This is a genomic window from Rhodococcus sp. 05-2254-6 (genome assembly GCF_002258565.1).
Classification (GTDB): Bacteria; Actinomycetota; Actinomycetes; order Mycobacteriales; family Mycobacteriaceae; genus Rhodococcoides.
The window spans coordinates 1-42,233 of sequence record NZ_NOZF01000032.1; the positions used below are offsets into that span (position 1 = coordinate 1).

The 42,233-nt window shown below is 65.3% G+C and carries 37 protein-coding genes; 24 read left to right on the forward strand and 13 right to left on the reverse strand.

What is annotated here, in order from left to right; genetic code table 11:
- Nucleotides 1-143 precede the first annotated feature (143 nt).
- Nucleotides 144-1,040, reverse strand: a complete 897-nt coding sequence (locus tag CH256_RS03610; protein ID WP_068049926.1) for a hypothetical protein — start codon at nt 1,038-1,040, stop codon at nt 144-146.
- A gap of 58 nt (nt 1,041-1,098) precedes the next feature.
- Between CH256_RS03610 and CH256_RS03615 the strand changes: the two genes are divergently transcribed.
- Complete coding sequence (locus tag CH256_RS03615; RefSeq protein WP_094668888.1) at nt 1,099-2,406, forward strand: M18 family aminopeptidase; 1,308 nt, start codon at nt 1,099-1,101, stop codon at nt 2,404-2,406.
- Between the two features lie 404 nt (nt 2,407-2,810).
- Here the strand turns inward: CH256_RS03615 and CH256_RS03620 are convergent, their stop codons facing one another.
- Nucleotides 2,811-3,575, reverse strand: coding sequence for a nucleoside phosphorylase (locus tag CH256_RS03620; protein ID WP_256989349.1), 765 nt, complete (start codon nt 3,573-3,575; stop codon nt 2,811-2,813).
- A gap of 113 nt (nt 3,576-3,688) precedes the next feature.
- On the opposite strand from CH256_RS03620, the gene purL reads away from it, so the two are divergent.
- The 10 genes from purL (at nt 3,689) to purM (ending at nt 17,249) form a co-directional block, all read left to right on the forward strand.
- On the forward strand, nt 3,689-5,980 hold the full coding sequence (gene purL / locus CH256_RS03625) for a phosphoribosylformylglycinamidine synthase subunit PurL (RefSeq protein ID WP_094668889.1): 2,292 nt from the start codon (nt 3,689-3,691) through the stop codon (nt 5,978-5,980).
- 83 nt (nt 5,981-6,063) lie between these two features.
- Nucleotides 6,064-7,791 carry an alpha/beta hydrolase gene (locus tag CH256_RS03630; protein ID WP_256989351.1) on the forward strand — a complete coding sequence of 576 codons (1,728 nt, stop codon included), beginning with the start codon at nt 6,064-6,066 and terminating at the stop codon, nt 7,789-7,791.
- Entirely contained in the window at nt 7,788-8,441 is a 654-nt protein-coding gene (locus tag CH256_RS03635; RefSeq protein ID WP_373454771.1) for a CPBP family intramembrane glutamic endopeptidase, read from the forward strand. The genes CH256_RS03630 and CH256_RS03635 overlap by 4 nt, the downstream gene beginning before the upstream one ends.
- Nucleotides 8,442-8,446: 5 nt before the next feature.
- Entirely contained in the window at nt 8,447-8,833 is a 387-nt protein-coding gene (locus CH256_RS03640) for a sterol carrier family protein (protein ID WP_094668891.1), read from the forward strand.
- A gap of 126 nt (nt 8,834-8,959) precedes the next feature.
- Nucleotides 8,960-10,522, forward strand: coding sequence for an amidophosphoribosyltransferase (gene purF, locus CH256_RS03645; protein ID WP_068283319.1), 1,563 nt, complete (start codon nt 8,960-8,962; stop codon nt 10,520-10,522).
- A 116-nt stretch (nt 10,523-10,638) separates the two neighbouring features.
- Nucleotides 10,639-12,324: an ABC transporter substrate-binding protein gene (locus tag CH256_RS03650; protein WP_094639293.1), complete on the forward strand. Its 1,686-nt coding sequence runs from the start codon at nt 10,639-10,641 to the stop codon at nt 12,322-12,324.
- A 56-nt stretch (nt 12,325-12,380) separates the two neighbouring features.
- Nucleotides 12,381-13,421, forward strand: a complete 1,041-nt coding sequence (locus CH256_RS03655; RefSeq protein ID WP_176460326.1) for an ABC transporter permease — start codon at nt 12,381-12,383, stop codon at nt 13,419-13,421.
- Nucleotides 13,421-14,389: an ABC transporter permease gene (locus CH256_RS03660; RefSeq protein WP_037194582.1), complete on the forward strand. Its 969-nt coding sequence runs from the start codon at nt 13,421-13,423 to the stop codon at nt 14,387-14,389. The genes CH256_RS03655 and CH256_RS03660 overlap by 1 nt, the downstream gene beginning before the upstream one ends.
- The gene (locus tag CH256_RS03665; protein ID WP_094639296.1) at nt 14,386-16,056 is read left to right on the forward strand and encodes an ABC transporter ATP-binding protein; all 1,671 of its coding nucleotides are present in this window, start codon (nt 14,386-14,388) and stop codon (nt 16,054-16,056) included. Before CH256_RS03660 ends, CH256_RS03665 begins: the two co-directional genes overlap by 4 nt.
- 92 nt (nt 16,057-16,148) lie before the next feature.
- Nucleotides 16,149-17,249: a phosphoribosylformylglycinamidine cyclo-ligase gene (purM, locus tag CH256_RS03670; protein WP_032376541.1), complete on the forward strand. Its 1,101-nt coding sequence runs from the start codon at nt 16,149-16,151 to the stop codon at nt 17,247-17,249.
- A 73-nt stretch (nt 17,250-17,322) separates the two neighbouring features.
- Here purM and CH256_RS03675 read toward each other — a convergent pair whose 3' ends face one another.
- The 3 genes from CH256_RS03675 to ygfZ all read right to left on the reverse strand — a co-directional run bounded on the left by CH256_RS03675 (nt 17,323) and on the right by ygfZ (nt 19,549).
- Nucleotides 17,323-17,514 (reverse strand): DUF3073 domain-containing protein, encoded by a 192-nt coding sequence (locus CH256_RS03675; RefSeq protein WP_082898823.1) that lies wholly within the window; start codon nt 17,512-17,514, stop codon nt 17,323-17,325.
- Nucleotides 17,515-17,786: 272 nt separating this feature from the next.
- Nucleotides 17,787-18,422, reverse strand: coding sequence for an MOSC domain-containing protein (locus CH256_RS03680; RefSeq protein WP_094639297.1), 636 nt, complete (start codon nt 18,420-18,422; stop codon nt 17,787-17,789).
- Entirely contained in the window at nt 18,419-19,549 is a 1,131-nt protein-coding gene (ygfZ, locus tag CH256_RS03685; protein WP_094639298.1) for a CAF17-like 4Fe-4S cluster assembly/insertion protein YgfZ, read from the reverse strand. Before ygfZ ends, CH256_RS03680 begins: the two co-directional genes overlap by 4 nt.
- Nucleotides 19,550-19,651: 102 nt before the next feature.
- Between ygfZ and CH256_RS03690 the strand changes: the two genes are divergently transcribed.
- From CH256_RS03690 to CH256_RS03715, 6 genes are all read left to right on the forward strand, one after another.
- Nucleotides 19,652-20,950: a dicarboxylate/amino acid:cation symporter gene (locus CH256_RS03690; protein ID WP_068049893.1), complete on the forward strand. Its 1,299-nt coding sequence runs from the start codon at nt 19,652-19,654 to the stop codon at nt 20,948-20,950.
- A 34-nt stretch (nt 20,951-20,984) separates the two neighbouring features.
- Entirely contained in the window at nt 20,985-21,851 is an 867-nt protein-coding gene (locus CH256_RS03695) for an aminodeoxychorismate lyase (protein WP_094668892.1), read from the forward strand.
- Between the two features lie 131 nt (nt 21,852-21,982).
- Nucleotides 21,983-23,530, forward strand: a complete 1,548-nt coding sequence (locus tag CH256_RS03700; protein WP_068049889.1) for a cytochrome ubiquinol oxidase subunit I — start codon at nt 21,983-21,985, stop codon at nt 23,528-23,530.
- Nucleotides 23,531-23,539: 9 nt separating this feature from the next.
- Nucleotides 23,540-24,577: a cytochrome d ubiquinol oxidase subunit II gene (gene cydB / locus CH256_RS03705; protein WP_068049888.1), complete on the forward strand. Its 1,038-nt coding sequence runs from the start codon at nt 23,540-23,542 to the stop codon at nt 24,575-24,577.
- Nucleotides 24,574-26,274: a thiol reductant ABC exporter subunit CydD gene (gene cydD / locus CH256_RS03710; RefSeq protein WP_068049886.1), complete on the forward strand. Its 1,701-nt coding sequence runs from the start codon at nt 24,574-24,576 to the stop codon at nt 26,272-26,274. The genes cydB and cydD overlap by 4 nt, the downstream gene beginning before the upstream one ends.
- A complete protein-coding gene (locus CH256_RS03715) occupies nt 26,267-27,853 on the forward strand; it encodes an amino acid ABC transporter ATP-binding/permease protein (protein ID WP_082898824.1) in 1,587 nt (528 codons plus the stop codon). Before cydD ends, CH256_RS03715 begins: the two co-directional genes overlap by 8 nt.
- Nucleotides 27,854-28,049: 196 nt before the next feature.
- Here the strand turns inward: CH256_RS03715 and CH256_RS03720 are convergent, their stop codons facing one another.
- Nucleotides 28,050-28,670: an FABP family protein gene (locus tag CH256_RS03720; RefSeq protein ID WP_179271990.1), complete on the reverse strand. Its 621-nt coding sequence runs from the start codon at nt 28,668-28,670 to the stop codon at nt 28,050-28,052.
- A 405-nt stretch (nt 28,671-29,075) separates the two neighbouring features.
- Between CH256_RS03720 and CH256_RS03725 the strand changes: the two genes are divergently transcribed.
- Nucleotides 29,076-30,596, forward strand: coding sequence for a cutinase family protein (locus tag CH256_RS03725; RefSeq protein WP_094668894.1), 1,521 nt, complete (start codon nt 29,076-29,078; stop codon nt 30,594-30,596).
- 78 nt (nt 30,597-30,674) lie between these two features.
- On the opposite strand, the gene CH256_RS03730 is transcribed toward CH256_RS03725, so the two are convergent.
- From CH256_RS03730 to CH256_RS03755, 5 genes are all read right to left on the reverse strand, one after another.
- Complete coding sequence (locus CH256_RS03730; protein ID WP_037194601.1) at nt 30,675-30,980, reverse strand: DUF1416 domain-containing protein; 306 nt, start codon at nt 30,978-30,980, stop codon at nt 30,675-30,677.
- 1 nt (nt 30,981) lies between these two features.
- Nucleotides 30,982-31,818 (reverse strand): sulfurtransferase, encoded by an 837-nt coding sequence (locus CH256_RS03735; RefSeq protein WP_068049880.1) that lies wholly within the window; start codon nt 31,816-31,818, stop codon nt 30,982-30,984.
- Nucleotides 31,819-31,892: 74 nt separating this feature from the next.
- A complete protein-coding gene (locus CH256_RS03740; RefSeq protein WP_068049878.1) occupies nt 31,893-32,381 on the reverse strand; it encodes a DUF4395 domain-containing protein in 489 nt (162 codons plus the stop codon).
- Nucleotides 32,382-32,633: 252 nt separating this feature from the next.
- Nucleotides 32,634-33,053: a thioredoxin family protein gene (locus tag CH256_RS03750; RefSeq protein ID WP_094668895.1), complete on the reverse strand. Its 420-nt coding sequence runs from the start codon at nt 33,051-33,053 to the stop codon at nt 32,634-32,636.
- On the reverse strand, nt 33,050-33,829 hold the full coding sequence (locus tag CH256_RS03755; protein WP_094668898.1) for an LmeA family phospholipid-binding protein: 780 nt from the start codon (nt 33,827-33,829) through the stop codon (nt 33,050-33,052). Before CH256_RS03755 ends, CH256_RS03750 begins: the two co-directional genes overlap by 4 nt.
- A gap of 130 nt (nt 33,830-33,959) precedes the next feature.
- On the opposite strand from CH256_RS03755, the gene CH256_RS03760 reads away from it, so the two are divergent.
- The 6 genes from CH256_RS03760 (at nt 33,960) to pstB (ending at nt 39,777) form a co-directional block, all read left to right on the forward strand.
- The gene (locus CH256_RS03760; protein WP_068049874.1) at nt 33,960-34,721 is read left to right on the forward strand and encodes a winged helix-turn-helix transcriptional regulator; all 762 of its coding nucleotides are present in this window, start codon (nt 33,960-33,962) and stop codon (nt 34,719-34,721) included.
- Entirely contained in the window at nt 34,722-35,627 is a 906-nt protein-coding gene (gene mshD, locus CH256_RS03765) for a mycothiol synthase (RefSeq protein WP_068049868.1), read from the forward strand.
- A 201-nt stretch (nt 35,628-35,828) separates the two neighbouring features.
- Nucleotides 35,829-36,926 (forward strand): phosphate ABC transporter substrate-binding protein PstS, encoded by a 1,098-nt coding sequence (gene pstS / locus CH256_RS03770; RefSeq protein ID WP_094639307.1) that lies wholly within the window; start codon nt 35,829-35,831, stop codon nt 36,924-36,926.
- 87 nt (nt 36,927-37,013) lie between these two features.
- A complete protein-coding gene (gene pstC / locus CH256_RS03775) occupies nt 37,014-38,051 on the forward strand; it encodes a phosphate ABC transporter permease subunit PstC (protein ID WP_094639308.1) in 1,038 nt (345 codons plus the stop codon).
- A gap of 3 nt (nt 38,052-38,054) precedes the next feature.
- Nucleotides 38,055-38,963, forward strand: coding sequence for a phosphate ABC transporter permease PstA (gene pstA / locus CH256_RS03780; protein WP_068049866.1), 909 nt, complete (start codon nt 38,055-38,057; stop codon nt 38,961-38,963).
- 37 nt (nt 38,964-39,000) lie between these two features.
- Nucleotides 39,001-39,777 (forward strand): phosphate ABC transporter ATP-binding protein PstB, encoded by a 777-nt coding sequence (gene pstB, locus CH256_RS03785; RefSeq protein ID WP_032395896.1) that lies wholly within the window; start codon nt 39,001-39,003, stop codon nt 39,775-39,777.
- Between the two features lie 137 nt (nt 39,778-39,914).
- Here the strand turns inward: pstB and phoU are convergent, their stop codons facing one another.
- Together phoU and CH256_RS03795 are read right to left on the reverse strand one after the other, a co-directional pair.
- Nucleotides 39,915-40,589, reverse strand: coding sequence for a phosphate signaling complex protein PhoU (gene phoU, locus CH256_RS03790; protein ID WP_094639310.1), 675 nt, complete (start codon nt 40,587-40,589; stop codon nt 39,915-39,917).
- Between the two features lie 66 nt (nt 40,590-40,655).
- Nucleotides 40,656-42,233: LCP family protein (locus CH256_RS03795; RefSeq protein WP_256989350.1), on the reverse strand; the 1,578-nt coding region annotated here is incomplete at its 5' end.

Genomic DNA, 42,233 nt, shown 5'->3' on the forward strand with positions numbered 1-42,233 from the left:
CGTGTCCGGTTCGCACTGAGCGGCGGATGCCCGCCCAAGCTTGGATGACGCTCGTGGTCGGCTGGGACGTCTTTGCGATGCTGCTGCGGGACGGCCCACCACCCCGCCGCCCGAACAGCGGGTCTACCGGCACGTGACCGCGGTCAGGCCGCGGCCGCCGGCAGCTCAGCCAAGGTAGCGGCGAAAACTCCCGTGGGCCCGCCCGATACGTCGCAGTACTCGCCGTCCCGCCAGAAGAACACCGAGCGTGACAGTGGGCTAGGCGTGTCACGAGTGAACATATCTGCCAGCTCGGCGAGCTCGGCTGCTGCCGCGAGCGCCACGTCGGCGTTGCGAGGCCGGTGAAAAATGAACTCGTAGGCATTGGGAACGACGAACAATACGCCGTACAGACATTCGCCGAGGTGCGCGGAGATCAGCGTGGTCATATCGGCGACCTTCGACGCGAGGTAGATCGAATCACCGCTGAGGACCTCGATGTCGACGCTGTTTCTGCTGAGAACTCGGCCGTCCTCGAATTTCAGCGCTGCGGTGTTCCTTCGGCCGGCGGCCCAGGCGGCGTCCAGGTCTCGGCCGACAAGATGCCGATCTGCCAGTGTCACAGCGCGATTCGGAGAAGACAGGTTCAGCACCCGTCGCGGTGCGCCCGGCACGTCGAGTAGCGGGACGGAATACTCGTACTCGCACTCACCCATGGCCGCCAGGGCGGACGGAGCGATGACGCGCTCGCGCAGCCTCGAGTAGAACTCGTCGTCCGACAATCCGGTGAAGAACGTGGGATCCGCCTCGCGCATCATCTCGATCATCAGGTCGACATAGCCGGCAATGATGCCGTCCCACGCCGATCGACTCACCCCGGAGCATCGGGCGAACACGTTGTTCAGTGACATGCGAACGCCCGAGCCCACCGCCAACGTCGTCGCATCCTCGCGGTGAACCACCACCCCACGCTTGCGAAATGCTTCGATCGTCTTCATTCGCACGATGGCGAATGTGGTCGCGTGAACTGCGCCGTAATCAGGCAGAGAATGAAATTTCATGAAGTCGTCCCCCCGGTCGGTGTGTGCTCTCGAGGTGTTCGACGCGGCGGCTGCCACAATGGTTCCCATGTCGACTCACGCCTCCGCAACCGGTCTCTGCAACTTCGTCGACGTCTCTCCGTCACCGTTTCACGTGTGCCGGACAGTCTCCGTCCAACTCGACGACGCAGGATTCGTACGGCTCGACGAGACCGATACCTGGCCTACGGAAGCAGGCCGCTACTACCTGATCCGCGGCGGATCACTGGTCGCCTGGAGCACCGAGAGCAGTAGTTCGGGTCGTTCCGCAGGCTCCACTCCTGATGGCCCGTTCCGTATCGTCGGCGGACACACCGACAGCCCCAACCTCCGCGTGAAGCAACATCCCGATCTGCAATCCGCGGGCTGGCAGATGGTGGGCCTCGAGCCGTACGGCGGTGCGTGGCTCAACTCCTGGCTCGATCGCGATCTGGGCATTTCCGGCCGGCTGAGTGTGCGCGACGGAAACGCGGTGCGCGAGGTTCTGGTGAAGGTCGACGAGCCCATTCTGCGAGTCCCGCAGCTTGCGATCCACCTCTCCGAGGATCGCAAGGGTGTCACCCTCGATCCGCAGCGACACGTCAATGCCATTTGGGGCGTGGGCAATTCGCCACAATCGTTCATCGCATACGTCGCCGAGCGAGAAGGCGTCGACCCGCATTCGGTACTGGGTTGGGAGTTGATGACGCACGATCTGGCTCCCAGTGCCGTCGTGGGTGTCGAGTCCGAACTGGTCAGCGCGCCACGTCTGGACAATCAGGGCACCTGCTACGCCGGGACTCAGGCTTTGCTTGCCGCAGTGGACAATCCGACCGCTGTCACGCCGGTGCTGGCCCTGTTCGACCACGAGGAAGTCGGCAGTATGTCCGACCGCGGCGCGTTCTCGGATCTGCTGAACACCGTGCTCGAGCGCATCGTGCTCGGACGCGGCGGCGGCCGTGAGGAATTCCTGCGCACGATGGCCGGATCCATCTGTGCCTCAGGCGATATGGCGCACGCGACGCATCCCAACTACCCGGACCGGCACGAGCCCGCGCATCGCATCGAACTCGGTGGGGGACCGGTGCTCAAGGTCAACCAGAACCTGCGTTATGCAACGGATTCCGCGGGTGCCGGTGCCTTCGCGCTCGCCTGCGATCAGGCCGGAGTTCCTCTGCAGCGCTACGTACATCGAGCCGATCTGCCCTGCGGCTCGACCATCGGACCCATCACTGCGTCGCGCACCGGCCTGTCCACGGTGGACGTCGGCGCAGCGCAGCTGGCCATGCACTCGTCGCGAGAGTTGATGGGAGCCAGTGACGTGAAGTCCTACGCCGACGCGTTGGCGGCATTCCTGGCCCCAGTCTGAGACCGTTCGGCGGTCGCAAATGCGCGCGCATTCGTCAGGTGCTCGCGGATTGGTGACCTGTGCTGGGGCGATTTCGCGCGCGTGTGGCAAACGCGCGCGCATTTGCGGGGGTGCGGGGCGGAGGGTGTGGACAGAGGCTGAATACCGCGGCGCAACACCGTTCCCCGTTTCCCGTTTCCCGTTTCTCGTTCGGCGGTCGCAAATGCGCGCGCATTCGTCAGGTGCTCGCGGATTCGTGACCTGTGCTGGGGCGATTTCGCGTGCGTGTGGCAAACGCGCGCGCATTTGCGGGGGTCGGGTGTGGGGGGTAAGCGGCGGAGGCGAGTCAGAGACCCGGTGAACCCGAACCGGCAACCCAGTGAATACGAATCAGCAACCCAGTGAACCGGCAACCCGCGTCTCGGCTAGATCGGGCTCAGTTGCAGGCATGCATCGGCTGCGAGCCAGAACAACTGTTCGCGCACTGTCGTGGCCTTGGTCCAGCCGCGGTGGTCCCAGTCGGCGGCGAGGGAATCACCCGCGTACAGCAGTTGCGCGAATCGCACGCCGCGGAATCGTGCGACGGCGCAGAAGGCCGAGGCTTCCATGTCGACGGTTCGGCAGCCTTCTTCGACGCGGCGGGAAACGCGCGCACGGGTCTCGCGGTAGAGCGCATCGGTGGTCCAGGAGCGGCCGGTGACGAAGTCGACTCCGGCGTCGGTCAGCACAGATTGCAGTACGGCCACTCCGTCCGGGTCGGCGTCGACGATCCGGCCCGGCGGTAGGTAGTGGAACGAGGTGCCCTCGTCACGCAGGGCGCTGTCGACCACCATCACGTGTCCCATGCCCAGGTCGTCGGACAGTGCGCCCGCGCCGCCGACGGCCACGAACTGGGTGCAGCCCATCGCGATGGCCTCTTCGAGGAACAACGCGGCCAGTGGAGCTCCGACGCCGGGGTGGAAGACAGCAAGTTTCTCCCCGTTCCGTTCGATCTCGTAGACGGGGTGTTCGCCGTGCTCGGAGCGCATGACCGAGACGACTCGGGCGTCGCCTTTCGCACAGATGCTCTCGATCACCTCGGAGAAGAAACAGACGACGGCCTTGGGTGGTACGTCGACTCCCTTGGCCACCATCGACGGGTCGATGACGCCCGTTTCGTCCAGATCGTTCTCGGTCAGCGCGATGTCCATCAGGTGATGTTCGCACGACCGAAGCGCAGCCTTGCACGACCGATGCCGTACATGTCGCACGGTCCCGATAGACTCTCCCTGGCATTTCGCTCCATTGAAGGGACCTATTCCTCGTGTCCGCTAGCTCTGTACCCACAGACACTGTCTCCAACGCCGTCGCCACCCCCGACGTAGCGCAGCCGTACAAGGAACTCGGACTCAAGGACGACGAATACGTCCGCATCAAGGAAATCCTCGGCCGTCGGCCCACCGACGCCGAGTTGGCGATGTATTCCGTCATGTGGAGCGAGCACTGCTCGTACAAGTCCTCGAAGGTGCACCTGAAGTACTTCGGTGAGACCACCACCGACGATATGCGCAAGCCCATGCTCGCCGGTATCGGTGAGAACGCGGGCGTCGTCGACGTCGGCGACGGCTGGGCCGTCACGTTCAAGGTCGAGAGCCACAATCACCCGTCGTACGTCGAGCCCTATCAGGGTGCGGCGACGGGCGTCGGCGGCATCGTCCGCGACATCATGGCCATGGGCGCGCGCCCGATCGCCGTCATGGACCAGCTGCGATTCGGTGCTGCCGATGCACCCGATACGCGCCGCGTCCTGAGCGGCATCGTCGCAGGCGTCGGTGGCTACGGAAACTCCCTCGGCCTCCCCAACATCGGCGGCGAGACGGTGTTCGACGCCTCCTACGCCGGTAACCCGCTGCTGAACGCTCTGTGTGCCGGTGTCATGCGCGTCGAGGACATGCATCTCGCGTTCGCGTCGGGCCTGGGCAACAAGATCATTCTGTTCGGCGCACGCACCGGTCTCGACGGCATCGGCGGCGTGTCCGTGCTCGCGTCGGAGACCTTCGACGGAGACGAGACCGGCGGGGGCCGCAAGAAGCTTCCGGCAGTCCAGGTCGGCGATCCGTTCACCGAGAAGGTGCTCATCGAAGCCTGCCTCGAGCTGTACTCCAACAAGCTCGTCGTCGGCATCCAGGACCTCGGTGGTGCCGGGTTGTCCTGTGCTACATCGGAACTCGCGTCAGCGGGCAGTGGCGGTATGCACATCGAGCTGGAGAAGGTGCCGATGCGCGCCACCGGCATGACGCCCGCCGAGGTGCTCTCGAGCGAATCCCAGGAGCGCATGTGCGCCGTGGTGACTCCCGACAACGTCGACGCATTCATGGCCGTCTGCAAGAAGTGGGACGTCCTGGCCACCGTCATCGGTGAGGTCACCGACGGTGAGCATCTTCAGATCACCTGGCACGGCGAGACGGTCGTCGACGTTCCGCCGAAGACCGTCGCGCACGAGGGACCGGTGTACAACCGTCCCGTGCAGCGACCCGCTACCCAGGACGATCTGGTCGCGAACACCACGGCGTCGCTGCAGCGTCCGGAAACCGGGGACGAGCTGAAGGCGACGTTGCTGAAGATGATCGGCTCGCCGCAGTTGTGCAGCCGACGTTTCATCACCGAGCAGTACGACCGCTACGTGCGCGGCAACACCGTCCTCGCCGAGCACGCCGACGCAGGCGTCATCCGCATCGACGAGAAGACCGGTCGCGGAATCGCTTTGGCCACCGACGCGTCGGGTCGCTACACCGCACTCGATCCGTATCGGGGTGCGCAGTTGGCGTTGGCCGAGGCGTTCCGCAACGTCGCCGTCACCGGTGCGACCCCGAAGGCCGTCACCAACTGCCTGAACTTCGGCTCACCCGAGGACCCGGGCGTCATGTGGCAGTTCCAGCAGGCCGTGCGCGGATTGGCGGACGGCTGCGTCACCCTCGGCATTCCCGTGACCGGCGGCAACGTCAGCTTCTACAACCAGACCGGTGCCGAGCCGATCCTCCCGACACCCGTCGTCGGTGTACTCGGCGTCATCGACGACGTGCATCGCCGCATCCCCACCGGCCTCGGACTCGAGCCCGGCGAGACGCTGATCCTGCTCGGCGAGACCTATGACGAGTTCGACGGGTCCATTTGGGCTCAGGTCGAGCACGATCACCTCGGCGGCGTGCCACCCAAGGTCGATCTCGCCCGCGAGCAACTGCTGGCAGACATTCTGCTCTCGTCCTCGCGCGACGGATTGGTCTCTGCGGCACACGATCTGTCCGAGGGCGGCCTCGCTCAGGCCGTCGTCGAAGCCGCTCTGGCCGGTGAAACCGGTTGCCGCATCATCCTTCCCGAGGGTGCCGATCCGTTCGTGACACTGTTCTCCGAGTCCTCGGGCCGCGTACTGGTCGCGGTACCGCGCACGGAAGAAACTCGCTTCACCGGCATGTGCACCGCCCGCGGTCTGCCGTGGGCGCGCATCGGCGTCGTCGACGAGGGTTCGGATTCGATCGAGGTGCAAGGGCAGTTCTCCGTCCCGATGACGGAGCTGCGCGAGACGTTCGAGAGCACTCTTCCCAGACTCTTCGGCTGACCGAGGTGGGGGGACGCACATCGGAGCAGGGCCACGACGAGGTCGACGCGACACTCGAGCAGGACCAGCATCATCGGTACCACCTGCCCTCGGTCGAGTTCGCCGTCCCCTCACCCGCCAAGCATCCGTTCGTCATGTGGGCCTGGGGCCTGCTGCGCCTGGACTTCACCGGAATTGCGTTCAGCGCGTTGTTCTTCTGCTGGTCGTTGACTCCGTCTCTGCTCCCTCGTGGATGGCTGTTCCAGGGCATCATCGGCGGTATCAACGCGGCCATCGGTTACGCATTCGGCGTCGCGGTGGGGTGGGCCGTCACTCGGTGGTGGCTCTCGTCCCGATCGTGGTGGCCGTTGCCGCGCAAGGTCGAGCTGGCCGTCAAGGCTGCCGTTCCTGTCCTCGCGATCGCGGCGTCGATGATCATGCTGGCGATCTCGGCGGAATGGCAGCGTGAGCTGGCCGCTCTGATGGACGCGGAGGGAACCACCACGACGGGGTATTTCCGCACCGGCGCGCTCAGCATCGCCATTGCGGCCCTGTTGATCTCGGTGTGGCGGGTGTTGCGTGACTTCGTTCGTCTGCTCGCCCGTCAGATCAACCGCGTCGTGAAGATGCCGCGCGAAGTGGCCAATGCGCTCGGGGTCGTCGTCCTCGTCGTGTTGTCCGTCGCCCTGGTCCAGGGTGTCCTGCTGCGCGCGGTCTCCGAGGTCACCAATTCCGTGTTCAGTCTGCAGAACGACGAAACCCGGGACGGCGCAGAACAACCCGTCGCCGACGAACGCTCCGGCAGCCCGAACTCGTTGGCACCGTGGGACACCCTCGGCTTCGAGGGTCGCAACTTCGTCTCCAGCGGACTACGGGCCGACGAGATGGAGCGGGCAACGGGCCGCCCCAGCGTCGAACCGATCCGGGCATACGCAGGCCTGGAAACGGCAGAGACCCAGGACGAGCGACTGAACATCGTGGTCGCGGAGCTCGAACGCACCGGGGCATTCCAGCGCGCGGCTCTCGTCGTCGTCCCGACCACCGGAACCGGATGGGTCAATCCCACCGCCATCGAAGCCGAAGAGCTCATGTTCGACGGCGATGTCGCCACCGTCGCATCCCAGTACTCGTACCTGCCGAGTTGGATCTCCTTCATCGCGGAGGGAGACAAGGCCGCGCAGGCAGGCAGAGCTCTGATCGACAAGGTGCACGACCGCTGGCTGCAGGAACCGGAGGCCACGCGCCCGAAGTTCTACGTCTACGGCGAGAGCCTCGGTACCCAGGCGGGTGAAGGAGCGTTCGACGGTCTGGCCGACATCCGGGCCACCACCGACGGCGTCCTGTGGGTGGGACCGCCGAACAACAACCGCATCTGGAGTCAGTTCGTCAGCCGACGCGACCCGGGAAGCCCGGAGGTGCGGCCGGTCTACTCCGAGGGACTGACGGTCCGATTCGCCGACAACTCGTCGGGTATCCCGCCAGAGGATCAGCCCTGGTACGAGCCGCGGATCCTTTACGTCCAGCACGCGTCGGATCCGGTGGTCTGGTGGTCACCCGACCTGCTGTTCGAGCGTCCCGACTGGCTGTCCGAGCCACCGGGGCCGGACCGGCTGCCGAGCATGCGATGGTTCCCGGTCGTGACCTTCTGGCAGGTGGCCGCCGATCTGACCAACGCCGCGGGCGTTCCCGACGGACACGGCCACAACTACGGAACCCTCGTGCTCGACGGCTGGGTGGCCGTCGCCGCGCCCGAGGGGTGGACCGACCGCGACACCGAACGAGTCCGCGGAGTCATGGAGCAGTTCGCCGGCCGAGACGGTCCCGAGAAGTGAGAACCGCAGTGACGGCAGGAGTGGAGCCTGCGGAACGACCCTTTCTGGCCGGAGTGGAGCCTGCGGAACGACCCATTCTGACCGGAATCGCGACGACGGCGTGGAGCACTTACCTCCTTCCCGCGCTCGGTCTCGATGCCCGTGGACGGGCAGTGGCCAACGCGTCGTTCGCCGTCGGTGTGGCTGCACTGTCTCGAACGAGCGCAGCAGAGCTGGGCCTGCGCAATTTCGCTGCCGGCCTGAAGTGGGGCGCTGCGGCGTCGGCGGTGCCGGTGCTCGGATCTGCCGTCGTCGCCGCGATTCCCGCGTTGCGACGCCGCGTCCGGCCGTCCGAGGACGAACTGGCCGAGTGGGTCCTGTTTCGCATCCCGGTGGGAACGGTACTGACCGAGGAACTGCTCTTCCGCGGTGTGCTCGACGCCGCGTCGCCCGCTCTGTCGCCGATCTTCTTCGGGCTCTGGCACATTCACCCGGCCCGCGCGGCGGGTGACACCGTGGTCGGAACTGTGGTGGCAACGGCAGCGGCCGGTGTGGTGTTCTCGTGGCTTCGAGCCCGCAGCGGCAGTGTGCTCGCCCCGGCGCTGCTGCACTACTTTCTCAACGCCAGCGGCGCTGTGCTGGCGCATCTCGCAGCGGACGACAGGAGTTAGACGCAGTGCCACCGCACAAGGAAGTCGGCCCCGCCGAGGTACGCGAGGCCGTTCTGGCCGTCGAGCAATGGATCAAGGGTGAGGCGGACAAGCCTGCGCGGGCGCAGATTGCCGCCGCGGTACGCACCACTGCCAGAACTCTCGGCCAGAATGCGCCGGGATCCTCGGTGGAGGTGCGGGTACCGCCGTTCGTCGCGGTGCAGTGCATCGTGGGGCCGCGTCACACCCGGGGGACACCGCCGAACGTGGTCGAAACCGACGCGCTGACGTGGCTGCAGGTGGTCACCGGAATCCGGGATTTCGCCGAGGCCCTCGCCGACGGTTCGATCGATGCATCGGGCAGTAGAGCGGCGGAAGTTGGCCGCTGGCTGCCACTGTTGTCCATCAGGTGATTCGCTCCAATTCCGGCACTGGTTCACCTACTGGGAATCTCCCGTCCACACGATGCGTTGACTCCGGTCGTGTGCCCGTAGACTCAGGCACGGCCCCCCGCCCCGTCCCCCAAGGGAGCAATGCCCGTGACCAACGCCGATTTGTCGGTCGACAGTCCGAATCTTCTGCTAGGCAAACCCCTCGACGAACCGGAGAACGAGCCGCGCGAGGAGTGCGGTGTGTTCGGAGTTTGGGCACCGGGCGAGGATGTGGCCAAGCTCTCGTACTACGGCCTCTATGCGCTGCAGCACCGTGGCCAGGAGGCTGCCGGCATCGCAGTGTCCGACGGTTCCCAGGTGCTGGTGTTCAAGGATCTCGGTCTCGTCAGCCAGGTGTTCGACGAGCAGACGCTCGGTGCGATGCCCGGGCATGTCGCCATCGGGCACTGCCGTTACTCCACCAGTGGTTCGGTCACGTGGGAGAACGCGCAGCCCATCTTCCGTACCACCACCGCCGGGACCGGTATTGCACTCGGCCACAACGGGAATCTGGTGAACTTCGCCGAGCTCGCCACCAAGGCGCGCGACGCAGGGCTGATCAGCGACCGACTGCAGGGCAACGGCACGTCGGATTCCGACGTGGTGACCGCGCTGCTGGCGCACAAGGCAGCCGACTGCACCATCGAGCAGGCGGCGATGGAACTGCTGCCTCTGCTCAAGGGTGCCTTCTGTCTGACGTTCATGGACGAGCACACTCTCTACGCCGCGCGTGACCCGCACGGCGTTCGACCGTTGTGCCTCGGCCGCCTCGATCGCGGCTGGGTGGTTGCCAGCGAGACTGCGGCACTCGACATCGTCGGTGCCGCGTTCGTCCGCGACATCGAGCCCGGTGAACTGCTCGCGATCGACGCCGACGGTGTTCGGTCCTCACGCTTCGCGGCTCCCGAGCCCAAGGGGTGCGTGTTCGAGTACGTGTATCTCGCTCGTCCCGACAGCGTCATCGGTGGTCGTTCGGTGCACTCGACGCGCGTCGAGATCGGACGTCGTCTCGCGAAGGAACATCCGGCCGAGGGGGACCTGGTCATCCCGGTGCCCGAGAGCGGAACTCCCGCTGCGGTCGGTTTCGCGCAGGGCTCCGGCATCCCCTACGGCCAGGGCTTGATGAAGAACGCCTATGTGGGCCGCACGTTCATTCAGCCGTCGCAGACCATTCGTCAACTCGGCATCCGGCTCAAGCTGAATCCTCTCAAAGAGGTCATACGGGGCAAAAGGCTGGTGGTGGTGGACGATTCGATCGTTCGCGGCAATACCCAGCGCGCCCTGATCAGGATGCTGCGCGAGGCCGGTGCGCTGGAGATTCACGTGCGAATCGCGTCGCCGCCGGTGCGCTGGCCCTGCTTCTACGGCATCGACTTCGCTTCTCCCGCAGAGCTGATCGCCAACGGTGTCGATTCCGAGGACGGAATTCTCGAGGGTGTTCGGCAGGCGATCGGTGCCGATTCGTTGGGGTACATCTCCATCGACGGCATGATCGCGGCCTCCGAGCAGCCTGAATCCCGGTTGTGTGCAGCATGTTTCACAGGCAAGTATCCGATCGATCTGCCGGCCGACAACGCACTCGGCAAGCACGTTCTCGAGGGTCTGCTGGCCTCGGCCGCCGGGCAGCCGGTGGACAACGACGCGAACGTGAGTGCTCTGAGTCGTCCCTGAGCAGGGCGTTCCTGCGAGGGAACAGCAGGGTTTTCTCAATGCCACATATTGGAAACAGTCCGTCGGTACTGTCCTTTCAGTTACATAGGACACACCGATTGGATAGAGGCTTTCAGATGACCCTGTCGCCCGACGACGGACGCATGCAGCGCTACAGCGCGGCATCGAAGACCGCTGCACCCGGTACAGCGGGACGCAAACACGGCAAGAAATTTGCTGCAGTGGCAGCACTGTCGGTACTCGCATTGACTGCGGCAGCCTGCGGCTCGGGCCGCACCGACGAAGCCGGTGGCTCCGGTGAGGGCAGTGGCGACACCATCACCGTCGGCACCACCGACCAGGTGACGTCACTCGACCCGGCGGGCTCGTACGACAACGGCTCGTTCATGGTCATGAACCAGACGTATCCCTTCCTGATGAATTTCGCGCCCGGTAGCTCCGAGCTCGAGCCCGATGTCGCCGAGAGCTGCGATTTCGCCGAGCCGACCGTCTACACGTGCACGCTGAAGGACGATCTGACGTTCGCGAACGGCAACCCGCTGACGAGCGAGAGCGTGAAGTTCTCCTTCGATCGCATCGTCGCCATCAACGATCCCAACGGACCCGCGTCGTTGCTGACGAACCTCGACAGCATCGCGACTCCGGACGAGAAGACCGTCGAGTTCACGCTCAAGGCCGCGAACGATCAGACGTTCCCGCAGATTCTGGCGACACCGGCGGGCCCGATCGTCGACCAGACCGTGTTCCCGGCAGATTCGATTCTCGACGACGACGCCATCGTGGCGGGCACCCCGTTCGCCGGCCCGTACTCCATCGCGAGCTACGCCAAGAACTCCCTCGTCAGCTTCACCGCGAACGGCGACTACAAGGGCATCCTCGGAACCCCGAAGACCTCGTCGATCAACGCGAAGTACTACACCAGCTCCGACAACCTCAAGCTCGACGTGCAGAACAAGGCCATCGACGTCGCATGGCGATCGCTGACCCCGACGGATGTCGAATCGCTCGGCAGCGTCGACGGTCTGACGGTGCACGAGGGACCCGGCGGTGAATCGCGCTACATGGTCTTCAACATGAACACGATGCCCGGTGACACCCCTGATCAGAAGCTGGCCGTGCGCAAGGCAATTGCGGCCTCGGTGGATCGCCAGGCGCTGTCCGACGGCGTCTACAAGGGCACCTACACCCCGCTGTACTCCGTCGTACCCACAGGCCTGGCCGGTGCGAACACCGCGTACGGCGACGTCTACGGCACCACCCCGAACCGCGACGAAGCAGCCGGATTCCTTTCTGCCGCAGGCGTTGCCACCCCGGTGCAGCTCAACTTGCAGTACAACCCGGACCACTACGGTTCGAGCTCGAGCGAGGAATACGCCGCGATCAAGAGCCAGCTCGACGCGACGGGCCTGTTCAACGTGAACCTGCAGTCCACCGAGTGGAGCACGTACACCAAGGAACGCGTCGCCGACGCCTACCCGGTGTACCAACTGGGCTGGTTCCCGGACTACCCCGATGCGGACAACTACCTGACGCCGTTCTTCGGGCCGGACAACTTCCTGCAGTCGCACTTCGAGAGCCCGGCCATCACGTCACTGCTCGATCTCGAGCGCACGACCGCCGACGAGAATGCGCGGATGCAGATCATCGGTCAGATTCAGACCGAGCTCGCGACGAACTACCTGCCGACGCTTCCGTTGTTGGAGGGCAAGCAGATCGCCGTCGCCACCGACGAGATCAGCGGCGTGGACGAGACTCTCGACGCCTCGTTCAAGTTCCGATTCGTCACTCTCGCCAAGGGCTGACCGGCGTGCCCACTACCGACAGCACGACGGTAGAGGGCGAGAAGCAAGCACAGCAGGTGAGCGCGCCGTCACGGTACGGCGCGCTCGCCCGCTATCTCGGGGTCAGATTTCTGCTGATCATTCCGACTGCCTGGATTCTCGTCACCGTCGTGTTCTTTCTGATGCGGGTGATCGGTGATCCGATCACCGCGGCCCTCGGTGGTCGCCTACCTGCCGAACAGATCGCCCAGCGCAAGGCCGAGGCCGGCTACGACCGACCCATTCTGACGCAGTACTGGGAGTACCTGACCGGACTGTTGCGCGGCGATTTCGGCCGCTCCGCCACCGACAACCGCGCGATCAGTGACGTCCTGCTCGTCAACGGTGCTGCCACACTGGAATTGGCGTTCTGGGCACTGCTGGTCGCCTTCGCGGTCGGCATCCCGCTCGGATTCTTCGCCGCCACCCATCGGGACCGATTCGGCGACGCCTCGCTGCGGATCTTCGCGATCCTGGCGTACGCGGCTCCGGTGTTCTTCGTCGGCATGTTGCTCAAGCTGCTGTTCGCAGTCAAGCTCGGCTGGCTGCCCGTCGCCGGTCGTGCCAGCACCAATGTGGAACTGGCACTGCAGAACGTCTCGCCCAAGACCAACATTCTGATCGTCGACTCGTTCCTGTACGGCGAGCCGAGCTACATCGTGGACGTGCTCGAGCATGCCGTGCTACCCGCACTCGCCCTGGGTCTGTTGACGGCCGGAGTGTTCCTGAGGCTGGTGCGCGTCAACCTGATTCAGACGTTGCAGGCACCGTTCGTCGACGCTGCGCGCGCTCGCGGATTGAGCGAGGGCACGGTGACGCGACGACATGCGTTCCGCAACGCCATGATTCCCATCGTCACCGTCATCGGCCTGCAGATCGCCGTGCTCCTCGGCGGTGCGGTACTGACCGAGACGACCTTCGAGTGGCAGGGCCTGGGCTACGAACTCGCCCGGTACCTCCAGCAACGCGATTTCGTTGCGGTGCAGGGCATTGTGACGTTCCTGGCCGTCGTGGTCGCCGTCGTCAGCTTCGTCACCGACGCGATCGTCGCACTCATCGACCCGAGAGTGAGGTTCTGATGAGCACCGAAGTCGTGCTGTCCGACGTCCCTCCCACCCGTCCGCACCGTCGAGGATTTCCCGGCGTCGCATTCGTCAAGTCCACGTCGGGGTTGCAACGCGTCACCTTGATCGTCGGGTTGGCGCTGATGGTGGGGTTCGTGATCGCCGCAGTGTTTGCCCCGCTTCTCGCGCCGTACGGGTTCTCGCAGACCAGCGACGCCGGGCAGGATTTCGCCCGACAGGCAGCCCCGTCCGCGCAGCACTGGTTCGGCACCTCGGTTCGCGGTGAGGACGTGTTCTCGCGCGTGATCTACGGTGCCCGAACGGCATTGATGGTGATCGCGTCGTCGTTGATTCTCTCGCTCATCATCGGTGTTCCGCTCGGCCTCGCCTCGGGCTACATCGGCCGTTGGTTCGACCGCGTGCTCGTGCTGTTCATGGACGCGATGTACGCGTTCCCGTCTCTGCTTCTCGCGGTGGTCATCTCGATCGTCGTCGCAGGCGGACAGTCGTCGAGCTTCGGTGGCATCGCATCCGCAGCCATCGCCATCACGGCCATCTTCGTCCCGCAGTACTTTCGCGTCGTGCGCAACGCCACGGTGGCGGTCAAGACCGAACCGTACGTCGACGCCGCCCGTGTCACCGGTGCCGGCACTCCGCGAATCCTGTTCCGTCACATCCTCGCCAATGTGGTGCAGACGCTGCCGGTCATCATCACCCTCAACGGTGCCGAGGCCATCCTGACCCTCGCCGGACTCGGATTCCTCGGATTCGGCATCGAGCCCACCTCCGCCTCGGAGTGGGGATACGACATCAACAAGGCGCTGCCCGATATCTCCAACGGCATCTGGTGGACGTCGGTGTTCCCCGGCCTGGGCATCGTGTTGGTGGTGCTCGGCCTGACCATGGTGGGCGAAAGCGCAAGTGAGACACTCAATCCGCTGCTGCGCACCCGCAAGAAGTTCAAGAAGGCGGTGAAGGTATGACATCGAGTGTTGCAACTCCACGCGAGTCCGCATTGTCGGTGAAGTCGTTGTCCGTCACGTTCCTCACCGACGCCGGCGAAGTCGATGCCGTCACCGAGGTCTCGTTCGAGGTGTTCCCCGGCGAAGTACTGGCCGTGGTGGGGGAGTCCGGATCGGGCAAGTCCGTCAGCGTCCGATCCGCCATCGGCCTGCTCCCCGACACCGCACGCGTCGAAGGACACGTGGTACTCGGTGGCCAGGACGTGACGACGCTGAGCAACAAGGCGTGGGCGCAGTTGCGCGGCAACAAGATTTCGATGGTGTTCCAGGAACCGGGCAGCGCCCTCGATCCGCTGTTCACCATCGGCTATCAGATCGTCGAGGCGTTGCGGGCGCACACACGCGCCAGGAGTGGAGCCGGCGGAACGACCCGAAGTGACGACGGCAAGCGAATGTCGGCGAAGGATGCCAAGATTCGGGCCGTCGAGCTGTTGACGATGGTGGGTCTGCCCAATCCCGAGCAGCGCTTCTCGTACTACCCGCACGAGCTCTCGGGTGGGCAGAAGCAACGCGTCATGATCGCGATCGCCATCTCGTGCGAGGCGAAGGTCATCATCGCCGACGAGCCGACCACCGCTCTCGACGTCACGGTGCAGGCCGAAATCCTGGACCTGCTCCGTGATCTCAAGGATCGGCTCGGCTGCGCCATCGTGCTCATCACCCACAGCATGGGCGTCGTGTCCGACCTGGCCGACCGCGTCGTCGTCATGCAGAACGGCCGCGTCGTCGAGGAAGCTCCGGTGGCGCAACTCTTCGACGCACCCGCCGACGACTACACCAAGAAGCTGCTGGCCGCGGTGCCGACCCTCGCCGCCGTGGAGTCCGACAAGACGGTAGACACCTCGGGAGAACCGGTACTCGACGTCTCGCGTCTGGTGGTGCAGTTCTCCGGCGGCGTCGGCTCACCTGCGTTCCGGGCGGTCGACGACGTCTCGCTCACCATCCACCGCGGCGAAACCCTGGGGCTGGTGGGCGAATCCGGCTCGGGCAAGTCCACGATCGGCAGATGTGTTGCAGCACTGCAGAAGCCGACCAGCGGCAGCGTGACGGTGATGGGGCAGAACATCGCAGGCGTGAGCGAACGCAAGCTGAAGCCGTTACGTAAGCGATTCGGCTTCGTCTTCCAGGACCCGTCCGCATCACTGAACCCCCGACTGACCGTCGGGCAATGCATCGCCGAACCGATGATCGTGCACAAGTACGGCTCCAAGGACGCGATCGCGGCGAGGACGACCGAGTTGCTCGACGCCGTGCAACTGCCGTCGGGCACCGACAAGCGCTACCCCCACGAGCTCTCCGGTGGGCAGCGGCAACGCGTCAGCCTGGCGCGGGCACTGGTGCTGGGACCTGATCTGGTGGTCGCGGACGAGCCGACCAGCGCTCTGGACGTGTCGGTGCAGGCAGCCGTGCTCGACCTGTTCGAGGCGCTGCAGCAGGAATTCGGCTTCGCCTGCCTGTTCATCAGTCACGATCTCGCGGTGGTCGACCGCGTGGCGCACCGCGTGGTGGTACTGCGCAACGGGGCAATCGTGGAAGAGGGGACACCGTGGAAGATCCTGCGATCGCCGGAGGCCGACTACACCAAGAAGCTGTTGGCGGCGATCCCGGGTAAGCGCCTGCACACGTGAATTCTTCTCGCCACCGGGCACTCCGGTACCGTTAGGGCGCTATCTGTGCCGGTAAGGGCGCTGACATGATCGAGTACACAGGCTGGAGCCGAATGACCGAGGAATCCCAACCCACGAGCGCAACTCACTCGGGCGGTGCCTCCTACGCGGCGGCCGGGGTCGACATCGCCGCAGGAGATCGAGCAGTGCAACTGTTCGCGCCGCTCGCCAAGAAGGCCAGCAGGCCCGAGGTCATGGGCGGTCTCGGCGGTTTCGCCGGCCTCTTCGCGCTCAAGGGCGACTATCGCGAGCCCGTCCTGGCCGCCTCGACCGACGGCGTCGGCACCAAGGTGGCCGTGGCGCAGGCGCTCGGCAAGCACGACACCCTCGGCCTCGACCTGGTCGCAATGGTCGTCGACGACCTCGTCGTCTGTGGTGCCGAGCCACTGTTCCTGCAGGACTACATCGCCGTGGGCCGAGTGGTTCCCGAGCAGGTCGCGGAACTGGTCAAGGGCATCGCAGAAGGCTGCATCATCGCCGGTTGCGCACTGCTCGGCGGCGAGACGGCCGAGCACCCGGGACTGATGGCCGACGGCGATTACGACCTCTCGGCCACCGGCATCGGCGTCGTAGAGGCTGATTCGATCCTCGGACCCGAGCGGGTGCGTCCCGGTGACGTCGTCATCGGCATGGGATCGTCGGGTCTGCACTCCAACGGCTACTCCCTCGCGCGCAAGGTGCTGCTGGAGATCAACCACATGGATCTCGGCGGACACGTCGAGGAGTTCGGCCGCACCCTCGGCGAGGAGCTGCTCGAACCGACCAAAATCTACGCCAAGGACTGCCTCGCGCTCGCGGCCGAAACCGACGTGCGCACGTTCTGCCACGTCACCGGCGGCGGATTGGCGAACAACCTCTCACGGGTGATGCCCGAGGGCCTGGTCGCCGAACTCGACCGCACCACGTGGAGCCCTGCCCCGATCTTCTCGCTGATCGCTCAGCGCGGGCGCGTCGAGCGCGCCGAGATGGAGCAGACGTTCAACATGGGAGTCGGCATGGTCGCCATCGTGGCACCCGAGGACGTCGACCGCGCACTCGCCGTGCTGACCGCACGCCACATCGACTGCTGGACGCTGGGTACGGTGAAGAAGGCGACCGGTAAGGACGTCGCCGACGAGCGTGCGCTGCTGCTGGGTAACCACCCGAGGTTCTGATCGCCCGAGGACGGGCAAACAAGTGAGGGGGAGCCGCATCGCGGCTCCCCCTCAGTCGTTGTCGTGCTCAGTACTAGCGTCGCCAGTCCTCGTACTCGTCTTCTTCGACTCGGGAAGGCGCGTCCGAGTCGACGCCGCCACGATGCGAGTTCGACGAACCACCGGAGAGCTCTTGCTGCAGTCTCTCCAAGTCCGTAATAGGCGAGCTGTACTTGAGCTCACGAGCGACCTTTGTCTGCTTTGCCTTAGCCCTGCCTCGGCCCATGGCGGTGCCCCCTCGCGGACTTTCGGGGCGGCCTGGGGAAATTTGGCGGCCCCGTTAGAGTTGGTATTTCTTCCTGGGACACACTCTAGCGCGCGAATCGCCGCGATGCGCAGACGGCACCACGTGTCGGTGCCGGGCGAACGGGCGCGACACGCCCGGAAAATGGGTCGACGCAGCCTGTACCTGCAGAAATCCGTGCACAGGCAAACTATCTCCGTTTCGCGACACGAGAACTACGTGCTGCGCGTCATGGGGAGCGACGCACTCAGGGGTCAGTTGCGCAACGATTTCAGTGCCGCAGCCGCATCGCGGTAGACCTTCGGTGCCAAATCGGGCTGATCGAGCAAAGTGGACATCGCGGTCGCGTCGGTTCCTCGGAACAGGTCGCGAACCGTCACCCCGTGTTGGGGTACCGACTCCACCGTCACCGTGTCACCGCCGCCGAAGACCCCGGGTTCGAGAACTCGGAAGTACGCACCCACATCACCTCGGTCCGCGAAGCGACGGATCCATCTCGGCTGGTCCATCCACCGTGCGAACGTCGCGCAGGGCTTGCGGGCGATCGTCACCTCCAAGGCCACCGTGCCGATGCGAAACCGCGACCCGATCACCGCGTCGGTCACCGGCACACCCTCGGTGCGGAGGTTCTCCCCGAATCGACCCGGTGGAACCGGCACCCCCAGCTCGTCGGCCCAGTGCTGCGCCTCGACCTCGTCGTAGGCGTACACGGCCTGATCGAGTCCACCGTGGAATTTCGTGTCCCGACAGTGATCACCGCCGATGCCGAGCTCGTGCACGTCCACCTGCCCGTCGACGGGCCGCTTGTCGATGCCACTGTCGACCACCGCTCGGCGTCCGAACGGAACATCGGCGTGCACGACGCAGACCGCCAGGACCCTCCCGGTCACCGGCCGCGTAGGCGGTCGACCGCAGCGCGGCCGGCCTGGACGTCGTCGTACGACGGGATCGAGTCCGGATCGATCGACGCGGCACACGGCCCCGCCTCGAGGGCAGTGTCGACCGGAATCGTTCGTTTGAGAAGGGCCAATGCGATCGGCCCCAGCTCGAAGTGGTCGATGACGGTGCCCAGACGGCCCACCGAGCGTCCGCCTGCGGTCACCGGATCGCCCGTGCCGGGCCGACCGTCCGCAGAGCCGTCGAGATGCAGCAGCACCAGGTGCCGGGGCGGGCGACCGAGATTGTGCACGCGCGAGACCGTCTCCTGCCCGCGGTAGCAGCCCTTCTCCAGATGCACCGCGCCGAACTCGGCTGCGCTGCCGATCCAGCGAACCTCGTGCGGAATGGTCTTCTCGTCGGTGTCCACGCCCACCCGCGGACGCAACGATTCCACCCGCAACGCGTCGAACGCCCAGGTTCCGGCCGGGGCGGCCCCGGCGTCGCGCAGTCGGATGAACCACTCGCTCAGACTCGCGCGGGGGATCACCACGTCGTACGAATTCGCGCCCGGCCAGGGCATCCGCCGCACGAAACCGCCGCCGTCGATCGGCGACGCACCGTAGACCTCGCTCGGAGCCGGCAGGCCGGCCTTCTCGAGCACCGACGCCGCGTCGGATCCGAGGACGGTGAGAACGGCGAGTTCGTCGGCCTCACGGGGTTCGGCCTTGGCCCAGAACACCATCTTCTTCAGGAACGACAGCAGATCCGGTCCGGCCGAGCGCTCGGTGTCGATGTACGTGACGCCGGCCAGGTCGGTCTGGACGAAGTGATGCTCGATGCGGCCGTTGACATCCAGGCTCAGATTCTCGGCCGAGCTGCCGTCGGGCAGGTTGGAGACGAGTTGGCTCGAGATCGTGTTCAACCAACTCAGGCGTTCGTCTCCGCTGATGGCCAGCACGAAACGATGGGAACGGTCGATGACGGCAGCGCCGCTGACCGCGTCGCGTTGCTCGCCGAACGGATTGCCGTAATGCCAGGCCACCCCGGCATCGACGCTGTCGTCGGGGGAGGGCACTGCGCCGGGGAGTGTCAGAAGTGGACTCGGGCTGATCGTGACTGTGTCGGACACATCCCCCATAGTAGGAGCCCGTCGGCGCAGCAACTCGGTGACCGGTCCCTTTACACCCTCGAAACGGCGACGACACGGCACCGCGACGACACGGACCTAGCGTGTCGACCCATGAAGAAACTGGCGCATCCGGCCGCGCAGATCGGCCTCGCCGCGATCGGCGGCATCGTGTTCGGGTTGGTGGTCGGCGAGTGGGCCGCGAACCTGAAGTTCATCGGTGATCTGTTCATCCGACTGATCCAGATGTCGATCGTCCCGCTGGTGATGGCTTCGGTCATCGTGGCCACCGGGTCGATGGCGGGGGCGGGAACCGGCAAGATCGCGTTTCGCACCTTCAAGTGGATGATCGGGTTCTCGGTCGTCGCCGCTGTGCTGGCCTGGGTGCTGAGCACCATCATTCGGCCGGGCGCGGGCATGGTGTTCACCCAGCAGCTCGATCCGGCGCTCGAGGAGTCGGCGAGCGAGGCGCTCGGCTGGCAGGACACCCTTCTGAACTTCGTCAGCACCAACGTGTTCGACGCCATGTCGACGGCGACGATGGTGCCGATCATTGTCTTCTCGCTGCTCTTCGGTATCGCGCTGCGCAGTCACATCACCAAGACCGGCAACACCCAGGTGCTCTCGTTCATGGACCAGATCCAGCAGATCGTCCTGACGATGATCCGGCTCGTCATGGTCATCGCCCCGGTAGGTGTGTTCTGCCTGCTCGCCGCGCTCGCCGGCGACGTCGGATTCTCCGTGGTGTCCACCGCGCTGAGCTACCTCGGTACGACGCTGCTCGGGGTGCTGATTCTGTTCGCACTCTTCGTCGTGGTCGTGACGATGCGGACCCGATTGAACCCGTGGAAGCTGCCCAGCAAGCTCACCGAACAGACGGCCGTCGCGGTGACGACGACGAGCTCGGCCGTCACGTTCCCGACGGTGCTGCGCAACACCGTCGAGAAGGTCGGCGTCAGTCAGAAGGTCGCCAACTTCACGCTGTCGATCGGGTTGACGATGGGCTCCTACGGCGCCGTTCTCAACTACATGATCGTGGTGATGTTCCTCGCGCAGGCAGGCAACATCGACCTGAGCCTCGGGCAGATCGTGCTGGGCATGGGCCTGGCGGTTCTGCTGAACATGGGCACCATCACCGTGCCCGGCGGATTCCCCGTCGTCGCGATGTTCCTCGCGACCTCGCTCGACCTTCCCTTCGAGGCCGTCGGCCTGCTGATCGCCGTGGACTGGTTCGCCGGGATCTTCCGTACCTTCCTCAACGTGAACGGAGACACGTTCGTCGCGATGCTCGTCGCCAACGCCGACGACGAGATCGACCGCGAGGTCTACAACGGCACCAAGGTCGTCGTCGCCGAGGATCTCGACCTCGACGAGTACGCCGACGCGCTGGCAACGGCCGACCGAGCGGATTGATCGAACGCGTCCGCTCCCCTCTAAGGTGGCGGGCATGTCGGAGTCGGTAGTGGTGACGTTGGACGGCCGAGTGCACGACGCGAATCGGCCGTTGCTGTTCGCCGACGACCTGGCCGCGGTGCGCGGCGACGGGGTCTTCGAGACGCTGCTCGTGCGCGGCGGCGCGGCCTGTGCGGTCGAGTTGCATCTGGCCCGGCTGGTGGCGTCGGCGAAGGCGCTGGACCTACCCGTCCCCGATCTCGAACAGTGGCGCGCCGTCGTCGAACAGTCCGTGGGTCTGTGGGCGCAGGAGTCGGAGGACGAGGCGGTTCTTCGCGTGGTCCTCAGCCGCGGACGCGAGGGCGGTGGTGACCCCACCGCGTACGTGACGGTGGGGCCGCTGCCCGAGCGAGTGCGGGCAGCGCGCACCGACGGGGTGTCGGTGATCACGCTCGATCGCGGCTACTCGGTGGATTTCTCGTCGGGAGCGCCGTGGCAGCTCGCGGGGGCCAAGACGTTGTCGTATGCGACCAACATGGCCGCGCTGCGGCATGCCGCGGCTCAGGGTGTCGACGACGTGATCTACCTCAGCAGCGAGGGGCGGGTGCTCGAAGGTCCGCGCTCGACGGTGGTGCTCGCGCGCGGTAAGACTCTCGTCACACCGTCCGTCGAACAGGGCATCCTGGCCGGAACCACGGTCGCCGGGTTGTTCGCCGTGGCCGAGTCCGCTGGTTGGACGTGCGAACACGGGCACCTGTATCCCGCGGATCTCATTGCTGCAGAAGGTGTTTGGCTTGTCTCGAGCGTCACTCTCGCGGCTCGGGTCACGGCGATGAACGGCGTTCCCCTGGGCACTCGGAAGCTTGCCGGTGACGTTTCGACGATGGTCGACACGGCCGTGGAGGCGGTCGAAACTCGATAGGAGTCCAACGACCCTGCCGAAAGACTCTTCCCTACTACTAACCGTAGTAGTACATTCGAGTTTGTCGCGGGCCAACGCCCTGACCTGCGGTGTTGCCCGTCACAGCTCGGGTGTGAGAGTTCGGAGTATCGATGGACGCGTTGGATGTCTCGCGGTGGCAGTTCGGTATCACCACCGTTTACCACTTCATTCTCGTACCTCTCACGATCGGCCTCGCGCCGATGGTGGCCGCCATGCAGACCATGTGGGTGATCACCGGGAAGGACTCCTGGTATCGGCTGACCAAGTTCTTCGGCAAACTGTTCCTCATCAACTTCGCCCTCGGCGTCGCGACCGGAATCGTCCAGGAATTCCAATTCGGCATGAACTGGAGCGAATACTCACGGTTCGTCGGTGACGTGTTCGGTGCACCCCTCGCGCTCGAGGGATTGGTCGCGTTCTTCCTCGAGTCCACGTTCCTCGGCCTGTGGATATTCGGCTGGAGCCGACTCCCGAAACTCGTTCACCTGGCGACCATTTGGCTCGTCGCCATCGGCGTCAACGCCTCCGCCTTCTTCATCATCGCAGCCAACTCCTGGATGCAGCATCCCGTCGGCGCGATCTACAACGAAGAGACCGGCCGCGCCGAACTCACGGACATCTGGGCACTGCTCACCAACAACACTGCGCTGGCGGCCTTTCCGCACGCTGTCGCAGGAGCGTTCCTCACCGCCGCGACCTTCGTCGCCGGCATCTCCGGCTGGTGGATGGTGCGTGAGGCTCGCAGGAAGCAGGCTGAGTTCGCTCCGCTGTCCGAAAACGGACTCGCACCGCAGGCTCCGCTCCCGGCCGCTGGGGTCACCACTCTGCAGGCTCCGCTCCCGGCCACGGACTCGCGTTCGATGTTCAGATCCGCAGCACGAATGTCCTTCATCGTCATGATCGTTGCCGGCGGTGCGCTCGCCATCACCGGAGACATTCAGGGCAAGCTCATGTTCGAGCAGCAGCCCATGAAGATGGCCTCCGCAGAATCGTTGTGCGACACCGAGACCGGGGCCAGCTTCTCGCTCCTGACCGTGGGCACCCACAACAACTGCGAATCCGTGATTCACCTCATCGCGATTCCCGGACTCACCTCGTTCCTGGCGGAGAACGACTTCGGTGCCACCGTGCAGGGCGTCAACCAACTGCAGGAGCAGTACGAGCAGCAGTTCGGCCCCGGAAACTACAAGCCGAACCTGTTCGTCACCTACTGGGCGTTCCGAATGATGATCGGACTGGCCGCCGGCTCGGCCCTGCTCGCCATCGCGGGTCTGTGGGTCACCCGGGGTGGCCGGATTCCCGACCAGAAGTGGTTCTCGTGGTTGTCGCTGCTGGCGATTCCGACGCCGTTCCTCGCCAACAGTGCGGGCTGGATCTTCACCGAAATGGGCCGTCAGCCATGGGTTGTCGCGCCGAACCTCTCGGGAGTCGATCAGATACGGCTGACCGTGGACCAGGGCGTGTCCGACCATCCCGTCGGCCTCGTTCTCGCCTCGCTGGTGACGTTCACACTGCTGTACGCCGCCCTCGGTGGTGTCTGGTTCTTCCTTCTTCGTCGCTATGTCATCGAAGGGCCTCTCGACCACGACGCGCATCCGCACGTCGATCCACCGGAATCGGAAGACGAAGAGCCCAAACAGCTCTCGTTCGCGTACTAGGGGAAAACCATGTCACTACCCGAATTCTGGTTCTTCGTCATCGCCTTCTTCTTCGTCGGCTACTTCGTGCTCGAAGGTTTCGACTTCGGCGTCGGCATGCTCATGCCGATCCTGGGCAGGCATCCCGACGCCGCCACGGGGGAGAAGCGCAGGCGTGCGGTTCTGAACACGATCGGCCCGGTCTGGGACGGCAACGAGGTGTGGCTCATCACCGCAGGTGGCGCACTGTTCGCGGCCTTCCCGGAGTGGTACGCCACGTTGTTCTCGGGCTTCTACCTGCCGCTGCTGCTCATCCTGGTGGCGCTGATCTTGCGTATCTGCGCCATCGAATGGCGCGGCAAGATCGACGACCCGGTGTGGCGTCGGCGCTGCGACATCGGCATCGGCATCGGCTCGTGGGTTCCGGCGGTGCTGTGGGGCGTCGCGTTCGCCAACATCGTGCGCGGCGTCGCGATCGACGAGAACAAGAAGGTCACCGCAGGCTTCTTCGATCTGCTCAACCCGTACGCTCTGCTCGGCGGTGCCACCATGGCTTTGGTGTTCGCCCTGCACGGCGCGGTGTTCATCGCGCTCAAGACTTCCGGGGACGTGCACGAGGATTCCGTGAAAATTGCGGCGCGCCTGTCGGTTCCGGCAGTTCTCGTCGGCGGCACCTTCGCCCTGTGGACCCAACTCGCGCACGGCAAGACCTGGACGTGGCTACTCGTCGCGGTGGCCGCTGTCGCACTGCTTCTCGTCGTCGCGCTGACGGCGAAAGTGCGTGAAGGCTGGGCATTCGTCTTCACCAGCGTTGCCATCGTTGCCGTCGTGGTGCTGTTGTTCGCCTCGCTGTTCCCCAATGTCATGCCGTCCACTACGGATGCCGCGTTCGATCTCACCATCGCGAACGCGTCGTCGAGCCCGTACACGTTGAAGGTCATGACGTGGGCTGCAGCCTTCGCCGCCCCTGTCGTTCTCGGATATCAGGCCTGGACGTACTGGGTCTTCCGCCAGCGCATTTCGAGTGCCCAGATTCCGGATTCGATCGGACTGACGGTGAAATCGTGACCGCGCCCGCTGCGCCGCGGGGACGGGCGAAGGGGCCCGTAGATCCGCGACTGTGGAAATACTCTCGATCGGCGCGAGGCTACCTGGTCGTCACTGTCGCTCTGTCGACCGTCGTCACCCTGTGCATCATCGTCGGCGCGCTTGCGATCGGCCGCGTACTGGCAGGCGTCATCACCGACCCGACGGCACGGTCGTTGTCCGCCTGGACGACGGAACTGGCCGTGCTGGCGGGCGCAATGGCCGTCCGTGTGCTCGCCACCGGAGCCCAGTCCCGCTATGCGCACCGGTCGGCGTCGCGTGTGGTGGCCGAGCTCGAAGTCGAGGTACTCACGGCAGCAACCCGTTTCGAGCCCCGAGAGCTCGACCGCGAACGGGAGGAGTTGACCGTCGTCGTCACCCGAGCCATCGGGGGTCTGCGCGCCTACCTGACCGGATACCTGCCGGCGCTGGTGTCCGCGGTCATCGTCACTCCGCTCGTTCTGGTCGTCATCGTCACTCAGGACGTGACCTCGGCTGTGGTCATCGCGGTGACCCTGCCGCTCATCCCGATCTTCATGATTCTGATCGGGTTGCTGACCAAGGGCCGAGCCGCGGCGACGCTCACCACGATGACCCGGTTGTCTGCGCAGTTGCTCGATCTACTGGCCGGTCTGCCGACCTTGCGCGCGCTGCGCCGCGAACACGGCCCGGCCGCTCGCATCCGCGCACTGGGCGACGCCCATCGACGAACCACGATGCGCGCGTTGAAGGTTGCCTTCCTCTCGTCGATGGTGCTGGAGTTGCTCGCGACCCTGTGTGTCGCACTGGTGGCCGTCGGCATCGGCTTGCGCTTGGTCTTCGGGGAGATGACGCTCGAAGCGGGCATCATCGCGTTGATCCTCGCCCCCGAGGTGTACTTCCCGCTGCGCGCCGTGGGGACCCAGTTCCACGCAGCAGAGGACGGCGTCGAGGCCGCGGAGCGAGCCTTCCGGGTCCTGGACCGGCGTACGACACAGCCGACCGGTGGCCGGACCGTGAACGCGACAACCGCGGACATCGAACTCGTCGGACTCACCGTCGCGAGCCGGGACGGTAACGCTCCGGCCGGACTGAGTGCGCTGTGCCGAACGGGCACCATCACGGTACTGACCGGCCCCAACGGCTCGGGTAAATCGACTGCGCTGCAAGCCGTTCTGGGGCTCACGTCGCCGACGAGCGGTGCGGTACTCGTCGGCGGGGTGCCCGTGGTCGATCTCGATCTCGACCGGTGGTGGGCTCAGATCGCCTGGCTCCCGCAGCGGCCGGTGCTGCTTCCCGGCACGCTGTACGAGAACGTCACCCTCCACGGTGTGCCCGACGCCGATGCACTGGACGCAGCCTGCCGCGCTTCGGGATTCGACGCCGTACTCCGAGAGCACCCGAACGGCTGGAACACTCGCGTCGGGCAGGGCGGAGTGGGTCTGTCCCTCGGCGAACTGCAACGCCTGGCCCTGACCCGAACCTTCGTCTCCGACGCGACGGTGATGGTACTGGACGAGCCGACGGCGCACCTGGACGCGGCGAGTGAACAGACCGTGCTGCACGCCATTCGAGATGCAGCCGACCGAGGCGTCACCGTGGTGATGGTCGGTCACCGGCGCGCGGTGCTGCACGCCGCCGATCGCGTCGTCGAGGTGCGAAGCAGTTCGCCGGTGGTACCGGAGTTCGATCATGTCTGACCTACGACGCGCACTGGCCCTGTTCGAGCTCTCCCCGCGCAGGGTGGCACTGGCGGTGGCGGCCGGCGTGGCAACACTCGGCAGCGCACTGGCTCTCGCCGCACTGTCGGCATGGTTGATCACCCGAGCCTGGCAGATGCCTCCGGTGATGGACCTGACCGTCGCAGTGGTAGCCGTTCGGGCGCTGGGCATCTCGCGCGGTGTGTTCCGCTACCTCGAACGATTGACCACGCACGACGCGGCCCTACGCGGTACGACGGCAGCGCGCACGAGGATCTACGAGCAATTGGCGAACGGACACGGCGCGCTCGCTCTGCGGCGCGGTGACGTACTGGCTCGCACCGGGGCGGACGTCGACGTGCTCGGCGACGTTGTCATACGCGCGATCGTCCCCATCTGTGTCAGCGTCGTGATGATGCTCGCAGCCGTGGGACTGCTCGCCGGTATCGCACCTGCTGCTGCGTCGATCCTGGCGGTGTCGTTGCTGATCGCCGGGGTGGGCGCACCGATTCTGGCGGCGCGGTCGGCGAGGATCGCCGAGGAGGCCGGAGCCGACGCCGACGCGCGGTTCGCCGAGACCGCCGTCCGAGCACTCGACCACGCCGCGGAACTGCGGGTCGCCGGGCGCCTCGACGCGACCCTCGCCGAAGCCCGCGGCGCAGCGCAGGATTCGGTGACTGCCCGCGACCGGGCGGCGCGACCGTCGGCGCTGGCCGATGCCGCAGTTCCGTTGTCGATCGGTGCATCGGTGATCGGGTCCTTTCTCGTCGGCATCGGGCTGTACGGACCGACCGGAGGTACCGCAGGTGGCATGACTCCGATGGCTCTGGCGATCATCGTGCTGGTTCCGCTCGCCGCCTTCGAGGCAACCGCGGCACTCCCCGGGGCGGCAATCGCCCTGATGCGTGGACGAATCGCGGCCACTCGAGTCATGGCGATGCTGGATGCGGCTCCGCCGCATGTGAGTAGAAACTCGACCCCTGCTACGAACTTCCGTGCACATGCGCGGAGCGCACTCATCGGGCCCAGCGGATCGGGCAAGTCCACGATGCTGCGGGAGTTCGCCGAGGAATGCGGTTCGGACGCAGCGCTGTTCGCCGAGGACGCGCATCTGTTCGACACCTCGATTCTGGAGAACCTACGTGTGGTGCGCGGCGATGTCGACGAAGCACAGGCATCGGATGCGCTGCGACGCGTGGGCCTTGGCCCATGGCTCGACGCGCAGCCCCTCGGGGTTCACACCACCCTGGTCGGCGGTGCGCAGGCCGTCTCGGGCGGAGAACGGCGCAGACTGCTGTTGGCTCGCGCTGTGCTCAGTACGGCCCCGATCGTGCTGCTGGACGAGCCGACCGAACATCTCGACCGAATCTCCGGTGAACAGCTACTGCGAGAGTTGCTCACCACCGACGACGGCCTGTTCGGAGCCGATCGAATCGTGGTGGTCGTCACTCATCAACTGCCGGAGAACACCGACGCCGACCAGGTGATCGACCTCGGCTCGAATCGTGGGAAAAAACTCTTTGCCGACTCGGAAACTCGGGCGTACGTTGTGAAGTACACGAGAGAGGAGGTGGTCTGAAGTTGATGAACTCTAGGACGCGTGAGGTGGCTGTCAGCTAGCCGCAATCGCTGACGGATTCACTGCGAAGACCGCGCGAGCGGCAAGCGAATCCCAGGCAGCTACCCGGCCCCCGAGCCCCCGACCTGTCCGGTCGGGACCTGACATCAGGTATGGCTCGGGGGCCGTTCGCTGTGGGTACCGAAGTGGTTGTGTCTCAGCCGATGTAGCGAGACAGGCGCGCGGACAACCGCGGTGCCAGTGGGCCGTCGGCGACGACGCGTTCCTCGACGTATGCGAGATCCCCGCCTTCGACGATGCCGTAGAGCCGCTTGGCCCCGCCGACCAACGCACCCGAAGTGCTACGGATGACGACATCGGTGGCCAGTTCCCAGGACGACTTGGTCAGGGCGTGGCCGTAATACAGTTCGACGACTCCGGTGCTGTGGGTCAGCAGCAGTTCGACGAGCTCTTCGTCCTCGGAACCCTTGAGCCCGTGGCCTCCGCTCATCCGCCAGAATCCGGTTTCGCGGAGGTCGGGATATGCGAAGTTGCCGTCGGAGTCGAGTCGCCACGAACGCGATTCCCAGCTCAGGTAGCTACCGCCGTCGTGAGTGACGACGATCTGCTGACCGAAGGGATAGTCGGTACCCGACTCGGGGTCGTGGCCCTCGCCCTCGCCACGCCACACGCCGACGAGCGGCAGCAGAGCGAGCATCGACGGGTGCAGATCGGGGCCGAGGCGAAGATTGGCCGTGTCGTCGGGGTGCGGGATGTCCGGCAGGACCGGAACGTTCCGCGTCGACGCGTCGGCGAACTTCTGTTCGGCAGCCGCTATTGCTTCGTCGCCACTGGTGACGGGGGTGTCGAGCCCCTCGTCAGCTCTGCCGGGTTGCCCCGCAACCGGTTCTGTCACGACTCGTCGTTGACCAGTCGGTAGACGACGTAGAGCGAGAACGCGATGATGGCTACTGCCGCAAGAACGAGAAGTAGCTCGAAGAAGATGACCACGAGTGCGAGTTTAACCCGCAGCGATCGTCGTCGAGGACAGCGGCCCGAATACCGCCTGTGTCCTTGGTGACATCCAACCGAATTCGGGGCCTCGAGTGCGCTGGATCACTCATAGCGGTGGAGAAATCCTGTCGAGCAGGTACCTTCTTCGGGGGGCGTCGGGCGCTCGAGGGTGAGTTTCCGATGTTGTTCACTGTGTTCTGTCACGAAGGCTGGGGAGGTCTCCGCAACAATGCTGCGTCGTAAACGGGCTCTGACATCGTCGTTCGGTCTGTTGTTGATCAGGTCGGCGGTGGTGACCCTGGCGTTGGCGCTGGCCGCTCCCGCAGCCGCACTCGCCGCTCCGGACTCGGGATCGGCAGAGTCGGGATCATCGGACTCCGGTTCCGCCGACGCGGGTTCCTCCGACTTCGGATCGTCGCAGGGCCCGAACATCGACCCCAACAACTACGCGCAGGACTGCCCCGATGTGCTGGTGCTGGCGGTGTCCGGTGCCACCGACTCGGCGTCGGACCGCAATCCTCTGGCCGAGCAGGCGTCCACGGTCGCGTCGAACTGGGTCGGGAACGTGACGGTCCCGGTCGGTGAGGCCAATGCCGACAGCCCGGGTACCGTCGGCTGGCTCTACGTCCCGTACGCCTCGACGTACGGCTTCGACGTTCTGGACGACGTGCCGACCTACCACGAGTCGATCGTGGAAGGTGTCGCAACGACCAATCGTCTGATGGACGAGTACAAGGGCAAGTGTGGAGATCGAACCAAGTTCGTACTCCTCGGATACAGCGTCGGCGGCGAAGTACTCGATCGTTTGTCCACCGAGATCGGCGCGCGTGACTCGAGTGCCCTGGTCAACGGCGACGACATCGCAGGCGTGATCATGGTCGGTTCGCCCTACCGCCCGGCCGGTGTGCCGAATTTCGGTGACGAGCCGGGTGAGTCGCTCGGTGGCTTCATGGACCAGTCGCCGCGGGATTACGGAACGCTGACCGACAAGGTCACCTGGTCGTGCCGGCCGTGGGATCTGGCGTGCGACGCTCCGGACGACATCGAACTTCTGCAGCTCGCCCTCGAGGTCATCTCGCAGATGCGGCTGACCGTCCTCAACCCGGTACAGACCGTGTCCGACTTCGCGCGCGCAGTGACGACCATTGCTTCGCGCGCGATCGTCGATATCGCCACCGACAAATCATGGGTCACCTCCGACGAGACTCTGCTGCAGGTCTTGGTGAGGGTGGCGGACGTGGATTACACCGTCGCCGATCAGCAGGCGGTGGACGCATTGACACCGGAGCAGCTCCTCGCCGATCTCAACTGGGCGATGGGGCCCGGTGCCGAGACCGTCGAAGCCAAGCTCCGTGCCGAGGCCACCGGGTTCGAGGAGAACAACAAGGGCATCGCCGACGTCGTGCTCGGGCCCTACCTGGCGCTCGGCTTCCTGCAGCACCTGTCCTACTGGTACAACGACCCCAACGACGGGTACGAGTGGGAGAGCGAGAAGATGGTCGCGTGGATCACCGACCTTGCGCGCGCCGAACGCGAGAAGAAGAACGCACCGCAGACGGCGGCACCTGAAGCCCCCGCCCCGGAGACCGCACCCGAACCCCGCCTGCTGCCGGAGCCCGGAACGGTCACGCAGGTGAGCGATCTCGGAGCGTTCCTCGAATCGCAGGGCATTCCGGTACCGGAAGGGATGTTCCCGCCGCAGTATTCGACGGTTCCCGATCCCGCCGCCTCTGTGCCCGTCCCGAACTAGAAGCCTCCACCGAGCCGAAAGAACCCCGCACCTGCGAGCAGGTGCGGGGTTCTTCTCGTTCGAAGCGAGCGGTTCGGATCAGACTCCGACGGTGACGTTCGCCGAGTGCACGCCTGCGCCCTCGGGAGCGATCACGGTGTCGCCGTTGCCCGATGCCGACAGGGCGCGCAGCGTCCACTGTCCGGGAGCGGCGAAGAACCGGAAGTCTCCGGTGCCCGACGCGACGACCTCTGCGGTGAATTCGCCGCTGCCGTCGAGCAGCCGCACGAATGCGCCTGCTACGGGCTCACCGTCGCCGGCGAGGACGCGGCCGGTGATGACCGTTTCCTTCTCGACGTCGACACCTGCGGGGATGGTCTGGCCTTGTACGGGTGCTCCACACATATCAGTGAACCTCCAGCTCGATGGGTGCTCCGACGAGAGAGCCGTACTCGACCCAGCTGCCGTCGTAGTTCTTGACGTCTTCCTTGCCCAGGAGCTCCTTGAGGACGAACCAGGTGTGGCTCGAACGCTCACCGATGCGGCAATAGGCGATGGTGGCCTTGCTGTCGTCGTAGCCCTTGGTCTTGTACAGCTCTTCGAGCGCTTCGTCGGACTTGAACGTGCCGTCCTCGTTGGCGGTGGTGCTCCACGGGATGTTGATCGCGGACGGCACGTGGCCACGCTGCTGCGCCTGCTCCTGCGGAAGGTGAGCCGGGGCGAGGATCTTGCCCGAGAACTCGTCGGGCGAACGCACGTCGATCAGGTTCTTGTTGCCGATGGCGTCGATGACCTCGTCGCGGAACGCGCGGATCGACAGGTCGGGTGCCTCGGCGCGGTACTGCGTGGTCTCACGGCTGACGACGTCCTTGGACAGCGCGCGGCCGTCGAGTTCCCACTTCTTGCGTCCACCGTCGATGAGCTTGACGTCCTTGTGGCCGTACAGCTTGAAGTACCAGTAGGCGTAAGCGGCGAACCAGTTGTTGTTTCCGCCGTACAGCACGATGGTGTCGTCGTTGCTGATGCCCTTGGCCGACAGCAGGTCCGAGAACTGTTCCTGATTGAGGAAGTCGCGGCGAACCGGGTCCTGCAGGTCCTTACGCCAGTCGAGCTTGACCGCACCTTCGATGTGTCCGCCGTCGTAGGCGCTTGCGTCCTCGTCGACCTCGACGAAGACGGTCTTCGGTGCGTTCAGGTTCTGCTCGGCCCAGTCGGCAGAGACCAGGACGTCGGAGCGAGCCATGGTGTTCCTTTCGGTCTTTCTCTATGGATCGGTGAAGGTCGAGACAGGACTGCAGCCTGCTCAAGCGACCCTGTTCAGGATGCGGTGTGCGAGGTGGTGCGCAGCCGCGAGGCGAGGGGGTAGATCATGCAGCCGAGGCAGACCGCGAACGCGGCGTTGAGGAAGGCCGCGAACAACGCGAAGCCTGCCGCCACGGTTCCGACGACGGGAGCGCCGATCGCGAAGCCGAGGACTCCCACGGCGGCGAACACGAAGCCCACCAGTTGAGCGAACTTCAACGGTGCCACCGGCTCTCGTTCGCTGGTGGGGGAGAGCCGCGGTGCGACGAATGTCGCGTAGATCGTGCCGTACGGACTGCGCTTGGGTCCGCGGACGGCTCCGATTCCGAACACGATCGCCTGTAGCCCGAGCAGGATTGCCGCCGCGGGGACCGAGAACGTGGTCAGGAGGAGAACGACGACCAGAACGGCGGTGGTGATCCACGCCGCGAAGCGTGGACCACGAACGTCCACCTGGTCGATCGTGGCAGTGGGGGTGGTGGTCCGGGTGTCGGGTGTCGACATCGAGAAGTACTCCTGTGCGAGGTCGGGGCACGCCGCATCGGCAGTGCTCGGACATGGATTTCGATCATCGGGCCGTCATCACGCATGGGCGTGGCGGCAGAAGGAAATCAGCAGCAGCGACAGCAACAACCGCCCAGTCGGCACAGATCGACTGTGCGACGACTGGTGAGCATCAGCTCGCGGCAGGAGAACACGAAGAGCATCGTACCCGCTACCAGCGGCGCGTCCTACCGCCGGTCCGAAGAAGCGTGGTCAGAGAGCGTCGAGTGCGGACCGCAGCGCCGCAGCGGACGGCACACCCGCGATTCTGGAGCGCCGTTGCAATCGGGTGTCGAGTACGAAAGTGGTGGGCAGTGACAGCACGCCCAGTTCGCGAGCGAGGATCGGATGGGCGTCGATGTCGAGTTCGAGTTCGCGGGCATCGCTCCGGTCGTCGAGCACCTGCTGGACGACACGTCGCACGGCTGCGCACGGTCCGCACCAGTCGGCCGAGAAGTGCAGGACGGTCGCAGAGTCGGTCGTGGCACCCGCGTCGAGCAGGAGTGGGTACAGGTCGTCGGTCTCGGTGTCGGGCTCACGCACCGCCCGCACGGCACCCGAGCGGCGGCGCAGGAACAATCCGGTAGCAACGGCAAGGATCGCCACGACGACGAGAACTGTGATCCCTGTCACGGCTTTTCGATTTCGTTGAGGTCGATGGTCACGTTCTCGCCCGATCCTTCGACGACGATCTGCGAGCCCTCCGCATAGACGTCGGTCGGGACGAGCCCGAAGGGCAGGCTCTGACGCTCGATGGTCTTGGTGAACAGTCCGAGAACCGTGGGCTTGGCGAAATCGGGGATCGAGAAGTCCGCCTGGCCCTCCGGGCCGAAATAGAAGTCCGACGCCACGATGGCGACGCCGTCACCTTCGAGCAACAGGTCGGCCTGCACGCTCACGGTCGTCTCGATCGGGCCGACCGGAACCGTTCCGGTCAGCACGACGCCCCCGGTAGTGGTCATGCCCGATCCGCCGGAGCCGCCGGTGCCGTCCGACTTGTCGGCCGGGGGCGCGGAAACCTGCAGGTCGACGATGCCGAGGAACCGGCCGAGGTCCGTGGCCTCGATCCGTACGCGGCCGTCGAGCTCGTCCACGGGAATCGCCCGCACGTTGTTGTCGATCAAGTCGGACAACTCGATGTGCACGCCGCGGAGATTGGCCTCGATCGTCGTCGAGCCGACGTATTCGGTCGGCACGTCCTGCGCGCGGATCTCGATGTTCTGGTAGCGCCCGTCCGCGGCCTGGGTGAGGAACGGGAAACCGTGCACGATCACCTGAGGGTCCGAGGTGAGCTCACCGCCGGCGCGGATCGCGCGGGAGACTCGATACTCCGAGTAGGCCGCAGCGCCGAAATCCACCACGAGGGTGAGGGCCAGCAGGCTGGCGAGTCCGATGAGAAGTGTGCGCACGGGTCCATTGTGACCGACGAATCGCGCACTGCCCTCTTCGGCCGGTTGTACGGACAAGCTAGTCTGTGTCCTTGACGATCACTCAAGTCCAGCCTGGACTGGACCGGCCAGCAGTAAGAATGGAGACGCAGTGGAGCTCCTACTACTGACCTCCGATCCCAATCCGGAGGGCGTTCTGCCGTCCCTCGCTCTCCTGGCGCATCACGTACGCCCGGTACCCACCGAGGTGTCCTCGCTGCTCGAAGCCGGCTCGGCGGACATCGCACTGGTCGACGCTCGTACGGACCTGGCCGCCGCTCGTGGTCTGTGTCGCCTGTTGGGAAGTACCGGATCGGCCATCCCCGTCGTCGCGGTGCTCACCGAGGGTGGGCTCGTCGCGGTGAATTCCGACTGGGGTCTCGACGACATCCTGCTCCCCGGTACCGGCCCCGCAGAGCTCGACGCTCGGCTGCGGTTGCTGGTCGGCCGTAGTGGAGGGGTTGCCAGCCCGGAGACCTCGGGCAAGATCACGCTCGGCGAACTGGTCATCGACGAAGGTACTTACACCGCGCGGCTGCGAGGTCGTCCGCTCGACCTCACATACAAGGAATTCGAGCTGCTGAAGTACCTGGCTCAGCATGCGGGTCGGGTCTTCACTCGCGCCCAGCTCCTGCAGGAGGTGTGGGGCTACGACTTCTTCGGTGGCACGCGCACCGTCGACGTCCACGTTCGACGCCTGCGCGCCAAGCTCGGTACCGAGTACGAGTCGCTCATCGGAACGGTGCGCAACGTGGGATACAAGGCGGTTCGACCCGCGCGCAACGCCAAGGGCGGACCGGTGGTCTCGGACGCTGCCGGCGGGGATTCCGACGATGCGGATTTCGAGTTCGAGCAAGAGAGTACTCTCTCGTAGATGAATTCGGATCCTGCGTTCGACGTCCACCCCATCGACGGCGACGCACCGTCTTCGCGCGTTTCCTACGAGATTCATCAGATCCTCTCCCGTGCAACGGAAGTCGACGGCACTGCGCCTTTGTCCGAGCAGGCCGTGAAGGCTGTCGACCGAGGTGACGACGTCGTTCGTCTGGTCTCCACCGAAGGTGATCGTGTCGTCGGCTACGTCGGAATCGCCGACGGGATGGCCGAGGCCGTCGTCGATCCTCCGTTCCGCGGTCACGGAGTGGGACGCGAATTGGTTTCTCGCGCACTCGAAATCGGCTCCGGTACCCGTATCTGGGCGCACGGCAACCTGCCGGCGGCGCAGTCGGTCGCGGCGCGGCTCGGGTTGCAGGTGGTTCGCGAGCTGCTGCAGATGCGTCGCGCGTCCGCGCATCCCGATCTTCCGGATGTAGTTGTGCCGGAAGGTATTTCACTTCGAACGTATCGTGGGCATCAGGACGATGCCGAGCTGCTGCGGGTCAACAATGCGGCCTTCTCCTGGCACCCCGAACAGGGTGGCTGGACCGATCGCGACATCGCCTCGCGCCGCGACGAATCGTGGTTCGATCCGGCGGGCCTCTTCCTGGCCTTCGAGGAGGGCAGTGACCGGCTCCTCGGCTTCCACTGGACGAAGGTCCACCCGGCCGAGGGTGTGGAACCGGCCATCGGTGAGGTCTATGTGGTCGGTATCGATCCGCAGTCGCAGGGTCGTGGTCTCGGTCGAGTGCTCACGCTGGCCGGCCTGCACTATCTGCACAGCAGAGAACTCGGCCAGATCATGCTGTACGTCGAGGCCGACAACACCGCTGCCGTGCACACCTACAGCAAGCTGGGCTTCGAGAACTACCACGTGGATGCCGCATACGCTCGCAGCGTCTGAACGGACATTTCAGACTGCGGTGTTCATCTCCCGTTCACCCACGCGGGGGTAAACGTCTACCACCTGCCCCTACCTTTCTCCATGGGCGGCAACCTACGCCGCCTGGTGCGAGGTTTCTTTCGAGCCGGCACCCACACAGTCACAGCGCGGCCGATCAGGTCCGAGCCGTGGACACGGCCCAAGATTCCTCGGAGGAAACAGGTGAACCTCAAGCGCAACGGTGCTCTCATGAGTGCAGTGGCCATCAGCGCCATGTTGCTGACCGCATGCGGTAGCGACGCGAACGTCGAAACCGTCGGCGCGGACGATTCTTCCGCCTCGTGCGAGGGCAAGTCTCCGCTCACAGGCGAAGGATCGTCTGCTCAGCAGAACGCGATGTCCAACTTCACCTCGGTCTACTCGAGCGTCTGCTCGGGCAAGTCCGTCGAGTACACCACCAGTGGCTCGGGCAACGGTCGTACGCAGTTCGTCGCCGGTCTGGTCGACTTCGCCGGCTCCGACTCCGCGATCAAGGACGAGCAGGCAGCCGAGGCGGCCACCCGCTGCGACAGCAACCCGGCATGGAACCTGCCGCTGGTCTTCGGGCCCGTCGCAGTGGCCTACAACCTCGACGGCGTCGACAGCCTGGTGCTCACACCCGATGTCACCGCACGGATGTTCACCGGCCAGATCACCACCTGGAACGATCCCGCGATCGCCGCCCTCAACGAAGGCGTCGACCTGCCGTCCACCCCGGTCACCCCGGTCTACCGCTCCGATTCCTCGGGCACCAGCGACAACTTCCAGCGCTTCCTGTCCGACGCTGCCCCGGAGGCATGGACCCTCGATCACAGCTCCGACTGGGCCGGCGGCGTCGGCGAAGGTGCCAACGGCTCCTCGGGCGTCGCCCAGGCCGTGTCCGGGACTCCCGGCTCGATCACGTACGTCGAGTTCGGCTTCGTCGAGCAGGAAGGCCTCAGCGCCGCGAACATCGACTTCGGCAATGGCCCGGTCGAGCTGAGCACCGAGAGTGCTGCCGCCGCCATCGACGCCGTGACCTTCTCCGGTGAAGGCAACGACCTGGTGCTCGACCTCGACACGCTGTACGCCAGCAACGAGGCCGACAGCTACCCGTTGGTGCTCGCCACCTACGAGATCGTCTGCTCGGCGGGCTACGACGCCGACACCTCGGCAGCAGTCAAGTCGTTCCTGCTCAGCGCCGCGAACGAGGGCCAGCAGGGCCTCGAGGAAGCCGGCTACGTGCCGCTGCCGGACCGCTTCAAGGAGCGTCTGATCACCGCCATCGAAGCAATCGCCTGATTAAATGAGACGTAATCCTGCTTCGGCTCGCGGCAACGCGAGTCGAAGCAGGACCGTCCTCGACCTCCACACGAGACAGTGAGCGGTATGAGCGACACCCACTCGATGACCGGCGTCCCCTCCGCGGCTTCTGTGCCCTCCGCGGGTGCCGCGCACAAACCGGAAGAACCACAATTGTCAGACAAGAAGAAATCGGGGACCGTCACCCGCCCCGGTGACAGGATCTTCTCCGGCCTCGCCACGGGCTCGGGTATCTTCATCATCGCCCTGATCGCCGCTGTCGGCATCTTCCTGATCTGGCGCGCGATCCCCTCACTGTCGAACAACACGGTCAACTTCCTGACCTACAACGGTGCCTGGGACACGACCAACACCTCGGCCATGGTGTTCGGTGTTCTCGATCTGTTCCTGGTCACCGTCACGGTGTCCCTGTTCGCGCTGGTCCTCGCGATGCCTGTCGCCCTCGGCATCGCCATCTATCTGACGAACTACGCGCCCAAGCGAGTGGCGGGACCGCTCGGTTACGTCATCGACCTGCTGGCCGCAGTCCCGTCGATCGTCTTCGGTCTCTGGGGCCTGTACGTCCTCGCGCCGGTGATCAGCCCGTTCGCCGAGTGGCTCAACACCAACCTGGGTTGGTTCCCGCTCTTCGGTACCGGGTCGGTCTCCATCGCCGGCGGCGGCACCATCTTCACCGGCGGCATCGTGCTCGCCGTCATGATCCTGCCGATCATCGCTGCCGTGACCCGCGAGGTGTTCATGCAGACGCCGAAGGGGCAGATCGAAGCCGCTCTCGCGCTCGGGGCCACTCGCTGGGAGGTCGTGCGCACCACGGTCATTCCGTTCGGAAAGTCCGGTTACGTCAGTGGCTCCATGCTCGGCCTCGGCCGCGCTCTCGGTGAGACCATCGCGCTCTACATCATCATTCGCAGTACCCAGTCGACCTTCGGCGGAACGTTGTTCGACGGCGGTTCCACCTTCGCCACGAAGATCGCGCTGGCCGCGGGCGAGTTCAACAACCCGCTCCAAGCCGGTGCCTACATCGCCGCGGGTCTGGTGCTCTTCGTCCTGACCTTCGTCGTCAACGCCGGTGCTCGCGCCGCCATCGCCGGAAAGAAGGACTGACCCATGACCGCAACCATGGACAAGCCCGTAAAGGAACCCACCTTCCAGGGCGTCAGCGCTCGGCGTAAGGCGTCCAACCTGTCGGCGACGATCCTCGTCAGCCTCTCGGTGCTGGTGGCTCTCGTCCCGTTGATCTGGGTGCTCTACACGGTGATCTCCCGCGGACTGTCCGCAGTCGTGTCGCCCACCTGGTGGCAGAACTCGCAGGCCGGCGTCACCCAGTTCATCGCAGGTGGCGGTGCGTACCACGCCATCGTCGGAACGCTCCTGCAAGGACTGTTCTGCGCCGTCATCTCCATCCCGATCGGCATCTTCGTCGCCATCTACCTCGTCGAGTACGGCGTGGGCACGCGCCTGGCCCGAGTCACCACCTTCATGGTCGACATCCTCACCGGTGTGCCGTCCATCGTCGCGGCCCTGTTCATCTACGCGCTGTGGATCGCCACCTTCGGATTCCAGCGATCCGGTGTGGCGGTCGCATTCGCCCTCGTGCTGCTGATGATTCCCGTGATCGTGCGCTCGGCCGAGGAAATGCTGCGCATCGTTCCTCAGGATCTGCGCGAGGCGTCCTACGCGCTCGGCGTGCCGAAGTGGAAGACAATCGCCAAGATCGTCATCCCCACGGCACTGTCCGGCATCGTCACCGGCATCATGCTCGCCCTGGCCCGCGTGATGGGTGAGACGGCACCCGTGCTGATCCTGGTGGGATCTGCCACCGCCATCAACTTCAACATTTTCGAGGGGCCGCAGACGTCTCTGCCGCTCATGATGGTCGACCTGCAGAAAGCAGGAACCGGCGTGCTCACCGCTGAGCGCATGTGGGGAGCAGCCCTGACGCTGATCCTGATCGTCGCAATACTCAACATCGGCGCGAAGTTGGTCTCGAAGTTCTTCTCGCCCAAGAACTTCTGACCCACCCGACTCCAGCGAATCCTAAGGAACGAAGAACATGGCAAAGCGTCTCGATCTCAAGGACGTCAACATCTACTACGGCAAGTTCCATGCCGTCTCCGACGTCACTCTGGCCGTACCGCCGCGCAGCGTCACCGCGTTCATCGGACCGTCCGGCTGCGGTAAGTCGACCGTCCTGCGTTCGCTCAACCGCATGCACGAGGTGACCCCCGGTGCACGCGTCGAAGGTTCCGTGCTGCTCGACGGCGAGGACATCTACGGCAGTGGCGTCGACCCGGTGGGTGTGCGCCGCACCATCGGCATGGTCTTCCAGCGCCCCAACCCCTTCCCGACGATGTCGATCCGCGACAACGTCGTCGCCGGCCTGAAGTTGCAGGGCGGCCGCGGCAAGAAGGAACTCGACGAGATCGCCGAGCGCTCGCTCAAGGGTGCCAACCTCTGGAACGAGGTCAAGGACCGCCTCGACAAGCCCGGAGGCGGCCTCTCCGGCGGACAGCAGCAGCGTCTGTGCATCGCTCGTGCGATCGCCGTCTCGCCCGACGTTCTGCTGATGGACGAGCCCTGCTCGGCTCTCGACCCCATCTCCACTCTCGCCATCGAGGATCTGATCCAGGAACTCAAGCAGGACTTCACGATCGTGATCGTCACGCACAACATGCAGCAGGCCGCACGGGTGAGCGATCAGACCGGCTTCTTCAACCTCGAGGCGACCGGCAAGCCCGGCAAGCTCATCGAGATCGACGACACCGAGAAGATCTTCTCCAATCCGACGCAGAAGGCCACCGAGGACTACATCTCCGGCCGCTTCGGATAACCACACACGAACACGAGAACCCCCGTCGAGCGAAAGCTCGGCGGGGGTTCTTTCGTGCGTGTCTGCGCTCGTTGTTCCGACGAGAAAGCCGAGTAGCGCTGCAGCGCAGCGCCACTCGGTCTCGGCGAGGGTGGGTACTACGAAGTGGGGATGTTGTTGTGGCTCAGGTCGACGGGTAGCTCACCGGTCACCAGGAAGATCACTCGACGGCCGACCTCGACAGCGTGATCGGCGAAGCGCTCGTAGAAGCGTCCGAGCAGGGTCACGTCCACCGCAGCAGCGACGCCGTGGCTCCACTCGCGGTCCATCAGCACCGTGAAGAGGTGACGGTGCAGATCGTCCATCGCCTCGTCCTCCTCCTGCAGCTTCGCAGCGCGCTCGGGATCGCGGGTCTCGAGGACCTCACGGGCCGACGCGCCGATCTGAACGGCGAGGCGACCCATCTCGGCGAAGTACCCGTTGACGACCTCGGGGAGAGCATGGTTCGGGTGCCTGCGACGAGTGATCTTGGCGACGTGCAGTGCGAGTGCGCCCATGCGATCGATGTCGGCGACGATCTGGATGCCGGCCACCACCGAACGGAGGTCGCCTGCGACCGGAGCCTGCAGGGCGAGAAGGGTGAAGGCCTTCTCCTCGCACACCGCACTGAGCTCGGTGATCCTGTCGTGTTCGGAAATGACCTGCTCGGCGAGTACCAGGTCTGCTTGAAGGAGGGACTGCGTGGCCTTTTCCATGGCCGCACCAGCCAGGCTCGCCATCTCTCCGAGGAGATCGGCAAGCTCGTTCATCTGTTCGTTGTAGGCGACGCGCATGAGCGAAGTTTAGTGGGTCACACCGACCAGTTCCCTGTCCCGAGGGTTAACGGAGCATGAATGAACTCAGGCGCACGTGTCGTCGGCGGCGTTGGTGTACGAGAGATCCTCCGGAAGGGGCGCACTCTGGGTGGTGCCCTCGACCTGAGTGGGATCGATTTGGGTGCCGAATGCCGTCGGGAACTGGGTGTATCCGGGATAGTTCGAGCCGAGCACCACCTCGACGACGTTGTTCAGGCTCGGTGCCAGCTCGATGGCCGCGCCGGGTATCGCCGACGCGACGGTCGCCGCAGCCGCCTCCTGATCCTGGGAGTAGCGCACCACGGTCTGGGCCGCGGTGCCCGAGAAGTTGCCGACCGTCAGGATCTGGAATCCGTAGACCGCGAGTTCGTCGGATGCCGTCTGAGCCATCCCGGCGATGTCGGATGCGTTGGACACCTGCAGGGAGACGGTTGCCGGATCGACGGCCAACAGCGGCGCGTCGGGTACGGCGGCAGGTGCGGGCTCTTCGGGTGTCACCGGCTCCGCGCGTTCCTCACCGGGCAACGGAGCGTCGTCGATGATGGCCTGGAAGATCGCACCGATCGCGTCGTCGTTGGGGATCTCGTTGCCGTAGTCGTTGGTGCCGGTGGTGGGAATGGTCAGGAAGGTCACCGCACCGGCGTCCACGTTCTGCAGCGAGCGCCCCAGCGTCACCAGGTCCTGAGTCTTGACGTTCTCCACGAAGGTGTCCGAGGTGAACGCGTTGACGAATCCGTTGAGCTTGCCGGGATCGAGCAGCACGTTGTTCGAGAGCGCGGACCTCAGAAGCGACGACAGGAAACGCTGCTGTCGCTTGATGCGGCCGTAGTCGCCGTTGCCCTCGGACTCGACGTTGCGCGCTCGAACGTAGTTCAGTGCGGTGCGGCCGTCGATGCGCTGTGTTCCGACGTTGGGGAGGACGTCACCCAATTCGTAGTCGATCAGCGGCTGCGCGGTGCAGACCTCGACGCCACCGACCTCGTCGACCATGGACTCGAATCCGGCGAAGTCCATCCCGACGAAGTGTCCGATACGCAGGCCGGAGATCTTCTGGATGGTCTTGACCAGACACTTGGGGCCGCCGAGAGCATAGGTGGCGTTGAGCTTGTCGCCGTATGCCTCGGGGAACATCTCTCCGGTGTAGGTATTGGTGTCGTTGTCGAACTGCTCGCATTCCGGCCGCGTCACATCGAGATCACGGGGAAACGAGACGGCGACGACGCGGCTGCGGTCGGCCGGGATGTTGACGAGCATGACCGTGTCCGAACGGGCTCCCTCGGCGTCGGCGACGGTGCCGGCACCCACCTCGCCGCTGGCCCCGGTGCGGGTGTCGGTGCCCACGATCAGGTACGTCTCGTCGCCGTATTGGCCTTCGGCGTCGACGACGTCGGGTGCGGATGATCGGCCGAAGCCTGGTCTCTCTCGTCGCGATCCTGGCGGTGGCCCTGACCGGAGTGGTGTGGGGATATCTCCGCAACACCGATCAGGGATTTCTACAGGTCGCCGCACTCGATCCCGATTCGACCGACGTCGTCGACGCCGAAGGCCAATACGGCGACGAGACGTACCTGATCGTGGGCACCGACACCCGCACCGGGGCCAGCGGCGAGGTGGGTGCCGGCA

Excerpts from the sequence above, each read along its gene's own strand:
- CH256_RS03610 (WP_068049926.1), bottom strand. The coding sequence starts at position 1,040 with ATGAAATTTCATTCTCTGCCTGATTACGGCGCAGTTCACGCGACCACA.
- CH256_RS03615 (WP_094668888.1), top strand. The coding sequence starts at position 1,099 with ATGGTTCCCATGTCGACTCACGCCTCCGCAACCGGTCTCTGCAACTTC.
- CH256_RS03620 (WP_256989349.1), bottom strand. The coding sequence starts at position 3,575 with ATGGACATCGCGCTGACCGAGAACGATCTGGACGAAACGGGCGTCATC.
- CH256_RS03650 (WP_094639293.1), top strand. The coding sequence starts at position 10,639 with ATGACCCTGTCGCCCGACGACGGACGCATGCAGCGCTACAGCGCGGCA.
- CH256_RS03660 (WP_037194582.1), top strand. The coding sequence starts at position 13,421 with ATGAGCACCGAAGTCGTGCTGTCCGACGTCCCTCCCACCCGTCCGCAC.
- CH256_RS03665 (WP_094639296.1), top strand. The coding sequence starts at position 14,386 with ATGACATCGAGTGTTGCAACTCCACGCGAGTCCGCATTGTCGGTGAAG.
- purM (WP_032376541.1), top strand. The coding sequence starts at position 16,149 with ATGACCGAGGAATCCCAACCCACGAGCGCAACTCACTCGGGCGGTGCC.
- CH256_RS03675 (WP_082898823.1), bottom strand. The coding sequence starts at position 17,514 with ATGGGCCGAGGCAGGGCTAAGGCAAAGCAGACAAAGGTCGCTCGTGAG.
- ygfZ (WP_094639298.1), bottom strand. The coding sequence starts at position 19,549 with ATGGGGGATGTGTCCGACACAGTCACGATCAGCCCGAGTCCACTTCTG.
- CH256_RS03690 (WP_068049893.1), top strand. The coding sequence starts at position 19,652 with ATGAAGAAACTGGCGCATCCGGCCGCGCAGATCGGCCTCGCCGCGATC.
- CH256_RS03695 (WP_094668892.1), top strand. The coding sequence starts at position 20,985 with ATGTCGGAGTCGGTAGTGGTGACGTTGGACGGCCGAGTGCACGACGCG.
- CH256_RS03700 (WP_068049889.1), top strand. The coding sequence starts at position 21,983 with ATGGACGCGTTGGATGTCTCGCGGTGGCAGTTCGGTATCACCACCGTT.
- cydB (WP_068049888.1), top strand. The coding sequence starts at position 23,540 with ATGTCACTACCCGAATTCTGGTTCTTCGTCATCGCCTTCTTCTTCGTC.
- CH256_RS03715 (WP_082898824.1), top strand. The coding sequence starts at position 26,267 with ATGTCTGACCTACGACGCGCACTGGCCCTGTTCGAGCTCTCCCCGCGC.
- CH256_RS03725 (WP_094668894.1), top strand. The coding sequence starts at position 29,076 with ATGCTGCGTCGTAAACGGGCTCTGACATCGTCGTTCGGTCTGTTGTTG.
- CH256_RS03730 (WP_037194601.1), bottom strand. The coding sequence starts at position 30,980 with ATGTGTGGAGCACCCGTACAAGGCCAGACCATCCCCGCAGGTGTCGAC.
- CH256_RS03735 (WP_068049880.1), bottom strand. The coding sequence starts at position 31,818 with ATGGCTCGCTCCGACGTCCTGGTCTCTGCCGACTGGGCCGAGCAGAAC.
- CH256_RS03740 (WP_068049878.1), bottom strand. The coding sequence starts at position 32,381 with ATGTCGACACCCGACACCCGGACCACCACCCCCACTGCCACGATCGAC.
- mshD (WP_068049868.1), top strand. The coding sequence starts at position 34,722 with ATGAATTCGGATCCTGCGTTCGACGTCCACCCCATCGACGGCGACGCA.
- pstC (WP_094639308.1), top strand. The coding sequence starts at position 37,014 with ATGAGCGACACCCACTCGATGACCGGCGTCCCCTCCGCGGCTTCTGTG.
- pstA (WP_068049866.1), top strand. The coding sequence starts at position 38,055 with ATGACCGCAACCATGGACAAGCCCGTAAAGGAACCCACCTTCCAGGGC.
- pstB (WP_032395896.1), top strand. The coding sequence starts at position 39,001 with ATGGCAAAGCGTCTCGATCTCAAGGACGTCAACATCTACTACGGCAAG.
- phoU (WP_094639310.1), bottom strand. The coding sequence starts at position 40,589 with ATGCGCGTCGCCTACAACGAACAGATGAACGAGCTTGCCGATCTCCTC.